Origin of the sequence: Bacillus sp. FSL K6-0042 (assembly GCF_038006685.1) — a bacterium.
Classification (GTDB): Bacteria; Bacillota; Bacilli; order Bacillales; family Bacillaceae_G; genus Bacillus_A; species Bacillus_A pseudomycoides.
In genome coordinates, this window is the sequence record NZ_JBBOVS010000001.1 from 1 (window position 1) to 57,671 (window position 57,671).

The window sequence follows — 57,671 nt, forward strand, 5'->3', positions numbered from 1 at the left end:
CGAAATTATTCTCTTATGATAATGAAGAAATCAATTTACAAATGAAACAAGCTGAGCTTGATCAAAAAATGGCAAGTATGCGCTATGATCAAGGGAAAAAGAAAATAGATTCATTAAAGAATCAGATTAAGAAAGCGAAAGATAGCGGCGCTGGGAAAGAAGTAACAGATCCGTTAGAAGAGCAAGTAAGTGAACTAGAAATAAAGCAAAAAACAACTGAACTTGAGAAAGAAAAAGGTCAATTACAATCACAACAATTAAAGAAAAAACAAGATGAACTCACAATTTATAGTAATTTTGCTGGTGTTGTACAAAAATTAGATAAAGATGCAGCACAAAGTTCGACGCAAGCGATGGGTGGACAAGGAAAGTCATTTTTACAAATCGCTTCTAAAGATCCATTCCAAATTCAAGGGACGTTAACAGAACTTCAAAAATCACAAATCCAAAAGGATCAAACATTTACAGCAACTGCAAAAGCCAATAACAAGAAGAAATGGACAGGTAAAATTACAGAGATAAGTGAATTCCCGACAAGTGCAGAGATGGCACAAGCAGCTAGTGTTGGTGAGGGAACACAAAATATGTCTCAGTATACATATAAAGCTAGTTTAGATGGTCAAGAAGGTTTATCTTCAGGCTATCACGTATCACTGCAAGTAAACTTAGAGAATAAGAAGATGATTGCTGTTCCTAGTAAAAGTATTATTGAAAAATCTGGTAATCTATTTGTTTATGTAGAAGACAAAGGAAAACTTCGTAAACAAAATGTGAAAAAAGGTTCTACTGATGGAGATTGGACAGAAATCCTTGAAGGTGTAACAGTGGGACAAAAGGTGGTTAAAAATCCTTCCGACAACGTGTATGACGGAATGGAAGTGAAAGAAAAATGATTACGTTAAACAATATTCATAAAACATATTACCAAGGGAAGCTAGCGGTACCGATTTTACATGGTATTAGTTTAACAATTCAAAACGGTGAGTTTGTTTCCATTATGGGACCATCTGGCTCAGGGAAATCAACCCTTATGAATATTATCGGTTGTTTAGATCGTCCAACAGAAGGCGAATATGTGTTAAACGGCGTGAATATCTTAACGGCAGATGAAGCAAAGCTTGCCCTTATTCGTAATGAGTATATAGGCTTTGTATTCCAGCATTTTAACTTATTGCCACGTCTTTCAGCAGTAGAAAATGTAGAACTACCGCTTATATATGGCGGTGTGAAGAAAGCAGAGCGTCGTCAGAGAGCTCTTGAAGCACTGGGGAAAGTCGGATTGACCGACCGTGTGCACCACCTGCCGAGCGAACTTTCAGGTGGACAAAAACAGCGTGTGGCTATCGCGCGTTCCATTGCGAATAATCCAACGTTTATTATGGCGGATGAGCCAACTGGTGCTCTTGATACAAAGTCTGGGGAGCAAGTTATGGACATCTTCACAAAGTTAAATGCAGAAGGTACGACGATTATCATGGTTACGCATGAAGAAGAAGTTGCTGCATATTCTTCACGCCGAATCGTGCTAAGGGACGGGAAAATTACAGAAGATAGAAGGTGTGTGGTATGAGTTTACTAGATAGTATAAAGATTGCTCTCTCTTCTATTCTAGCTCATAAACTGCGCTCAGCGCTTACGATGCTTGGGATTATTATCGGTGTAGGTTCTATTATTACTGTTGTTGCGATTGGGCAAGGCGGGGAGGTGATGTTAAAGTCGCAAATTGCTGGCTCTGGTAATAATGTGATGCCAATTCACTTCACTGCGGATATGAATGATCCGTATGGGATGGGAGCAACGGAAAGACCGAAATTAACAGAGGAAGATATCTTTGAAGTAAAGAAAATTCCGGAGATTGCGCATGTTATTACAACAAATAATACAATGGAACCACTCGATATTAATGATAAAAAAGAGGTGGTTAATGTTATAGGGCTAGATAGTGAATATTTTGCAGTGAATAAAACGAAAGTAGTAAAAGGTCGCTCACTAAATGAAACGGATATGTCCCAAGGGAATAACGTGGTCATGATTAGTACGAGTATGGAAGATAAGGTGTTTAAGAAAGAAAATCCCGTTGGCAAAATTATTGAAATGAAAGGCCAACCGATGCAAATTATCGGCGTGTACAAGTCAGATAATGAGTTTATGGGAATGGGCCCTTCAGAAGCATTAATTCCAATTACATTATGGCCAACATTATATGGAAAAGATGAAATTCAAAATATTTCTGTACAGTCAAAAAATATAGATAATCTAGAAACTGCAGGTAAAAAGGCTGTTGAGGTTTTAAATAGCCGTAAACCAAGCGATGCTTCTGGTAAGTATGAAATGGTGAATTTAAAAGAATTCCAAGAAGGTGTTTCTAAAGTAACAAATATCATGACGATGATTATCGGCGGTATCGCGGGTATTTCGTTAGTCGTTGGTGGTATTGGCGTTATGAACATTATGCTCGTATCCGTAACAGAGCGTACCCGTGAAATTGGGGTACGTAAAGCACTTGGAGCAACGCGCAGTAAAATTTTACTGCAATTCTTAATTGAGGCTGTTATGTTAACGCTTCTTGGTGGATTAATCGGGATTGGTCTTGGTTACGGGGGCGCATATATTGTTTCCACATTTGCGAAATGGCCACCACTCGTTTCATGGCAAGTAGTTGTTGGCGGCGTATTATTCTCGATGACGCTTGGTATTATCTTCGGGTTAATTCCAGCAAATAAGGCGGCGAAATTAGATCCGATTGAAGCACTTCGTTACGAATAGGTTAAATCGGGGCAACAACTTAAGATTATAGAAGCGGGTACAATTGTAGATCTAAAACCCTATGTAGAATCTGTTTCAAAGTACAATCTTTTTACATTTGTTCGCCCAATTATTTTAAAGCGCTAATGATAAAATAATCATGGTACATTAAACTAATAATAAAAGTAAAAAAGACAGTATAATAACTGTCTTTTTTATTTTTATTATTCAATAAAAGAAACAAAAGGTTCATCTTCATTTTTTTCTCTTACAACAACTGCTTCAACTTTTTGCTCTGACTTTATATTCATTTGAACCTTAACATCTTTAGAGAAAGCATCAAGTATCTCTTGGACTATCATTTGTGTAAAAGCAATCAGTTCTGATTTACCATTAAATTTAACTAACACATTCATATTTACAGTATCCATATGATCATCTTTATAAAAAACTGTAGCATTAACCGGTATATAATCAGCTTTATTGAAGTCTTTCACTTTATTAGAAAACTTATCTAACTTTTCATTATCTTTATTATATACTTGTTTAAAATCATCAGAAGGATAAGCAAAGGATTTTTCGTTAATATTAACCCACTGTCCTATACTATTCTCACCTTTTTGTACTGTTACACTAGAAATAAAAGTACCGGCTTTTAAAGAATCAGAAGCTTCCTGTTTAAAAATAGAAAAAGTAATAGGAACTTTTACAAAGTTCTTATTATCATAAAGAACTTTTAAAAGTTGATTAGCAATTTCACTGCCCTTAACATTTGCTTCTTCATTAGAATGATTTGAAGTCATGGCTAAACCGATAACAACACCAGCTAAACTCAATTCACCTGAATTTTTCTTAGTATAATAATCATATTCTATAATATTAGATACATAAGGTACTTCTTGTTTTGTGAGTAGTTCGTCTATTGTTTTTTGAGAAATATATTCACTTCTTTGTAATAAATGATTTTTTGTATCAAATTGCTTAGATGCCATATTCATTAAACCTAATTCTAATTTATCTATATCTAATTTAGAATTAGTTTGTATATTAACTGTATTTATTATTTTATGTTCTTTTAAAGGAATAATAGTTTTATAATAATTATCAGAAATAGAATATTTCGGAATAATGCTATTTCCCTTCGTATTTTTTTCTACAACTTTCTCTTCTTTTTTAATAATATTAGTACCATTACAAGCACTTAATAACAAACTAATAATTATCAAAAATAATGATATCTTTTTCACCTATAATAACCACCTTTAACCATTGCTCTTTTTTTATACAACATATAGTGTATCACCAAATATCTAAAAAAAAAGAGATTAATGAAAATATATATATGCATCTAACAATATTTCCTAACGTTAAAAATAAAAATATGATATTTATATAAAAAAAGCCGTAAAAAACATTTGTAACTATCTCTTCTGGATATTCTGCTACTTAATTAATTACTACTTACGTAGGACCAACATGAATCCAAGTTTAGATTTATTAACATAAAAAAGAAGAGGGTTTTTATAATCCTCTTCTTTTTTATATGTTCATTAGCTGTTTTGTTCACTTAAGAGTACTTTAGAATTTATCTATTATATTATAACGGTATGAAACACATTTTTAATATGAAATATTGCATATTAAAAATGTGTTGATTTATTTGTAAGCGTTTACTGAAATAAGGGTATAAGATTTACCACATCTTAATACTCAAACAAGAGAAGGAAATACTATGGCGATCGTAATGGCAGTTTTAAAATTTGTAGGTGGAGAAATTCCATTAGTACAAGAACTTTTAAAATCATTCATGTAAGTTTTTATTTCAAACATGTATGTAAAAATCTCACACAAATGATTTGTATATCTGGGCATAAGTGCTTTGTGAATCAATAGTATGAACAGATTTTAGAAAAGAAAAAGAATTTCATTAGGAATAGCAATCAAAAAGCACTCATTCGAGTGCTTTTTGATTGTACAGTAATACTTTAATACTCTATAATTAACTTTGGGGAAGGTAATCTAAGAGCATTAGACGTAGTCTTAGCATTATCTTTTATTTGATAAACCATAAAATTGAATAATTTTGTGGTTTATTTTTTGTAAATCCACAAGTTTTAAACTACTTTTAATAAACGTAATCATGAAATTAACATCGAATTACAGTTCCGGAATAGAGAGTCAGGAAATGGTCACCAATATCAATTATAGTTGTTGCTTGTATATAACCTTTAAAACCATTTGATGAATAATAAATTTCTTTTGGAATACTTTCTTTAACCTGATAACTAGTTTTTGAGTACTTCACATAATGGTTTGTGATTACTTTTGATTCAGGGACAATATTAGCTCTTTGTTCAAAAGTATTTGTGATAGTAGAAGGTGAATTAAATTCAACATTTTCATGAGAAATACGATCCAAACTTTCAGCTTTTACACCTTCTGTTTGAGAAAAGGCACCTAAGCTACCTATTCCTATTAATGTAGCAAGTGTAAACTTTGAAAATCCTGTGAATTTCCCCATTTTATAAGCCTCCTTTAAGTTTTTTGTAAGATAAGGTCCTTACACTTCACAGTCTATATCTAGCAGATAGGAAGTGTACATACATATCATTAGACAAAATTCTACATTATTCTCTATTTTTTTTTAGGTTATGTATAATAATCCGTTGTTCAACAAGTTGTCACAAATAAAAAATGATAATGATAACAAAAAAATGAATAGTATATTCGTTGCTTGTATTATTATTAATTATTTTAATATTCTAAAATAATTGGATAAAATCTATATTGAAAGGTTGATTCGAAAAGATAAAATCGTGTTAGTTCTTCATCTAGATCCAACAGGAAACCAAAGTAAAAGTGTATTACAATTAGCGTATCTAAATAGCTTTTATCAGACAGGATTAAAAAATCTTATCGATAAAGCCGTTATTGAGCATACAGAAGAGAAACATCAATTGGATACAACAGAATTTCATAAAGTAGATGAGATTCCTTTTGATTTTGCTCGGCGTCGTATGTCTGTCGTTGTCAAAGATACGAGTAATATGAACCTAATGGTTTGTAAAGGTGCAGTAGAGGGAATTTTATCTATTTGTACACACGCGGATATTAATGGAAAAGCATTGTGGTTATAGAGAAATAAAGTTGAAAAAGAAAAAGATGACAGGATTTATTTAACACCCCCATTTTTAAATTGTTTAGGTGAAACACCAGTATGTTTTTTAAAGACTTTCGTAAAATGACTTTGGTCATGAAAGTTTAATAGTGTGGAAATTTCGGATAAAGAATGTCTCGTATAGGTCATTAAGCTTTTTGCCTCATCTATCTTAGCACGCTGAATATATTCGCCTAGTGAAATTCCCACTTCTTTTTTGAAAAGGAAAGACAAATAACTAGAATTTAGTGCGGCTATTTTTGCTAGATGGGAAAGTGTAATATCTTCGTAAAGATGAGTGAATATATAATTTTGACATGCGTTTATGGGTTTTGAATACTTTTGCATCTTCCCATTTTTTACTCGTTCCGAGAACTCAAGTAAAGCATTCTCCAAAAATGGAATAATAGCTTTACTTTCTTTTATTTCTTCAAGGTTTTGGATGAGTAAGTCACTAAGGGTATATGCGATTTCAGGGAATAGTCCACCATCTACGGCAGCTCTAGTCGCAAGTGTGATGGCTGCGATGGCGGAATTTTTTTGGCTTCGCAGGTGACTCGTTTTCGACAACACCCCCGGATTCCCTGATTCAGGTAATCCCTTTAGGTTTTGAATTAAATCATCCTTTTTCCCTTCCTTAATACACGCAAAGATTTTCTTCTCAGCCAGTGGATCGATATGAGTCAGTAAATTTTGACGGCGTTCCGATATACGTATATCGGGCTGTTCCACTTCAAATTTTTCCTTTTCTAACAGCATATTTTTTTGTAGGATATCAACCATGTCTAATTTTTGTTGATACAGCATGTAATAAAGGACCATGCTCAAATTTAAAAAATTCAAATTGCTTAAAACAGGGAGAGAATGATAATATCCAACCATTTCATCCTTGTTTATTTTTAGATGAAGGTCATTGATGATTCCTTTAATTGATACTTCTGATAGCCTCGAATAAAGGACAGGACCGACAATGATGTTCCCGCTAAGTTGGTCATTTGAACGCAGGTTAATTGAGAAAAAGTTTTCAAGGCAGGAGGTCTCCCTCAGTACTGGAAAACGATAGAAGTTTTCCTCCCTAAATAGTTGACGAAATATCTCCTCTTTTGAAGTATACAAGGGGCTATGCTGAAAATTGCGGGAGTGTTCAAATACTAAATCTCCCTTGTTATCAATAAAAAAGATAGGTATTTTATGCATGTCAAAGACCAGCTTACAAATATAATCTAAATCCTCTAGTTTGGAGAAATTCATTATTTTAACCTCCATTCGTTAAAACTCAGCCAATATATAACATCAGCTAAAATTTTTACAATTATTCTAAAAAAAATACCATAATATCAAAAAAATAAAAACTATAATAGGTTTAAGAAAGTGCTCACTTAATAATCTTTTGATTAGGAGGATTATCATGGAAAGGGATATTAAGCAAATTATTTCACAAATGACACTAGAAGAAAAGGCAAGTCTATGTTCTGGATTAGACTTTTGGAATACAAAAGGGATTGAGCGATTAGGAATTCCTTCCATTATGGTAACTGATGGACCGCATGGACTTAGGAAACAGGCAGAGGGAGCAGATCACTTAGGGATTTATAATAGTGTCCCAGCTACTTGTTTCCCATCAGCAGTAGGGTTAGCGAGTACGTGGAATAAAGAATTAATAAAACAAGTAGGAGTTGCATTAGGAGAGGAATGTCAGGCTGAAAATGTCGGTGTTCTTCTTGGGCCAGGTGCAAACATTAAGCGTTCGCCGCTGTGCGGAAGAAACTTTGAATATTTTTCAGAGGACCCTTATTTATCATCTCAAATGGCTGCGAATCATATTAACGGCGTACAAAGTCAAGGAGTTGGAACATCATTAAAACATTTCGCTGCCAATAATCAGGAACATCGCAGAATGTCGACCGATGCAATTATTGATGAGAGAACATTGCGCGAAATCTATCTTGCCAGCTTTGAGGACGCTGTTAAGGAGGCACAGCCATGGACAGTAATGAGTGCTTACAACAAGGTGAATGGTGAATACGCTTCGGAAAATGACTATTTGTTAAAGGATATTTTAAGGGATGAATGGGGATTTGAAGGTTTTGTCGTTTCTGATTGGGGTGCAATAAATGAGCGTGTTACAGGTTTAGCGAACGGTTTGGAACTAGAAATGCCTTCAAGCTTTGGGATTGGTGAAAAGAAGATTGTTGATGCAGTTAACTGCGGTCAGCTATCTGTAGAAAAGCTTGATCAAGCAGTAGAACGTCTTCTTAACGCTATTTTTAAAACCGCTGATAACCAACGAGAAAACGCTGTGTATAGTAAGGATGCGCATCATCAGCTTGCAAGAGAAGTCGCACGCGAAAGCATGGTGTTGTTAAAAAATGAAGATAACATTCTTCCATTGAAAAAAGAAGGAACGGTAGCTGTGATTGGGGGATTCGCAAAGGAACCTCGCTATCAAGGCGGCGGAAGCTCTCATATTAATCCAACAAAACTTGAAAGCATTCTCGAAGAAATTGAAACTGTATCAGGTAAAAATACGAATATATTATTTGCCCAAGGCTATGATCTTGCCAGTGATGTTTTAGATGAAAACATGATTAATGAAGCAAAAGAAGTAGCAGCTGGAGCAGATACAGTGGTTCTTTTCGTTGGACTTCCAGATCGTTATGAATCAGAAGGATATGATCGGAAGCATTTACAGATGCCAGAAAATCACGTGCAATTAATTGAAGCCGTTGCAGAAGTTCAAAGTAATATCGTTGTAGTTTTAAGTAACGGTGCTCCAATTGAAATGCCATGGATAGGTAAAGTAAAAGGAATACTTGAAGGCTATTTGGGTGGACAAGCATTAGGCGGAGCGATTGCTGATTTATTATTTGGTGATGTGAATCCAAGCGGGAAATTAGCGGAAACATTCCCGAAAGTTTTAAGCGATAATCCTTCTTACTTAAACTTCCCTGGTGAAGGTGACAAAGTGGAATACAAAGAGGGTGTGTTCGTCGGATACCGTTATTACGATACGAAAAATATTGAGCCATTGTTCCCATTTGGTTTTGGGTTAAGCTATACAAACTTTGAGTATAGCAATCTTTCAATTAATAAGAAAGAAATAAAAGATACGGAGACTGTTTCTGTCAGTGTAAACGTGAAAAATACTGGTAGTACAGCAGGTAAAGAAATTGTTCAGCTTTATATAAAAGATGTTGAAAGCAGTGTGATCCGTCCTGAGAAAGAGCTAAAAGGATTTGAAAAAGTGGAATTACAGCCGGGCGAAGAAAAAACAGTTACCTTTACGTTAGCTAAAAGATCATTTGCTTATTATAACGTTGAATTGAAGGACTGGCATGTTGAAACAGGTGAGTTTGAAATTTTGGTAGGAAAGTCTTCAAAAGAGATTGTTTTACATGACAGCATTTATGTTCAATCAACGGCTTTAATTCGAAAACCAGTACACCGTAATACGTTACTTGGGGACTTATTTGCGAATCCAATTTTAGCACCAATTGCAAAAGAGCTTATGGTAAAGGCATTAGAAGATAATCCGCTTGCTAGTATGACTGAAGGGGATAGTGATGCCTCCGAATTGATGGATGCCATGCTGAACTATATGCCATTACGTGCACTAGTGAACTTTAGCGCAGGTGCTTTTACGGAGGAAATGTTGTGTGAAATGATTGAGCTATTAAACAATGAGCAAATGAATCGTTAAGCGGCGAATTAGTTTTCTGTCTATTTGAACATTCTTTGTTAAGGTTAACTTGAATAATCGAGGCTTATTGTTTCGAATTTTAATCATGGTTATGAATGTGGTACGACCTTGTTAGAAAATAGTGAATTATGTATTGAAATGATAGATAGTTATTATACTGCAGATCATATGAATAACGAATCTTTAATGCCTAGTCTGAAAGCGGGTGCTCGGCCGTGTATGATTAGATTGAGGATTCTCGTACAGCAAAATACTGAAGAACTCGGTAACAAAGTTTTCCAAAATTAAAATTATCAGAAAAGGAGACGGTAATAATGAGTAATACAACTACTTACGTTAATCTAGTTTCTAAACTGAGTGAGGAGATACAAGCTGTCAAAAAAAGAGGAATCGATTTTATTGCTAAACCGATTCCTGATTCTGATGCGATTGGTGAATTAGACCCTCGAGTTCTCCAAGTGACTTTACAAACGGCAGAAAAAATGGCTGCGATGGAAAACCAGCCATTTAATCCTTCAAATACTATGGGTTTTGTTACGGGAATGCGGGCTATGATGGGTTGGAACAATGACGACGTTACGAAAAGTCAGGTTGAAACCACTTATAAAACAATTAATGGAACAAATGGACCGATTCCTCTGCGGATCTATACACCTTCTAACGAAGGAGTTCTGCCTGCTGTTGTCTTCATTCACGGCGGAGGATTCATAGCCGGAAGTGTTGATGTCGTGGAAAATCCGTGTAAAGCATTGGCAGAAAAGGCAGGTGCCGTTGTTATTTCTGTTGATTACCGTTTAGCCCCTGAGTATCCATATCCAGCAGGGTTGACAGATTGTTTCGAATCCGTAACATGGGTGTATGAGCACGCTGAAGAAATTCGTGTGAATCCACAGCAAATTGCCATTTCTGGAGACAGTGCGGGTGGTAATTTATCTACAGTGTGTGCGTTAATGGATCGTGAGAAGGGGACGGAGATGATTAAATTTCAGGCGCTTATTTATCCATCAGTGAATATGGCCGGCGTCCAAACCGAGGATTTCAACTGGAGCCTTGATCAGTATGAGATTCGTAACCATGCAGAGATAATCACTCCACTGGTTACAGCGTTGGGTGAAAGCAGTAGGGTACTTTTCCAAATTTATTTGCAAAATAATGGGAAAATCACAGATCCCCATGTTTCTCCACTGCTGTCGGATCAGTTAAGCGGTATGCCGGAGACGCTGATTGCAACTGCCGAATTTGATTATTTAAAAGTAGAGTGTGAAGCTTACGCGGCAAAACTAGCACGCAGCGGGGTTCCTACGAAGCTGATTCAGTACAATGGTACAGACCATGCTTTTATGGATAAAATTGGTTTGTATCCGCAAGCAGAAGATTTAATGAATGAAATTGCAAAAGAGATCAAGCGAGTGTTTGCTTAATTTTATTCCGCGATTTACGGGCAGTTATTCTTCACCTCAAGATGCAGAGAAAAGCGAAGAAGAGAGGTGGGGGATAACTGCTGGCATGTGCTTGATTGGTGAGAGCTTTCCACCAGTGAGGGACGAGGGAAATCTCTCACTGATGGAAGTTTTACTTTATCGAAAAAGCAGATTGTCATGATGAAGAAACAAGTAGGCTGGGGAGAACGATCAGCTATGGCCTTTCAGACACGGCTTCCGATTTAATTTTTCAAATGATTACATAATTATGGGAATTCTATCGTTTCGTTGAAATAGATTGAACGTGAGATGGAGCATGGACGGAATCAAAATTTAGCAATGGATATATATTTGTATAAAATAGGAGAAATAATAGATTCATATGTTGCCATACAAAAATAGGTAGGATGAACTATACAGTTGTTTTCAAGGATAAATGGTTATTAACCGTTTATCCTTTTTTATTTGTTTAGAAAAACTAAAAAAATGTTAATTAATGTTCGAAATTTCTTAGATTTAATTGCCAAAATATACATCCTTGTATTGATGATACACATTTGTAATTAATCTTGATTTTTATCCGGGTATAAATAGAAAGGAGGTCTTGTATGACTTATGCAAAATAAGCGTAAACAGAACTATATGAAAGAAAGAATTATTATTCTGGTAAGTGAATATTGATGAATATGTCAGAATCGTTTAGTTGGCTGGAAACTACGTTCAGAAATTTCAAGCCATTTCCCGAAATACCATGTTGAAAATGTATATCAATTATTTTTTTCTCAAAGTTGTCTCCATAATCTTTAATATACTGCTTATCTTCGAGATATATTAAGTAGTTATTAATTTTTTCTTGTAGTACGTCTAGATGCATGTCTTCATATTCCCAGTCTAGATAGTCTATTATTATCAACTTTAGCTTTTTATCTTCTACTCCGATTGCATCTATCTGTTCCAAATCTGTAATTGCCATCTTTTCTCCTATCCTATATATGTTTATTGCAATAATCTACAATGTACTCATATATATTTTTCCCTTCATTACTAAATCTGCCATATTCGTGTTTTTTTATTAGATTTGTTGCAATACTTTTAGCTTCTTTATATTTTCTTGCGTTTATTAATAATAACATATCAAAAAGATTATAATCATAAAGTTGATTTTTACCCGAAGATTTTGAAAAATGAAGAAATTCGTCAAATTTTTTGAAATGATTCACAGTTTCCTCCAAATCTTCATAGCATTTACCTATTAATTCTTTAGAAACATCTCTTAGACTTTCTACGTCACCATATTTTACATCATTGTAGAAATCTTCAAATCCGTCAACTTTATATGCACCGTTTGCTCGTAATCCGATAGGGTCATTACTATTAGATTTCATATCAAAAACTCCCCAAAAAATGTCATCTATTATATAGGGCTTCATATACCCTCTAATTCTAACAATATCATTTTCCATACCAGTCACACCAATATGCATATATATAAAATATTGTCTTATTTTCTTATAATAAATTCCACCTCTTGATTTTAATTTATACTTTTTCAAATCTTCTTTTATCGAAGTACTAATCATCTTATCTAAAAATTGGAGTTAGTATAGTCACATGGACACAACTTAGTTAAGTCCTTACAATGGATTTCAAGGAGGAAGTGTCCGTATGGCAAATAAGAAATTTAATGAAGAATTTAAAAAGATGGTTGTTGAATTATATCATTCAGAACGATCTGTGAAAGAACTAAGCAGCGAGTATGGTGTATCAGAAGTAACGGTTTATAAATGGATTAAGAAATACTCTCCTATCACAACGATTGATGAGGAAGAAATGACGCTAGAAGATATGAAACAAATGCAGAAAGAAATGCTTCGTCTGAAAGAGGAAAATGAGATTTTAAAAAGGCTATGGCCATATTCGCGAAAAAATAAAAGATACAGAATTACATCAATTTATCGATTGTCAAAAAGAAACACACTCTGTTCATAGGATGTGCCAAGCTCTTGGCAAGGATTTCAAACCTTACTCGCGAATTACAACATAAAGCCCTCTTTCAGTAAGAAAGGCCGTCCGTATGACAACGCTTGTATCGAGTCGTTTCATGCCATTTTAAAGAAAGAAGAAGTATATCGTACACAATACGTCACATTTGAACAGGTAAATCTAGCACTATTTCAATATATTGAAGGGTTTTATAACCGCAAGCGAATTCATAGTAGCATTGGTTATAAAACTCCTCAAGCAATAGAAGATCTAGCTAAAAAGGTAGCTTAGATTTAACTTTCTTGTGTCCAAAATATTGACTCAAATCCAAAAATAATAAGTTGATACGTTTTCATTTGATATGCAGAATCTCCAATGATCTACACTGGTTTTTTAGAAAAAGAAAAAGTTTCTTCTGAAACTGAGCTTTCCTAATATTAGCTTGATAGCGATGTGGGGTCTCGCCACACATCCATCAACTTAAGGTATATTTTTATACAAAATGGGGTCTTTTCACGTAATATTTTATTATCGTTTATAGATGTTATAAAAGTAGGCATATCAAATAAACCCTGACGGGTTTGAATTTTTTTACTATGCTACCTGATGAGTAGAAGTGGTATACTCATACACAACACCCAAAATGTCAAAGACTGTCTTTTTCTCGTATCGATGAGATTTTCGTCCGTTGCGCTGTAGGAGGTTAAACAGACGAAGGAGAACCTTTGATAGCTCTTGGGTGTTTTTGTGTAATGCTTGGTGAAAAAGTGAAAAATAATCTTTAATTATGTACATCGCTTTATATTCACTTAGCTCTTTCTGTTTCTTACGTAATAGGAGTTCTCTCATCTTAAACATTGTAGAAGAACATAATAGGATACTAATGAGTTGTCCATAAAGATGACATTCTAATCGCTCTTGTTTAATAGATTTACAACGATGAATTTGAAACCAGGATTTCCATATTTTAAATAACAGTTCAATTTGCCAACGTAGTGAATATAAATCATAGATTTTCTCTTTTGGTACCCATTCCGTAGGAATGTTTGTCATATATACCGTAATTCCTTGTAAAAGTTTCGTACGCTCTGTATATGTAATTCCTTTTTTCTTTTCACGAATAGCTCGATCACGTAGGCGTTTTTGTTTTTGCTCCTCCGTACATTTATAAACCACAATGCGAGTAGGTAGTTTGTCTTTGCTCCCTACATATACATCATGTAATTCATACACTTGGCCAGGTTGTAATTGGTTCATAATGTCTTCCAAATGAATTTGTATATATACCGGCCTCAGTTGAGCGGGTTTTGTTTTAAATATGACTGTTTCGAATTCCTTTCTATATATCTTAGTTGGTAACTTAAGACGTGATAAATAATATCCTTGCTTATCTTGAATAGACTTAAAGTCTTGTAAACGAAAATATCCTAAGTCACGAATATATAGTTCATTCTTTTGTGCCATACCTGTTCGAGTCGCACCATACGCTTGATCACTTCGTTTTCCTGGTTCAATTTTCACATCAGAAAATTCTCCACTCAACAAGTCATACTCCAGTTGAATTTTTACACCAGCTTTATGACTACATCCTCCGGCACCAGGATAAGTAGATGCAAATCGATCCGGCACTTGAAATGTTGTAGAATCAAGGATAAGAATACGCTCAAAGTAAGTAGAAAGAGCATGAGAAATCTTAGATAATCCCCCAATTTTAGCTTGTAGAAGTGTAGTAAATACAGTTCGAAAGAAGGCTACAGAAGCCGAGTTAAATCGCCGATTAAGTCCCTCAGGACTTAATAAAATTCCTGTTGAAGTTTCTAATTGACTACAAAGTTGAGTAAGAGAGGTAGTAGCGATTTGTTGATTTAACCATACACACAAAGATAAAAAATGGTGCCCATGGCACTTACGTTTTCGTTTCATTCCGCCTGCTTCTATAGCTAATTGATTAAGTGTAGCAGGAGACATATAGCGATATAACTCTTCGGCAAATAAAGACAACTCTTGTTTTTGATGCATATTCATAAAAAGCACGTCACCCTTTCTCATTAACATAAGAGAATAGTAACGTGCTTTTAACTTCAAGAATAGTCTAAATCCTTAAGTTGATGGATGTGTGACGCTACCCCATCGCTATCAAGCTAAGCTCATACAACGTTAATTATTATAGAGGTTGTTTCTTTTTTATAAAGATTATGTGTAGAGAATTTAAAGATTTGCATACGAAATAAACCCTATCGGGTTTCATTTTTTTGAATTAAGCCGCTTGATTATCAGACGTGGTACAATTGTAAACGACACCTAATATATCAAAGACTGTTTTCTTCTCATATCGATGAGATTTTCGCCCATTTTGCTGTAGGAGGTTGAACAGGCGAATTAGAATCTTTGATAGCTCTTGGGTGTCTTTCTGTATAGCTTGGAATAGAAGAAAAAAATAGTCTTTAATCATATAAATAGCTTTATATTCACTCAATTCTTGTTTCTTCTTCATAAGAAGTAACTTCCGCATTTGAAACATAATAGAAGAACAGAGTAGAATGGCAATCAGTTGCCCATACAAATGGCATTCTAATCGTTCTTGTTTTATCTTTTTACAATGATGAATGCAAAAGAATGATTTCCACGTTTTAAATAAAATTTCGATTTGCCAACGTAAAGAATACCAATCATGTACTTGTTCCATTGGTACAACATCTGTAGAAGTGTTTGTCATATATACATTGATACCACTGAGTCGTTTACTACGAGGAGAATACTTCATTCCTTTCTTTTTTTCTCTTACGGTTTGATCTTGTAGTCGTTTTTCTTGTTGTTCTTTTGTTAGTCGATGAACAATCACACGAGTTTGTACCTTATCCTTCATTCCTACATAAGCGTTGGATATTTCACATGTTTGTCCTGGCAGAAGAGAGTTCATTAAATCCTCCATATCTATTTGTATATACTCTGTACCTTTCTTGATTCTTCCATCTTTAAAATAATCAGGATTGGGATTTTTTTGATAAATACGTGTATTCGACTTGATACGAGAGATATAGTAAGCCTTTTTATCCTGTATATGTTGAAGATCTTTCAGATGAAAATATCCTAAATCTCGGATACATAAATCATTCGCTGTCACAGTTGGGACACACAGAGAACCGTAGGTTCGATCATGTTGTTTACCTGGACCGGTATGAATATGCAGGAACCGTCCACTTAATAAATCATATTCAAGCTGAATTTTCACCCCCGCTGTATGGCTGCAGCCTCCTGCACCTGGATAAACGAATGAAAAGGAATCTGGGAGCTGAAATGCAGTTGAATCTAAAATACGAATACGCTTAAAAACAGAAGTATATGGAGAAGAAATCGGTATAGATGAGGCCAATTTTTGGTTTAGTAGTTCAGCTAATATGTGTTGCAAAAATTGGACGGCCGTTTTATTAAACCGTTGATTCAATCCCTCAGGACTGATGAGCACTTCTGTTGATGCTTCTAAACAGCTAGATAACTGAGTTAAAGAAGTCGTAGCGACATTTTGGCTCATCCATACACATAAAGCAACTAAATCTTTTGCTTGGTACTTACTGGTTCGTTGCACAAAACCAACGTCTTTAGCAAGGTCCCGTAAAGTATTTGGAGATAACAAGCTTTGAATCTCTTGAGCGAATAGCTGTAATTCATCGGATACAGAAATAGACATAAAAAACGCCATCCTTTCTTATGATTCTACAGAAAGAATAGCGTATTTTTTTATTTTAGGGGGGATTTTGTTTTATTAGCTTGATAGCGATGTGACGCTACCCCTCTATAAACAAAGACGAAGTCTTTAAGCAGACTCCGTCGTTTCGGCGTACAATGAATTAGATTTGTTATTAGCAACTGACTAAAATTTAACTTTAATTTATAAACCTACGTATGCTTTTTTTAACTTTGCAACAGAACCTTCCATTTTCTATAAAAATATATTAATTGAAAGAGCAATATAACAACAGAAACAAAAGTAATAAGCAAAAAAGTAGTTAATTCTAGTTGTACAGAAGATAATATAAATAAAGCTAAAGCAACTAAAGGGATTGAAAAAACGGAATTATAAAAACGTTTTTTATATATTGAATAATACTTTCTAGTTTCACACGTATTATTAACCACTAATGAATCACCTCAATATTTTTAATTATGTGTAAGTTTATTGTAAATATGGGAAAGTAATGCACATGAATATATTATCATATAACCCCTTTATTAGTCTAAAGATTCCGACTATTTCAACGTTTCAAAGATTCTCAAATTTTGTTAAACTTTAGAAAAAAAGTCATGAGGAGAATACTACGTAGGATATTTTAAAGGAAAACAATTCAAACAGGATATTATTTTGGTTATTATTGGTTTGATAACCGAAAATTAAAACTCTACAAACAAGAAAGGTTGGCAAATTGCCAACCTTTCTTGTTTACTATCAATCAATTAAAAAAAAGAAAAATTTTGGTTTAGGGGTAATCTAAAATATTAGCTTGATGGCGATGTGACGCTACCCCTAGTTTAAAACATTTTTTTAATAAGACAATTTTAAATATAATTGGAAATAAAAGTAAGTCCATGGCCTGTTTTTACACGTATCTCGGCTGTACCCCTAATAAGCTATTAGGGTACTTCCCACGTTCTAAACATTACTCTCACCTTTATTTATTGGTTATTGTTTTTTTGATAGTTTCCATACAATTGCCCACACAACGATTATGCGCTGGGTTCATCAATATGGATCTCAATTAGAAGAGAAAGTACGACATCATCTTAAATCAACAAATGATTCGTGGAGAGTCGATGAAACCTATATTAAAGTAAAAGGTCAATGGATGTACTTATATCGTGCAGTTGATTCAGAGGGAAATACAATTGATTTTTATTTAAGTAAATCAAGGGATAAACAAGCAGCCAAGCGCTTTTTCAAGAAATCCTTGGCTTTTTCGTATGTTTCTAAACCTCGCGTGATAGCAGTGGATAAGAACCCTGCCTATCCCGTAGCGATTCAAGAGTTGAAAGAAGAGAAACATATGCCTGAAGGTATACAACTAAGACAAGTGAAATATCTCAATAATATAGTAGAACAAGACCACCTATTTATTAAAAGACGAGTTTGTTCTATGTTAGGGTTCAAGTCATTTAAAACAGCTATCTCTATATTGAGTGGTGTTGAAGCCATGCATATAATGAAAAAAGGGCAACTTGGTTTACCGGACAAGTCTGTCCAAAGCCAGAAACAATTTATTCATAAATTGTTTGGCTTAGCTTCATAAGATAGAAATGAAGAGGAAATTGCCACTCTATGTTTCTAACTAACATTTTTGCACCAGAACCTCTAATATAATCTATAAAAGAAAAATTCATTATAAACAGTAATTTTTTCTAGAATAACTGAATTTAAATAGCTGATTATCGACATTAAATTATGCAGTTTTGCATAATGTTACATGATTTTTTTCATTTTCTCTTTTTTTCGACAGGAACAGACAGTATACTACTTTTTAAAAGCTTAATATTTTTGGGAATTATACGAGGTAAATATCATGAAAAATAAAAAAAGAAGAGCTACAGTTGCATTAACAACAGGATTAGCTTTAACAGCTGTAACACCATATGGAGTAGGTCATGCAGAGGAAACGGATCAACTACAAGTTCAAATTCAGGAGGATTCGTTCCGTACAGGTGAACTTACACAACCATCACAAAAGGCACCAGAGAATGTAGTAAAAGATGCTCTTAAGGAAAAGACCGAGCAAGCTTTGTCCCCAAAACAAGTTAATGGAGAAACGGGAGTAGATTATAAGGTTCTTCAAAAGCGTGGTTCTTATGATGGGACTACACTTGTGCGCATGCAACAAACATACGAAGAAAAAGAAGTATATGGATATCAATTGACTGCACACGTAGATAAAAAGGGTGTTATTAAAAGTGTTTCAGGGGATAGTGCGCAAAATTTAAAACAAGAAGATTTAACGAAGCCTATTAATCTATCACAAGAAGAAGCGAAACAATATATTTATACGAAGTACGGGAATGATATCAATTTTGTTTCTGAGCCAGAAGTAAAGGAAGTTATTTTTGTTGATGAAAATAATGGACAAGCCAGCAATGCATACCAGGTTACATTTGCTGCTGCAACACCAAAATATGTATCTGGGACTTATCTAGTGAATGCTAATAATGGCGAAATGTTAAAAAATATGGTACAAGAATCAGATTTAAAAGCAAGTAAAAAGCTTGTTGGAGCCTTAAAGGAAAGTAGAAAAAGCAATCTTACATCATTAACTGGAACAGGAAAAGATGATTTAGGTATATCTCGTACATTTGGTATTTCTAAACAAAGTAATGGGAAATATGCACTTGCTGATTACACTAGAGGGCAAGGAATTGAAACGTATGATGTGAAATACAGAGATATTAATAAAGAGGAAAGATATTACCCTGGTATACTAGCAACTAGCACTTCAACAACATTTAATGATCCAAAAGCGGTAAGTGCTCATTTCTTAGCAACAAAGGTATATGATTTTTATAAAAATAAATACGAACGTAATAGTTTTGATAATAAGGGACAAAAAGTAGCTTCAGTTGTACATGGGTGGGATTCTGAAGATACAAATGATCCGAAAAATTGGGAGAATGCATTCAGTGCTAATATTAATAATAGTAGCATGCTTGTATATGGAGATCCTATTGTAAAGGCATTTGACGTAGCAGGACATGAATTTACACATGCGGTTACATCTAGCGAATCCAACCTTGAATATTCCGGAGAATCTGGTGCGATTAACGAGGCGTTATCTGATATTATGGGAACAGCTATTGAGAAATATATAAACAATGGGAAATTCAACTGGACAATGGGAGAACAAACTGGATCAGTTTTCCGTGATATGGCAAATCCATCTTCAGTTCCTTCTTCAACTGGAGTACCGTATCCAGATGATTATAGTGAATTTAACGATTTTAATGGATGGGATAATGGAGGTGTTCATTTCAACTCAAGTATTATTAATAAAGTTGCGTATTTAATTGCAAAAGGTGGCACTCATAACGGTGTAACTGTAAAAGGTATTGGCGAGGATAAAATGTTTGATATTTTCTATTATGCAAACACTGATGAATTAAACATGACTTCTGGTTTCTCCGAATTGAGATCGGCATGCCTTCGAGTTGCAGCAAATAAATATGGTGCGAAATCAACTGAAGCTCAAGCAGTCCAAAAAGCTTTTGATGCAGCAAAAATTAAGGTAACAGTGAAAAAAACTGCGGAAAACCAAGCGCTGGAGTTAACTGTACCGTTTACAACTACACTACATGTAGGTGATACGTTCGACCCGATGAGAGGTGTAAAAGCTGTTGATAAAGAAGATGGTGATTTAACAAATAGAGTAAAACATAAAGGCAATGTAGATACTTCTAAACCAGGTAAATACATTGTGGAGTATTCGGTTGTCGATTCCCAAGGGGTTAATGCAACGGCTACACAGACTGTAATTGTAGAGGGAAATGGAGAAACTCCAGGTATGGAACCTAAATTAACAGTGCCTGTTGGAGCAACAATTAATGTAGGAGATTCATTCGACCCAATGGCAGGAGTATCAGCTACTGATAAAGAAGACGGTGACCTTACTTCTAAAGTAACAGTTGATGGTAAAGTAGATACATCTAAAGCCGGTACTTATGAAGTAATATATAGTGTCAAAGATTCCGCAGGTAATGAGGTAACTACAATACAAAAAGTGGTTGTGAAAGATAAAGACACTAACAACGGTAATGGCCCTGATAATGACAATAACAACACTAACAACAGCACTGCTTCTGATACTGGTAACAGTACTATCTTAAATAATAGTACTTCTGATAAAAAAGAAGTTACATATAAAAAGCTTCCAAAAACGGGTGCAAGTACAAATAACAGTGCAGCAATGGGTGTATTGATGGTTCTTGCAGGTATTGTTCTTTCTTTTGGTCGTAAATTTAGAAAGGTATTAAAATAATAGTAACTTATTGCATTTTATTGTATTATTGCAGTGAATTAAAAAGCACCTTCAAATATTGAAGGTGTCTTTTTATCAACTTTTATAAACTAATTTTCTAATATAAACATTTCGAAGTTAATATAAAAACACTATTGTTTAGGGGATAAATGAGGAGAGGTTCAAATCCATAAGAGGCTAATATTCGGTATACAGAAAAGATGGCGTTTTTTATGAACTTTTATTAATATTCAGCTAGAGTCTGATTTACATAGTAGGCCTCACCATATCCAAAAAAGAAACTTGTACGTTTAAACACAAATTGGACACATTTTAACTGATACACTGTACGTTAAGCGCAAAGTTTGTTACCAAAAAACTAGCCTTTTGAAAAAAAGATCCCCTAATATGAGGGCACTGAAAAAGTCCTCATAGTTTAAAAAGTGAAAGCTTCCTCGATTTCATCGAGGAAGCTTTCACTTTTTTCATGTATAATGGTTGTACTAATTCTAGGTGGTGTTCCGGATGATTTCAAAACAACAATCTCTTAACCTTAGTCCATTCATGGCGATTTACGATATCGTCGTGCCAAAAGATAATATGCTTCGTCAATTTAATGAAATGGTTGATTTTTCTTTTGTTTTAGAAGAATTGAAGGATAAATATTGTCTCGATAACGGTCGCAATGCAGTGCCGCCCGTTCGTATGTTCAAATATTTATTGTTAAAATCCATTTTTGATTTATCCGATGTAGATGTTGTCGAACGCTCAAAATATGACATGTCTTTTAAATATTTCTTAGATATGGCACCAGAAGATATGGTGATCGACCCTAGTTCGTTAACGAAGTTTCGTAAGCTTCGTTTAAAAGATGTAGGGTTACTTGACATGCTCATCCAAAAAACAGTGGAAATTGCACAGGAAAAGGACTTGATTACAAGTAAATCAATTATTGTTGACGCTACGCATACAAAAGCACGCTTCAATCAAAAATCGCCGAAAGAATTTTTAATGGAGAAATCAAAACTACTCCGCAAAGCGGTTTATCAAATCGATGAAGGAATGAAAGAAAAATTCCCACCTAAAACAACGACGAATGACTTAGGTGACGAACTCGAATATTGTCAAAAAGTCATTGAAGCGGTAGAAAAAGAAGAAATGATTCGTAAATATCCAAATGTGAAAGAAAAACTCAACTATTTGAAAGAAATTGTAGAAGACCACCAAGAACACCTTCAATTTTCACAAGATCCTGATGCACGAATTGGACATAAAACAGCCGACTTCTCTTTCTTTGGATATAAAACACATATTGCGATGAACGAAGAACGTATCATTACAGCGGCGGTGATTACAACAGGTGAAAAAAGCGATGGAAAATACCTTCAAACATTGGTTGAAAAAAGTCGTGAAACAGGAATGGAAATTGATACGGTCATTGGAGATACTGCTTATTCAGAGAAAAATAATATTCAATATGCCAATCAACATGAATTACAATTAGTCGCTAAATTAAACACAATTGTGACACAAGGACCACGTAAAAAAGAAGATGAATTTGAGTTTAATAAAGATGCGGGTATGTACGTTTGTAAAGCTGGACATATGGCTATCCGTAAAGCACGTACTGGTAAAAAGGGAACAAACAAGAATCAAAGCCACACTTACTATTTTGATATCAACAAATGTAAAGTATGTCCATTTAAAGATGGGTGTTATAAAGAGGGCGCGAAAAGTAAGACGTATTCTGTCACCATAAAATCGACAGAACATAAGGAACAACAGGCATTTCAGGAAAGTACATACTTCAAAGAAAAGGGGAAAGAGCGTTATAAAATTGAAGCGGAAAATAGTGAACTGAAGCACAGACCCGGGTATGATGTGGCATCTTCCTCGGGTCTGATTGGCATGCAAATGCAAGGAGCAATGGCCATATTCGCTGTTAACTTAAAACGAATTATGACCCTATTAAAAGAAAAAAAGTAACAAAAATATAGAAAGAAAAGTCGCCTTTCTTGTTTTACATGTGTTTTATGAGATGAAAAACGGAAGTTTTTCAGTGCCCTCAATATTAACTCCATCTTTTTTATTGTTTAATATATCACTTTATGATATATTATTTTTAGATATATCATAAAGTGATATAGGAGAGTAGGAATAAAATGAAATCATTAGAGCAGTTAACTGATTCTGTATTTTATATTATGGCAGGATTCACCAAACCAAGGCATGGCTATGCGGTGATGAGCTTGATTGAAGAATTAACAAAGGGGAAAGTAGTAATTGGGCCTGCATCACTATACACAATTATTAAAAAGTTAATAACCGAATCTTACATTGAATTATTTGATGATTCAGACTCACGTAGAAAAGTATATGTTTTGACAGATAAAGGTAGAGAAGTGTTGGAACAAGATATTTTGAGACGTAAAACGATGCTTGATTTTGCTGAAAATGGATTAAAAGGGGAGAACTAAAATGGGGAAAACAAAATACATCATGTCAAATGGGATTGCTTTTTCAGAAGAAATAGATTTAAAAAAGCTAAGAAAGTATGCTGCAAAAGGATGGATTGTGAAACGTTTTAAACGAATGGGATATGAATTAGAAAAGGGCGTTGCTGAAGATACTATTTTTAGTCTTGATATAAGACCATTAGCAGAAAATGAATTGGAAGAATATATTGAAATGTTTGAATTGGCAGGTTGGGAATATGTTTGTTCAAGTTATTATGGTGTGCACCTATTTAAGGCCAAACCTGGTACAAGACCAATTTATACAGATAAAGAAACAAAACAGGAGAAAATAAAAACACTTAGACAACCAGTTATGTCAACAGTTTTAATTAGTATGACCATGCTGATTGTAAGTTATTTAGTTCATTCGGTAAGTTCAGGGGTATTAAGTACAATATTTTCGATAGTTTTCTTATTTTCCCTTGTCATTACCATTCCAATGTTAATGACATTAATGGCGACCTACTACCATTCGATTCGAACAAAATAGTATAGAAAGGGGTCCCGCCACATTGCTATCAAGCTAAAAATTTATAGTACCCCCAGAACGAAATTTTGTGCTAACTTATAACAAAAAAGCTCATTTTTTCGTTTTGGGATAGTTCTGAATTCTTAAGTTGATGGGCATGTATGGTGACCCCTTGTAGAAGAAACATTTTCCATCTGAGAGCTTATGCTCTCTTTTTTTATTTATGTTCGACATAATCTGACAAAAAAGTTGTAACCATATTTGTTATGATAGTTCAGGAATCATACATTTTACATAATTGGAGGAAACGAAATGTATAAGAAGATGGGTACACTCGTTATAACTGGAGCGCTTGCTATAAGTCTAGCGGGATGTAGTGATACAGAAGAAACTGCCAAGAAAGTATCAAATGATACAAAAACAGAACAAACAACTGAAAAGAAAGAAGAGAAAAAAAAATTTAAAGTTGGCGAAACAATTAAACTTGGAAATCACAAATTAACTGTTACAAATGTTGAAAAGTCTCCAGGTGGAGAATTCGATAAACCTAAAGAGGGTCATGAATTTTTAATCGCTAATGTAACTATAGAAAACGGCGGCAAAGAAGAAATACATTATAATGCTCACGATTTCAGTTTACAAAACAGTGAAGGAAATATTGTAGATCCAACGTTAACTATGATTAACCAAGATACTCAATTGAATTTTGGAAAACTTGCACAAAATGGGAAAATAACTGGAACTATTGCTTTCGAATCAAAACAAGGAGATCCTAAGCTTCAATTAATCTTCAAACCAATTTCCTTATCAGAAGAAGAAGTTCGAGTAAATCTTCAATAATAATATCTACAAAAAGAAAAGACACCCGAATTGAGTGTCTTCTTTTAAAATTTCACATACTATATCTAATTAATGGGGTATCGCCAGCATTTCGGAAAAAACCCAAACTAAGCAAAAAAATACAATAAGCTGTCCATATGGACAGCTTATTTACATAAAATTCGAAAGCGGAAGTAAATGTGATACCCTTGTTCAAGTATCGCACTCTTTCGTTCAAGATAACTCTTCAATCAAATTTTTCAAATTAGTTTTTGTTTCTAAAAACTTAGCTTTTTCTCTGATATTATTTTTTTGTTCCTCACAGTAAAAAGGTTCTCCTTCAAACCTCGGAATGACGTGCATATGATAATGCGTCAAATCATTGAATTTCCCACCATTTTGACAAATCGTGATCCCATCAGGATTAAATAATTTTTTTAGTGCTTTTGAAATGGTCATAGACGCTATCATAATAGCATTTGCAGTTTCAATATCTAATTCTTCAACATCTAAATAATGTTTTTTAGGAAGAATTAAGGTATGTCCCTCGTTAAAAGGTTCAATGTCCAGGAAACAACAAACATACTCATTTTCAAATACAATATTTACTGGTTCAATTTGGTTAGATAATCTACAACCTAAACATTCTGAGTTTATAGTCATATGTGCTCCCCCTTTGGATAATTAAATCCCTTTGGTACTTATTTTTTCTCCCAATAATTTTATACCTTGTTCAACAAAACCGCACCGTTAGTTGAACAAAGAATCCTGCATACCCTATTCATGTCAGGTAGACATAACGTCTCATTATTGGAAGTTATGTTGCATTATCATTTTTAAACAAATTTAATATTTGATTTGCGTCCTCACCTTTTATTATGTAATGTTCAAGATGTTTTTGTTCTTCATTGTCTTGTCGAGCAATTATAACGGTTGGATTTTTCTCTAACCATATTAAATATATTTCTTTAGAATTGTCTTGGTAATTTATAATCATCTTGTAATCTATCGCGTTCTTCGCCTCGTCATCCAGAAAAAGAGAAATAACTCTTTCTCGATCCTTATATATTCCTGTATGTTCCATGGCTTTAATAATTTGATCAAACTCTAGGTTTATAACTGCCTTTTTGTTTTTTACTTTAGTCGATATAAGCTCAATCTTCTTTATCTCCTTTCCTTGAAAGAAAATAGGCTTACGATTTTTCTCTTGTTGTATTGAGGCGGTTTTTCCTTTTGGTTGATCAGTAGTAGATGTATTATCAGTGTTTGTCTCAGTCGAACAAGCGGATTGATATAGGGATAATGATAAGGCCAGCAATAATATATTTTTTTTCATGAATTTACCCCTTTCCTTTTGTGGATAATATTCCCTTTTATCCTGTAATAAACCTTCTCAAAGGGGAGAATTCATATATTCTTCGTATGAATAAAGTATTCATACGAAGTTTACGTAACGACCTATTAGGCCTCACCATCAAGCTAAGATTTTGAAGTACCCCCAAAACGAAAATTTTGTGCCTTTTATAGCAACAAAGTTCATTTTTTTCGTTTTGGGGTTAACCTGCTCTGTTAGGTTGTTTTACATGTGGTGCTTACCCCATGCAAAACAAACCCCGCCCCTTTAGAAAGGGGCTTACATCACTGCTTATGTACAACACAGCGTAGCATCGCTAAAGGCATCTTCGGGAATATATACTTTACCATCTTTTATTTCATACGGAATGTTATTTCTTTTTAGTTTAGCTGTATCGACAGTGTCAACAGTGCTACCCCATTGTTCTAACTTACCGTTGTACTTTTGACAAGCAGATAACACTAAAAGAGCTGTAAAGCAGAAAAATAGATTTCTAAAACGATGTTTCTTCATAATACCCCTCCTCTTCCTTGATTGTACCATTCGGAAGAAACGATTTGCTATAAAAATTGGATGTATATTCCATACATGTAAGGTTTACACAAAACCACTTTTCGGTAGCAAACATATTAATGCCGTAATTACATAAAAAAAAGAATCCCTTATGATTTCTGGGATTCTTTTTCTTGTTTAAAGTTTGCTCACACAAATGATCTGCACATCAATTCACTTTTGATATACAGATCATTTGCATGATAATTTTTATAAATAAGTGCAGAGAATTCTATTACATGAATGCTTTTAGAAGTGTTGCTACTAATGGAATTACTCCACCTAAGAATGATAAAACTGCCATTGCGATTGCCATATTATTTCCTCCTCTATTAATTTCTGAATATTAAGAATTCTATAAATTCATTATATTACAGATTTAAGAATATAACAATATCTTTTTTATTCTCTCTAAGATTTCGAAATATGCCCATAACAACATTTTTCACGCCACATTTATTCATGATAATTAAGTTCACTTTTTTCGTTTTGGGGTGGATTTGTTTTCTTAAGTTGATGGGCATGTATGGTGGTGTAGCTTTGAAAAAAAGTTTAATTATAAATGTTGATGGAAGCACAATTTAGCAATACATAAAAAGAAACCTTTTTTGAACAAAGATTGGTCAAAATGGTTTCTTTAGCTATAAGAACTGATTTAGTTTTTATAAAAAAGATGGATCAAAACTCAGGGACATATCTATTACAAAAGTTTACTTCCTTGTAATAGAATTAAACTAGTCTTCAAACCAAAATAACACTTCAATGGGTACTTTTAAAACTTTTGCAATATCGTAAGCCAGTTTTAATGAAGGGTTATATTTTCCGTTTTCGAGATTACCAATTGTTTCTCTTCTAACTCCAACCTTATTAGCTAAATCTTCTTGGGACATATTTAACTTTACCCTATATTCTTTCATCCGAGTAATCAGCGTCATCCTGCATCCCTTTCTTTTCTCTACGTTCAAATATTTCTAAATTAATTAAAAAAGTTCCTAACGGTATTAAAGTTGAAAGTGCAACAAATAAACGAATTACATGTACATTTTCAAAAATAGAAACACTTAAGAGTAGTATACTACCGGATACTAGTGTTACAAAAAATGCCCTTGTAGCGGCCATGCGAACATGCAGTATAAAAAGCTCATCTGGTATAACTTTTGCGTATAAAAAGAAGAAAAAGAAAAGGAAATAGTAGTAAGGCGAAAACGAATTTTCACTAAAAAATGAGAAAGGTGCCAAAAACCCTAAAAAACCAATAAACCCTAAGTAAGCTAATTTGTTCTTCATATAAGATCTCCCTTGTGATATATTTCGCTCTTTATGTGATAAATATATCACATAAAGAGCGAAATATAAAGGAATTGAAACGGTATAACTTTTTTATAAACAGTTAATCTTTTTTCAAAGCGGTTAAACTTTTTTAGAAATGGTTGATCTTTATTTCAAATCTACAGGTGGAGCCTTATAGCACATTTCACGATCATGTTATCTAGCTAAATACCAAAGTAGGGGTCACCATACATGCCCGTCAAGCTAAGAAATCAAGTTGCCCCTAAAACAAAAAATCTCACTTCTTATCTTTTTTCAGATAAGAAGTGAGATTTTTTGGATACTATCAATAATAAGTGGTTATGTCAACCTCACATGTATATATTATTCATCATTCTTTCTTCAAGTAACAAGATAAGATAGTTCAAAAAGTTATATTAAATCTGTTACAGTAATTTATAGGATACATAATTTGAGAAATGAGGAAAAACAATGAACAGAATTGAATTTATAAGAAAAGAGGAGAAAAAATATCACGACTATTGTTACGATAATTATAAACTGTTTGAAGAAGGTTCGTGGCTACATAAACCTGTAAAAACGGTAATAGATCTAATTCCATTGTTTGAAGGAAAAGACGATCTTAGTGTGCTTGATTTAGGTTCTGGAGTGGGCAGAAATAGTATCCCATTGGCTCAAGCTATAAAAGAAAATGGCGGTACAGTTGTGTGTGTTGATTTATTAGACTCTGCTTTGCAAAAATTAAATCAATACAGTGAGGAATATGAAGTTAAAGAAGTAATTCAAACTGAAAAAGCTGATATAGGAAACTATGAAATTAAGCCTAATAACTTCGACTTCATTGTTGCAGTTTCAAGTTTAGAACATGTCCAATCAGAAGAGGTATTTGGAAAAGTTGTTCAACGAATGGCAGACGGAACGAAGTGCAACGGAATAAATTGTATCATTGTAAATTCTGAAGTTGAAGAAATTGATATGGATACCAATAAGAAATTGAATGCACTAATGGAGATAAACATTCCAACAGAAGAAATGATGAATAAATTAAGACAAATATATGATGGTTGGGAAGTATTGAGTATCCTAGTAAAACCGCTCGAATATAAAATTATTCGAAATGAAAAGTCTGTTTTATTAAAAACAAATGTAATCACATATGCTGTAAGAAAAAATAATCTATAAGGAGTCACCATACATTACTATCAATCTAAGATGGATTTATACCAATAATTCATAGAAAACGTTATTCTTTTTGTAGAAATATACAGAAAGGATGGCGTTTTTGTATGAATCTATCGATTCAAGATGAGTTTTATTTGTTCGCTGAAGAACTACAGCGATATCTATCTCCACATATTCTTCAACAACTTGGCCAAGAGACAGGTTTTGTAAAACGTAAAAGTAAGTATGGCGCACGAGATTTGGCTGCTTTATGTATTTGGATCAGTCAACATGTAGCAAGTAGTCCCCTTACTCGATTATGTAGTCAGCTTTATGCAAATACAACTACACTTATGAGTCCAGAAGGACTTAATCAACGTTTTAACCGATGTGCTGTTTTATTTCTACAGCGTGTATTTTCTCTTTTAATCAAAAGTAAACTAAAAGATTCTTCTCAAATCTCAAACCAATACATTTCTTATTTTCAACGTATACGTATTTTAGATGCTACTATTTTTCAAGTACCCAACCATTTAGCTTCTATTTATCCTGGTTCAGGGGGATGTGCACAGACAGCTGGTATTAAGATTCAACTAGAGTATGATTTACATAGTGGGAAATTCCTCAATTTTCAAATGGAACCAGGTAAAAATAATGATAAAACCTTTGGTACAGAATGTTTGGATACCTTACGATCAGGAGATTTATGTATTCGAGATTTAGGATACTTTTCTCTAAAAGATTTAGACCAGATGGATCAACGAGGGGTATTCTATGTTTCTCGGTTGAAATTAAATAATAGAGTATATGTGAAAAATGAATCGCCAGAATTCTTTCGGGATGGGACAGTAAAAAAGCAATCTTTATATGCTTTACTTGATCTTGAACATGTCATGCATCAGATAAAACCAGGAGATACTTATGAAATTCTGAATGCCTATGTTGGACAACAAAAATTACCCTCACGAGTTGTAATATACAGACTCACATCAACTCAAGTTCATAAACGTAGGAAACAGCAAACTTATGTTGAAAAGAAAAAAGGGGTTACATACTCTGAAAAAAGTAAACGTTTAACAGAAATCAATGTTTATATTACCAACATCCCATGGGAAATTGTTCCGATGGAACATGTTCACGAGATCTACTCTCTACGTTGGCAAATAGAGATTGTATTTAAAACATGGAAATCTCTTTTTGGTATCAATCATTGTCACAATATTAAGCGAGAGCGTCTAGAATGTCATCTGTATGGACAGTTAATCGCTATTTTTCTTTGTTCTTCCACTATGTTCAAAATGCGACAGCTGTTACTACAGAAAAAACAAAAAGAATTAAGTGAATATAAAGCAATTTATATGATTCAAGATCATCTGTACTTAGTATATGAAGCTATACAACAAGACACCCAAGAAGTATCAAAAATTTTTCTTCGTCTGTTTGACCTCTTACAGAAAAACGGACGGAAATCCCATCGATATGAGAAAAAGACAGTCTTTGATATTTTAGGCGTTGTTTATCAGTGCACTGTATCCAATCTAAATAAGAAAACTGCATAATCTTTAAAAATACACCTTATTAAGGTTTATTTGGAATGCGTATTTTTAAAAACAAATAAACAAAATATCAAGCATGTAGGCAACAAGAACGGAAGTTCATGGAATACCCAACCTTAGCTTGATGGGCATGTATGGTGACCCCTAATAAGATAATATCAGGCTGATAGTGCTTCCATTTGAACAAATTTTCCTTTTTCATACTGATCACACACCTTTTTTAGAGTAATAGTATCAGTATGTCCAAGATTTAGAGATTACTTGCATGTATCTTGAAGTTTTTGCACCGGAACCAATAGAACGGGTTACCTCAAAACAATAAAAACAAGCATAATGCACAAAATTTTCGTTCTTGGGGTATTTCAAAATCTTAAGTTGATGGATATGTATGGTGACCCCTATAACGCATTACATGAATTATTAATAGTTTCATAAAACTGGCCCACAATATCCCCCATCTCTTTATGTCTTCGGAAACTTTGCAACAGAACCTTAAACTACATTATAAGGCGTTTTTCATTATATTCAAATATCTATTACGTTATTTGAATATCTGCTAGGGCACAATTTAAATTTAATGAAGTTTGTAATACTGAAGAATAAATAATTAATTCAGAAAAATTTTTAGCAACTTCATTATATCGCAATTACTTTTTAAAATTAATCAAAAAATTTTCCCTTTACTTTAAATTCCAGAATTCATATAATTTTCTATGGAATTACATTTTTTTCTAAATAGCTCCTGATTCATACACATTCTAAAGGATAAACACAAATCATTTCACTCGTATATTTAACTAGGTAAAATAAAAATCCATATTTTCACAAGGAGAAGTGACCACATGCAAGATATTTTGAATCTATTTCCGAGCGCTGATGGAAATGAAAAAAAACAAAAACTTTTTTTAGAATCTATGCAGAAAATAGTTGAAAATCTTAGCCGATTAAAAAATGAAGACCGAGCATCTTTAGGTAACTGTGAGGAAAAATCAGATGGATATTACAATAACTTAATTCACCAAAGTCATATACCACTGGCTGGAATTGCTATGTCTGAGGTTATGGAAGAACTAAACCAATTTATGAATGGTCATCCTTATCCAAATAAATATTATTTGTCTAACGCTGTACCACTACCAAGTATTCCATCACTATTAGGTACAATAACCATGGCGCTTTTAAATGGTAATGGCGTTTGGGATGTATATGGCCCTGGGGCAGCTGAAGCAGAAGTAAAAGTTGTATCCATGCTTTCAAAACTGATCGGTTATAATCCGCATAATAGCGGTGGTTATACAACATGGGGTGGACAAGGATGTGTATTTTCAAGCTTACGTTTAGCAATTGCTAAACAATTTCCATTAGCAAAGGAACACGGTGTTCCACAAAATGTATATTGCTTTGCTTCTGAAAATGCACACTATAGTTTATTAAAGTCAGCTGAAGCAACTGGCATTGGGACAAATCACCTAATTAAAGTGAAAACTGACCCTTATACAAATTCTATGGATATAGAAGATTTAGAGGATAAAATGATAAATGTTATTGAAAACGGAGGTATCCCCCTTTATATTCTAGCTACTATGGGGTCAACAGATACATTTACAATTGATGATATAGAAAAAATTAAAGATAGTGCTGAATCAATACAGAAAAAATATAAATTAAAACCTATTTATATTCATGCAGATTCTGCAATGGGCGGATTCTATGGTTTCTTTAATAATTATAACTTTGAAGAAAATCCACTTTCATTTGAACCTAATGTGAAAGATGCCTTACAACTCGTTCAAGGGAAAATGCAATATATGTCTCTTGCAGATAGTGTATGTTTTGATTTTCATAAATTAGGACAAACACCTTATACTTCAAGTATTTTAATCGTGAAAAATCATACTGACTTACAACTTATGGACATCGAACAAAATGACACACCTTATCTTGGTAATAGATCATATGGCAGTTATCATACAGGCTATACCTTAGAATGTTCACGAGCTGGTAGTTCTATTCCGATGTATATAAATTTATTAGCCTTTGGAATTGAAGGATATCAAAAATTATTAGCAAATTATGTTCGTGTAAATCTATTATTTAGGGAGAAATTGCGCAAGGCTCTTCCTCAAATAGCAATAACAAATGATTTTACTTATGGGCCAATTACAACATTTCGTTTCTATATGAATGGAGATGGCCAGGTAAATTGGGAAAAGGAGCGTACAGGTCTCGCAACACAAGAAGAGATTGAGGATACAAATCGGTTAAATATAGAACTATTTAATTACCTAGGAAAAAATCGTGATCAAATATTCTTTGGCGATACAACTCGTTCTTGTGTAGTAGATGTAATAAACAGTTGTGATAGAAAACCAATTTCTACATTAAAATTCTTTTCTATCTCGCCATATACAAATGTTGAATGTTTAGATGAGATTGTAGCATTTCTTCATAAACATGTATCGATTGCTACTAAACAGATTTATTCATATGTTTAATAACCTTATTTGTTAGCGCTTTAATATTTAAACTTAACTACATTAAATAAAATTTTCAATCCCTTTTAATCACTATCTATATTAAGAAATGAGGAAAAATATATGAATATAGAGCTACTAGATACACACCACGTGAAAGATGCAGCACATTTAATTGCACATTCTTTTGTGAATAACGAACCTCTTGTAAGCAGTTTACAAATTCCTTTTGCTCCTTTTCACAAAATGTGCGAGGAAATGGTAAAACAAGCTGTATCTCAATCTATGTCATTTGTAGCAATAGAAAACTTTCAAATTGTTGGTGTTCTTTTAACAAGAAAAGTAACCCAACCATTAATAGATAAAGATAAAGCGAGTGAACTGTGTCCACAAATGGATCCCATTTTTCTACTCTTAGATACTTTAGAGACGGAATCAATTGAGTTTTCAAATTTAGATAAAGAAAGATTAGTCTATCTAGATATGGGCGCTTGTCATCCAGATTGGATGGGCAGTGGGGTAGTCACTACTCTTATTTCACATGCTATTCAAGAAATAAGTACAAGAGATTTTGATTTTATTGCTGCTTGTACAAATAAAATTTCTCAAAAAATCCTTAAAAAATTGTATAAGACTTTTGAGATTAATGAAATAGTGTATAATAAATTTCCTTATAAGGAATCTTTGCCTTTTGCTAACACAACAACTTCCTTAACAGCTCAATTATTATATATACCTCAATCTCAATTTGTCATTAAAGCTATATAATTTTTAGAACGACTATAAATTCGAAAAAAATTATCCTATATGTGCATGAATCCTAAATTATTACTTTTCAAATAGTATACCCATACTTTTATAGCAGCTAAAAAAGGCTTCGAATTGAGGAGTCTTTTTCTTTGTAATGGGGGTACGGAAACGATTCAGGGTATGATGGGACACTCTGGAATTTAATTACAAATCTAAAAAAGAACTTTATTCAAGATTTTTTAATCTACGATATAGAGCGGCCTGACTCACTCCTGTAATCTGACATATTTCCTTTGGTTCTGTTGCAAAGTTTTCTAAACTAAGCTACACTTTCGGAAAAGAAAACGAGGAGAATCACAGATGAGATATTTTAAAGGAAAACAATTCAAAAAAGATATTATTTTAGTAGCTGTCGGCTACTACTGCCGTTTTTCTTTAAGCTATCGTGATGTATCTGAAATCTTAAAAGAACGTGGTGTTTCAGTTCATCCTACAACCATCATGCGCTGGGTTCATGAATATGGTAACTTGATCTATCAAATATGGAAGAAGAAAAAGAAGCACGTACACTTATCTTGGAAACTAGATGAAACCTATATAAAAGTCAAAGGAAAATGGTGTTATTTATATCGAGCAATTGATAAAGAGGGACAAACACTTGATATTCAACTTCGTCAAAAACGAGACACACAAGCAGCATATGCTTTTATGAAAAAACTAGCTCGAACTTTTGGAGAACCAACGGTTCTGACGACAGATAAGGCTCCTTCTTTAGCTTCCGCATTCAAAAAATTAAAGGAGATAGGTCTTTACAAAAATACCTTTCATCGTACAATAAAGTACCTCAATAATATCATCGAGCAAGATCATCGACATGTGAAACGTCGATTTTCCCGTTCCTTAGGCTTTCAAAGTCTTCGCCATGCCTCAAAGGTATAGAAACTGTTCATGCCATATACAAGCAAAAGCGAAGTCTTCAACCAAACTTCGTTTTTTCGACGTATAACGCATTACATGAATTATTAATAGTTTCATAAAACTGGTCCGCAATATTCCCCATCTCTTTATGTCTTCGGAAACTTTGCAACAGAACCCTTATAAATATCTGCGTAAGCAATCTTTAATTGCTCACGTAATTGCCTGTTCCCACCTTCCAACTTCTTGAGACGGCGTTGTAGCTACATAATATACGAACTAGACTAAATATGTAAGCTACTGTTTATATTTCTAACATCTATAAAAAGAGAGGATATTCGTCCCTATATTGAACGAACAGTCCTCTCTTCATAATACTCTAATCAATGTACGTTTAGACACAATTTGGACGAAAATTAGCCGATTCCTTAACGTACAGGGAATCGGCTAATTTTTTACATAATCTTTGCTGATGACTGAATCCTGAATCATATACCATTATCGTATGTTTACTCTTCAATATCCTACTTTATTTATTTTAGATTTTTATAATGTGCAATTCTTTTTACAATTACATATACTTAAAAGTCTTTCGATTTGTTTTTGGATGGTAAGACATTTTGCTCCATTTTTTCATAAAGTTTAAGTAATTCTTTGATAAATGTAATTTTCGGTGTTAACCAATACGAAAATAATGCTGAAATACTTCCTAATAAAGCCCCCGTTACGACATCGAAAGGATAATGAACGCCTACCCAGATACGAGAGATAGCTACACAGAATGCAAGCACAAGCCATAACCATCCAGCCTTTTTACGAACAAGCCAAAATGAAAAGCAAATTGAAAAAAATAGAATCGTATGGTCACTAGGAAATGAATTATCTACTGCATGATCGACAAGTTTATTAACATCAGGTAATACTGCAAATGGTTGATAATTCAAATGAAATTTTCCTGCGAGTTTTCCAATTATCTCAGCAGTCACAAAAGCAATCATCGCTTGAACAATCATCATTCTATTTTGATTAGATCGAGTAAACCAATACACTACAATAATTAAAGCTAAGAAATACACCATATATTCTGCCAAAAATATCATGGTTGAGTTTAGAAACGAATATTGTTTACCTAAATCATTGATAGCTCGAAAAGCATCAATATTTAATTGAGAAAAAGACATTTTCAAATCTCTCCTTAATTGCGTATATTTCTATAGTTTTTCGTTGTTTTTCAAACCTTAGGTAGTTTCAAATATTACATTCCTCAGTGAATATCTACCCTTTTAAAATATGTAATTACTGCTATTAATCCAATGAAAGATGTTGCAAAAATAACAATATAGGAATATTCGGGAGGGTAAGTGGGAAGAAGCGTATTTCTTGAAATATCTCCTGCTGCTTGCCATGGAAACAATCCTCTATGTTTTGAATTTGTCGTCATTAAGTTTAATAAGACTATTACAATCGTAAATACCATAGTTGGTACATAACTCTTTAATACAATTGTTATAAATATGGCTGGTGTTGATAGAATGAAAAGAAATGCCCCACCTATAAGAAGTCGTTTTAAGGAATTTATTAATAATAATGAATTAAGACCTTTAAACTGTCCTAATAGACCGAAAATGACAGTTAGTCCCCAAGCAACCAAAATTAAGAGCATAATCCATAAGAATAAGACTATTAATTTGCTTATAAGGAATTTAATGCGTGATACAGGAATAGTTAATAAATTTTTTAATGTGTCTTCTGCATATTCACGATTAAAAAGATAAGCGGTGATGACTCCAAATAGGGGGACTCCAATCACTACAACAGTATACAAAGTGACTTCATTAAACAGTTGTTCAAACACAATAGTTGGAGTAGGATGTTTTGTTTTTATGCTTATATATGAAGCTACTACTACCATAAAAGGTGCTACCGTTGCCCCCATAATACTAATCAAAAGCATATAAGACCGTTTTAATTTTAATAGTTCTGTGTATAATAAATTAACCAATTGTTCCATCCCCAACCAATTTGGTGAAGTAATCTTCCAATTTATCCTCGCTCATCATAATTTTTAATACTTCAATATCGTTTTGGACAAACGCTTTATTAATCTTTCCTTGTTGCCCAAAATGAGAATAGATACGAATGTTTCCTTCATTATGAACCTCATAATCTGAGATATGAAATTGACTTTCTAACAGCATCGCAGCTTTATTGTCATTATTTACTTGGAATTCTAAGTATTGACGATTTGTTTTTCGAAGTGTATCAAGAGCAACTTCCTCTAATAGTTTTCCTTCGTGAATAATCCCCATATAATCGACTAATTGTTCGATTTCAGCTAAAATGTGGCTAGAAATTAATATCGTTATATTTCTTTCCATCGCTAAAGATTTAATTAGCTTTCGCATTTCTTTAATACCAATTGGGTCTAAGCCGTTAGTCGGTTCATCTAATATTAATAATTCAGGATAATTGAGAAGAGATCTTGCAATTCCCAACCGTTGCTTCATTCCTAAAGAGTATTTTCCTACCCGTTTTTTCGTTTCATGTTGTAGTCCCACAATTTCTAATACCTCTTCAATCGCATTTTTCTTATGCAATCCGATAATTTTAGCATTAATTAATAAATTCTCCTTTGCGGTTAGATTTTCATAAAAACCAGGAACTTCAACAATTGAACCTATTCTTCTTAAAATTTCCTTCTGATTTTTCGCTAAATATTCACCGAATATTTCGATTTTTCCACTTGTAGGTTTTATTAATCCTAATAACATTCGGATAGTAGTTGTTTTACCCGCACCATTTCGGCCAATAAATCCATAAATCTGTCCCTGATGTACATTTAAATTCAAGTTATCAACTGATTTCTGGTTACCATATAACTTCGTTAAATTTACGGTTTTTATTATTGTACTCATGTGAAAATACCAACTTTCTTGTGTGTCTATAATTTTATTATGGGAAAAAATTTTTAAATGGGGTTTAACTATTTCTTAACTATTTCTTAATTAAGAAGTAGAAGAATACCTATTAAAAAAAAGGATCTGTTTATCTAAAGATGGGTATCACCACATCTCCATCAACTTAAGATCACATAATACCCCCAAAACGAAAATTTTGTGCCTTTTATAGCAACAAAGTTCATTTTTTTCGTTTTTGGGGCCCTTCAAAATGTTAGCTTGATGGGCATGGGGTGCCATTAACAAAACTCGGATTGTATACGATATCCGTGTTTTATCGGCAGGACACCATAAAGAAAAGACACCCTAAGGTGCCTTCCTCCGAGTTGAACCACTCTACTTTTACTAATATATGAGTATTGGACTTCCAGTCAAATGTTATTATTGGTTTATCGGTTTTCTGAACCCAATAAATGCGCTACTAATTAAAGCTAATGCTATAAATGAAAAACCGATTGGTATTAGATAAAATGTTTCGATAAGAGTACCATTTGGTGCAACTGTAGATCCGATGATATTTTGGCTAACTAAACACCCGATTCCTATAAGTAAAGATAGTAAAGTTAAAATATATTTTTTCATTTTAAAACCTCCATATTTAAATGATTTCTTTATGTACACTATTAATATTGCTCATTAAATATAATATTGTTATACATTCGTTACTATCTAAATACATGACAAAAAGCTTACAAATATGTAAGGAAACGAAGCGTTCACTGGAGAACAGCTATTTATTCCACGTTTTTGTTTTTTTTAGAAGGGGGCCTGGGGAAGAGTTCCCCAGTGGGTTTGGGCAAAGCCCAAGGTCTGTATTCGGCCTGCCGAATCGGGGTACAGCCGGATAAGACTAATGAAATCATTTTTTTGAAAGTAAACTAATTTTTAAAAGTGCTTTAACTTGATGTTGATGTGACGGAACCTCAAGTATGTAGAAATTTAAAAAAGTCCCTTCATAATGCTAAAGGGACTTTGCTCACACAAATGATCTGCACATCAATTCATCTTTGATATACAGATCATTTGTATGATAATTTTTATAAATAATTGCGGAATAATGAACTTACATTACTGCTTTTAAAAGCTCTCCTACTAATGGGATGATTCCACCTAAGAATGATAAAACTGCCGTTGCGATTGTCATATTATTTCCTCCTCTTTTTTCGTATTAAGATATGATAATTTTGGTTCTGTTGCAAAGTTTTTTAAACTAAGCTATATTCTAGAAAAATGAGACGAGGAGAATGACAGATGGGATATTTTAAAGGAAAACAATTCAAACAAGACATTATTTTAGTAGCCGTCGGCTACTATTGTCGTTTTTCTTTAAGCTATCGCGTTGTATCTGAAATCCTGAAGGAACGTGGTGTTTCGGTTCATCCGACAACCATCATGCGCTGGGTTCATGAATATGGCAACTTGATCTACCAAATTTGGAAGAAGAAAAATAAAAACGTACAATTGTCTTGGAAATTGGATGAGACTTTTGTAAAAGTCAAAGGGGAATGGCGTTACCTATATCGTGCGATTGATAAAGAGGGTTACACATTAGATATTCAACTGCGTAAAAAGCGAGATCATCAGGCCGCATATGGCTTTATGAAAAGATTAGTGAAAAAGTTTGGAGAACCAACGGTTCTAACAACAGACAAAGCTCCAGCATTACTTTGTACGTTTAACAAATTAAGGGAACAAGGCTTTTATAAACATACAACTCATTGCACAATCAAGCATTTGAATAATCTCATAGAACAAGACCATAGACATGTAAAGCGACGTTTTGCCAAATCCGCAGGATTTCAAAGTCTTCGCCATGCTTCACGTACCTTGAAAGGAATCGAAACGATTCATGCCATACATAAACGAAAACGCAGTTTGCAACCAAACTGCGTTTTTTCAACATACAATGAATTACAGCAATTACTTAGAATTGTATAAAATCCATCTGTAATCAGCCCAATTTTTTATCTATTAAGAAACTTTGCAACAGAACCTAGTTATTTATAAGAGCGCGTCATATTTAAACCTATATCTTGATGCAATTTCGCATATCCAAATAAAGGGAATCGATATGCAGAGTGTGATTAAATTATATTAATAATATTTAATTTATATTAACTATTTTTTGTGGATTAAAATAGTTATTTTTTAACCTTATATATCAAGTTGCAACTGTTATAGTTACTTGTATAAAATCAAACAATAATTTTTGTAGTATAATATTTTCATTTTCGTTAATGCTCAATATTGAATTTTTTTGATATAATCGAAAAAATTCTGCTATTTACGCATTGGAAGTTTAATGATTTAATAAAAACATAACTGGTATGACCACTAAGGAAGGAAAAGATTACGCTAATATAAGTTCGGTAAAGTTATGAGTAACATTATTTTTATTGTATTACCTTAATAATGTGATAATAAGTCTCGAAAACAGTCTATAATCACAAAATTATTGCATTTATAAATAAAATTAATGAAAGACTTTTGTAACATTTATGAAAGTGTATTGAAAGATACTTAAACTAAGATAAATATAGCAAAAGTGATTTTATAGAAATGATGAAAGAAAGGAAGAGATAACATGAATCATACGAAAAAAAAGGAAGGGATTGGTTTTTTGAAAATCCAGAAAAATAATAAAGGAATAAAATTACTAGCATGTTTATCAATTGGCTTATGCACTTTTAATTATTCTTCTATTTCTTTCGCTGAAACACCTAAAAGTAATTCAGCTGATGCAACAAAAAAAGCTATTAACATTGATACTGGTATAGCAAATCTTAAGTATAATAATCAAGAGGTTTTAGCAGTAAATGGTGATAAAGTAGAGAGTTTTGTTCCGAAAGAAAGTACAAATTCAAATGGTAAATTTGTAGTAGTTGAACGTGAGAAAAAATCACTTACAACTTCACCAGTGGATATTTCGATTATTGATTCTGTGGCTAATCGTACTTATCCAGGAGCAGTACAACTTGCAAATAAATCTTTTGCGGATAATCAACCTAGTTTATTAGTGGCTAAGAGAAAACCTTTGAATATTAGTATAGACTTACCTGGCATGAGAAAAGACAATACAATTACTGTCCAAAATCCTACATATGGTAATGTGTCTGGAGCAGTAGATGAATTAGTATCTACTTGGAATGAAAAGTATTCAAAAACACATACGTTACCTGCAAGAATGCAGTATACAGAATCTATGGTGTATAGTAAATCTCAAATAGCAAGTGCTCTTAATGTTAACGCTAAATACCTTGACAATTCACTGAATATTGACTTTAATGCTGTTGCAAATGGAGAGAAAAAAGTAATGGTTGCGGCATATAAGCAAATCTTTTATACCGTAAGTGCAGAACTACCTAACAATCCATCAGATCTTTTTGATAATAGTGTTACTTTTGATGAGTTAACTCGTAAAGGGGTAAGTAATGCGGCTCCGCCTGTTATGGTGTCAAATGTAGCTTATGGTAGAACAGTTTATGTGAAATTAGAAACATCATCTAAGAGCAAAGATGTACAAACTGCTTTTAAAGCCTTAATTAAGGGTCAAGGCGTTGAAGCGAGTGGACAGTACAAAGATATTTTTGAAGACAGTACCTTTACCGCTGTAGTATTAGGCGGAGATGCAAAAGAGCATAACAAGGTTGTTACAAAAGATTTTAATGAAATCCGAAATATCATTAAAGATAATGCAGAATTAAGTTCTAAAAATCCAGCATACCCAATTTCATATACAAGCACTTTCTTAAAAGATAACGCAACTGCTGCTGTTCATAACAATACAGATTATATTGAGACTACAACTACAGAATATTCTAGTGCTAAAATGACGCTTGATCATACTGGTGGATATGTTGCTCAATTTGATGTATCTTGGGATGAATTCTCTTATGATCAAAATGGAAAAGAAGTACTAACCCATAAAACTTGGGAAGGAAACGGCAGAGACAGAACTGCTCATTTCAATACAGTCATACCACTTCCACCGAATTCAAAAAATGTAAAAGTCGTAGCAAGAGAATGTACAGGTCTTGCATGGGAATGGTGGAGAACAATTATTAATGAACAAAATGTTCCATTAACAAATGAAATGAAAGTTTCAATTGGAGGAACAACATTATATCCAAGTGCTAATATTAGTCATTAATTAAAGCCTAATATATGTCCGAAGCGCCCTGTTTACAGGGCGCTTTTTTACTTGGTCGCAAGTATATCGGCGTTTTTTAAAATATATCATACTCATCTAATTGAAGAGTCAACATGCTATTTTAAGTAAAGAAAAAACGCCCAAAAAGGCGGTTTACTTTTATATTGGGGTAGCACGCACATTTTAACCTTTTTATACGCTAAGGGATTCTCAAAACTCAATATTGCCTATTTCAATTGAGACTTTGATTTAGAGATGGGTTTTGAGACATATTTAAAGTTATTTTTAGCATATTCTAGGTTCAATTTCATTTGTCTCAAATACCGAGGTTTCTGAGACTTTTTTATTTATTATCTGCTGTTCCATAAACAATGTTTTAGATTATAAAATAGGGTACTAAGCTTTCGGTATGAAAGCATACATCCCTGAATCATAATTTTTATGGAAGTGAAAACGGAAGCCCTAAAGTAGTAACTTTATAATAAATAAAATTTACTCTTTATGTTTTGTTAGACCTTCTGATAAACATTCGATCATCTTTTTCATCATCTTCGAAAAAGTCGGTTCTCCAATCTCTTGTCGATGTAATGGAATAAGTATGGTTGTTCGAAAAAGGCCAATAAGTACTTCGGGATCATCTTCCGTAACACCTTTTTTCTGTAAAAATTTCACAAATTCCAAAGAACTATTTAAATCTTCCTTTGCATGTTTATCTAGAAGTTCCTTAGGAAGTCTTTTCACAATTCGATCATATTCACCTCTTTGATAAAGACTTTGTAAAAATGGGTTTTGTTCTATAGTTTTAAAAGATAATTCAAAGAAACGAATTAAAAGTTCTTTTGGAGGTAGAGACTCACACATAATTTCTGAAATAATTGTATTTTTTACTTCTTCCTCTTTTCGCAATACTGCGTAAAACAACTCTTCTTTTGATGAATAATATGAATAAAAAGAACCCTTTGCGATTCCACATGCATTTACTATGTCATCAATACTAGTTTTAGAGAATCCATATTGAATAAACAGTTCTTTACTCTTAAAGAGAAGATTCTCATGTATCTGTTTTCTCTGCTCAGATGAAATTCTTGCCATAATGTATCCCCGCCTGTTTTTATTTGACTATTTATAGACATTTAGTCAAATATCTGATAGGTTTATTTTATTGAATTATTTGCATTTTGTAAATACATAAATGTTAGCTGTGATAAAAGGTCAGATTATACTAAATAAAGGGGAAAAGACATGGCAACAAAAAATAATATATTAATTCATGGATTTGTTGCACCGGGATTTGAACTGGTAAAGGATGAGTTCATTAGAAACTTTAGTGAGAGAGGGGAAGTTGGAGCGGCCTTTTCTGTATACATTAATAATGAAGCAGTCGTTGATTTATGGGGTGGATATCGAGATCGACAAACTCGTGCGGAATGGGAAAAAGATACACTTGTTCAAGTGTTTTCAGCTACAAAAGGTTTTGCTGCATTGGCTTTAAGTTTAGCGCATTCTAGAGGCTACATTAACTATGATGAAAAAGTGTGTTCATATTGGCCTGAGTTTGCTCAGAATGGAAAAGACAAAATAACCGTTAGACAGCTTCTAGCACATCAAGCTGGATTGTCACCTCTCAATGAACTTAAAATTGATATGTTAGAAGATTTAGATACCCCTCGTCTATCAAATTCCCTTGCTGCAAGCAAACCTGCTTGGGAGGTTGGGAAAATTCAAGGCTATCATGCCTGGACAATTGGAACCTTAATTGGAGAACTGATTAAAAGAACAGATCCTAAACATCGGACCCTAAAAGATTTCTTTCAAGAAGAAATAGCAGAACCACTAAAAGCAGAGTTTTATATTGGTCTTCCTAAAGATATTTCTGAAGAGAAAATAACAACTATTGAAGGAATAAATCACCCCATTCAGTTACTTAAGGGGATGACAAAGCTACCTATAAAAATGTTACTTGGTTTTCTTAATACAAAGTCATTAGTAGCTAGAAGTTTAGTAGATCCAAAAAAATTCGTAGCAAATGATAATTTTAATCATCGTCCTATTTTATCTATAGAATTCCCTTCAGGAAATGGTGTGGGGCAAGTAAGAGCAATGGCAAAAATTTATGGTGCTTTTGCTAGTGGTGCAAAAACTCTCGGATTAAGGGAAGAAACAATAAATGAATTAAGGAAAAGAGCTATCCCTCCGACATCAGGGTATTATGATTATGTGAATTGTATAAACATAGCCTATTCTTTGGGATTTTGGAAACACTTTTCAGATATGAAATTCGGGCGAAGTGAAAGCTCTTTTGGTCACCCAGGCGCAGGAGGATCATTCTGTTTTGCCGATCCAGATGAAAAGTTAGGTTATGCTTATGCGATGAACAAACATGGATTTGGCATGGCCAATGAACCAAGAGAACTTGCACTAAGAAAATCCTTATACAGTTGCCTCTGAAAAAATAAAAATACGTGAAAATAGTTAGGGATATTTTCATTTTGTACGGTTGTTGGCTATGAATAGTGGAATAAATATTAAGTATTCAACAGTTTAAATAGAGCGAGGCATCTTTTTATTTTAAGAAAAAAGATGCCTCGCTTTATGCCGAAATTCGCTTAGCGTATATTTTCGTTAAAATGTGGGCGGTACGCCTATATACATTGATACCGCTAAGTCGTTTACTACGAGCAGAATACTTCATTCCTTTCTTTTTTTCTCTTACAGTTTGATCTTGTAATCGTTTTTGTTGTTGTTCTTTTGTTAGTCGATGAACAAACACACGAGTTGGGACTTTATCAGTCATTCCTACATAAGCGTTGGATATTTCACATGTTTGTCCTGGTTGAAGAGAGTTCATTAAAACCTCCATATCTATCTGGATATACTCTGTACCTTTCTTGATTCTGCCATATTGAAAATAATCAGGGTTAGGATTTTTTTGATAAATACGTGTATTTGATTTGATACGTGAGATATAATAGGGGTCACCATACATGCCCATAAAGTTAAAATCTCATACCACCCCCAGAACGAAAATTTTGTGCATTTTGCTCGTATTTATTGTTTTGGGATAACTCGTTCTTTTAGCTTGATAGCGATGTGGCGGTCCTCCTATGTGAAAGCATCTTTTATTTATTCTTATAAATATCTATGTATTTCATTATGAAGTGTTTTCACACGCTCTTTATAGAATATGCCTTTATCCTCTATTTTCAGTTGCGCTATAAACAGATTTGCAAGCATTACCGCTGTATCAAGCTGATAAAATAAGCTGACAATACGAGGAATAGATTCAAAGGTATCTTTATTCTTATATCCATCTTTAAATTCATACCAATCAATTTCATTAGTTTCAGCTATCCTCATAAGTTCTAACAGCGGGTGACCAATTAGAGCATTATCCCAATCAACCAACGCCTTAACTTCTCCATTATATCCAATTAGATTTGCTGTTCGAATGTCCATATGTAATAATTTCCTTGCATGATCTGCTTGTTTAAGAATCTGTTCGATTATCAATATATCAGGAAATTTAATATCGCAATGTGTAATTTTATTAAATCCTTCTACTCTTTTTACGAGACGTTCAGCTATATACTTGCTAGATGGTTTTCTAGTCCTATGTTGGTAATTTAAATCTTCAATTGGCATACTGTGGAGCTTGTTAACTACTTCTCCTATTTTGTACGCAGAAATTGGAATATGATCAGTAGCCAGGTAATCTGAAATTAAAAAATCGAGTTCCGTAGAAAGATGCAATCCGTGAATCTCTGGTACTGGAATGTCTTTAGAATTAAAAAACTTAGAAAGCTCCGCTTCCTTTTGTAACGAAATTCGACTATTAAACAACTCTTCATTTATATTTTTCACTTCACGTTCCCAAGGTACTCGAAATGCTAAAGGTCCTTTTTCCGAATTCCCTCGGAACACAATGTTTTGTACTCCATTTCCTACTACTTTTAACTCCTGAACAGCCAATTCTTTATATTCTCGATTCAATATAGTTTTTAATTTCGCTCTTAATTCTTCTGTTTTCGAACGTATATTAACCATTTTATCCCCCGATTCGCAAGTTATTTACAACCTGTAATAGCATCTCTGACTAGTCTTCCAGATGTATTTTCCTTCATTTTAATACATTTGTTTTTTCATATTTCCAATCGTAATAAAGCTAGCAAATATTAAGATAGAAAATAAAAGTAGAATATTATTCACTCCCATATGAGTTATTAAAATACCAGTCAATAGAGCAGATGATATCTTAACAAATGATGCTAGAATTGTTCTTAAGCCTATTACCCTGCCAATATATTCTATTGTAGTATTCAACTGTATTAACGTTTGCACAATAATTAAGTGCGACATGGTAAATAGCCCCATTATAAATATACAAATAACGGCCGTTGTTTTATAATCATTCAAATATAATAAAAAAGAAGAGGTTGCCATACCCATCATCGTAATAAAAATAACTTTATGTTTAAACTTTTTTAAAAAATAGATAGCAATCAATCCTGCTATAATTCCTCCTACTGAAAATGCTATCTCAAATATTGAGTAGAGTCCGCTACCTCCTTCAAACTGTTCTGCAAGAGGTAATAATAAGGTTGTTGTCATTTGTATACTGATGCTATTTAAAATGGATAAAAACAGTAAGTATTTCATACCTTCTGTTTGATTAATAAAATGCCATCCCGATATTAATTCTGCAAGATAGGATATTCTTGTAGTTTTAAATTTTTTAGGGCTCATTCTTTTTATGGAAGAAAAGAAAATAGCCGCAACTAAAAATGTTACAGAATTAATAAAGAAACTGGTAGCTAAAGAAAATTTAACTAGAAATAACCCAGATATACCAGTTCCCACTATTAATGCTGCTTCACTTAATGAAGATGCTTTTGATATGACAAATGGTATATCATGGTTACAGAATGCTTCCTTGATAAATGCAGAAGATGCAGGTTTATAAACGGTGTAGCAAACTGCTAATAAGAATTGCATAATGTAAAAAACAAATACTGATTCAAATTTTATGAAAATAAGAATTGCCATGATTAAAACAAGTACAAATCGAATACTATCTGTTAGAACAACAATATTTTTAGAATCATGATGATCTACATAAACAGACACAAAAGGTGTTAAAATGACACTTGGTATATAATAAATAGCGATCATTAATCCGATAGAAGTTGATTGTCCTGTTAAATGAAAAATATACCATAGCAAAGCAATTTGCTGAATTCCATCCCCAAATCCGGTAATGCTAACCCCTAATAAATATTTCAATTTATTACTCATAAAATTACCCCTTATATAATAGTTACTTTCATTTTAGGTGCATCACTTCAACAGAGTAAATTACAACTTAATTATCTTTATTTATAATTTATTCTTATAGGGGTCACCATACATCACTATCAAGATAATATAAATTTGTATCCATAAAACGAAAAAAACGCTATTCTTTTTGTAGAAATATACAGAAAGGATGGCGTATTTGTTATGAATTTATCGATTTTTGATGAGTTAGAATTGTTTTCTAAAGAGCTGCAACGATATATGTCACCTGATGCTTTAGAGCAATTAGCTAGAAATGCAGGATTTGTGAAACGAAAAAGTAAATACCGCGCACAAGATTTAGTGGCCCTATGTATTTGGTTAAGTCAAAACATAGCTCATACTTCATTGACACAATTATGTAGTCGATTAGAAGCTAACACAAGCATTTCTATGAGTCCAGAAGGACTCAATCAACGCTTTAATTCTCAGGCTGTTCAGTTTTTACAACAACTTTTAGCACATTTACTTCACCAACAATTTTGTTCTTCTAGCAAGATCCCAACTTTGTATAGAAATTATTTTCGGCGTATTCGTGTATTGGATTCTACACATTTTCAGATTCCGGATAAATTCACTTCCAAATATCAAGGCTCAGGTGGAAGTGGTCAAAATGCTGGCGTGAAAATTCAATTAGAGTATGATTTACTAAGTGGTCAGTTTCTACATGTTGATGTAGGATCAGGAAAGCACAATGATAAAACGTATGGTTCTACTTGTTTAACGTCCCTTCAACCGAACGATGTATGTATACGTGATTTAGGATACTTCGACTTAAAAGACTTACATACTATAGAAGAGTGTAATGCTTATTTTATTTCAAGATTAAAGCTCAATACACGTATATATCAGAAGAATAAAGAGCCTGAATACTTTCAAAATGGAACAATAAAAACATACTAAGATTAGTAGTGCAGACCAAGGCATTGGTTCGCACTACTATTTTTTATATAGTACAAGTGAAGAAAGGGTCGTGGGTGCTTTGGGATTCTGAATCCGTAAAAAAAACTGACCTTCTTCACTTACCTTATTTGAATCAGTTTTTAGTATGTTGGTCCTCGAGATCGTGTATAAGAAATGGGAATCGATAAGTGTAAGATGAAGACTTCAACTTTACGTCAGGAGGAACTTTATGAGACACGTAATTGCATTTGATATTAGTATGGGTAAAAGTTATATGGTAATTTATAATGCACAAAAACAATGTATCTTTGAAAAAGAAATCAAACATTCAAAGTCTGAATTTGAAGAGCTACAAAAAAAGATACATGAGCTTACCAATGAAACTGGAAAATCACCTGAAATTGTGTTCGAAGCAACGGGTATTTATTCTAGACAGCTAGAAAGATTTATGCAAGATAACCAATATACATATTGTCTATTAAACCCCTTAGAAGCAAAATTACAATGTGATTCCTTACGGATTCATAAAACGGACCGAAGTGATGCACATCGACTAGCCATTACTCATTTTACAGTTACCCGAAGGGTATCTCATGGAACGAACCACTTATTCCATCAGTTAAAATCTCTTTCGAGATTTTATAGCGAACTGGATGGAGAATTATCGATGATTCGTAGTCGTATACACAAAGTAATTCAATTAACATTTCCTGAATTAGAAAAAATGTTCACTAGTAAATCGGATTTATTTTTAAATTTTGTTCAACTATTTCCCCATCCAGATTGTGTTTTAAGTCTTTCTAAAACAATCATAAAAAATCGTATTCGTGCCAATACCAATAAAAAAATATCAACTATTATGGCAGAGAAAAAGGCAATTCAAATACTTGAAATAGCGAAAAATTCCTATCCAGCCGTTTCTCAAAATGATGTCCTGTGTGACCAACTCAAAGTATACGCAAGACGTTATCAAGAACTTCTTCATCAAAAGGAACGTTGCATTAACAATATGGTACATCTAGCCGAACAACGTGCAGAATATAGTATCATTTTGAGCCTTCCTGGAATTGGGCCAAATACGGCTGTACGCTTAATGGCTGAAATAGGAGATATTATTCGTTTTGCGAATAACAAGCAATTGAATGCGTATGCCGGTATTGATATACGTCGCTTTCAATCAGGTAAAACTTTTTATAAAGATAAAATTAATAAACGTGGAAATAAACATTTACGAAAACTACTTTTCCTGATTATCCAAAACATGATTAAACAACGACGTTACGGGCGAAATCACATTATAGAGTACTACGATAAATTAAAAACGCAACCATATAACAAATGTCATAAAGTTGCGTCCATTGCGTGTGTAAATAAGTTACTGAAGCTTCTCTTTCATCTTATTACACACGATATACACTATGATTATCGGTTAACCGCCTAACATCATAGTTTCATTCATCATATCATATCTCCCCCTAGTAAAAAAACGAATCCATATTAGGGGTATTTAGTATGCGTTATACGTGGATACATGTGTGATATGGATTTTTGATACTCAATCCATCAAAAATCTATAAATACAGGTTGACTAATCGTAAGAAAAGCACTCTGAGTATATCCAACTAGATATGGAGCAATTCATTGACCAATTACAGTCAGGGGAAACATATGAAATTCCTGAGATTTATATTGCAATGTATCAAAAACTTCCTGCAAGACTTATCCTGTATAAATTAACTGAAACACAAATGAAACGTAGGCAAAAGGATTTAGCATCTAAAGAACATAAGAAGCAAATTACCTATACAGAACGCAGTAAGCGGCTTAGCGCAATTAACTTTTATATTACGAATATCCCTTCGGAATACCTACCAAAGGAACAAGTATACGATTTTTACTCCTTACGATGGCAAATTGGCGTGTCCAGATAAGGACACATTATCTAGTTGGTGAAAGTCCAATCGGGAGAATAGACTCCACTCCCGTAGCCTGAGAGGCACCATGAAGTGAAAGCGACATGGCGAAGTCCTCTGACATCACATGCAAAAGGCATGTGGGCAAATCTCCAGGTTGTAACGTACAGTGAACGTAGACGTAGCCTCGTTACACGCAATTCCGGTGGCTGAGACGGTCGATAACGTGCGAAAGCAGCAAGAACTGATCGAAACGAGTCTGGAACGGCAGTTCTCACCGGCGGGATATCAGCGGCGACATGGAGAGAAAGATAATGTGGAAACTGGAGAAGCCCTCGACACCCGATGAAGAAACCTCATCGAGGAGACCGTCTCTATAACCGCGATCGGGAAGTGAGAACGGTAGGTGTCAGGGTGGCGGAGAGATCTGCGTGCAGCAAAACGCGCGGGGAGGGAAGGGTCCGAACCTGTAAATATTTCGTACGACCAAAGGAGGCAAGGGTGCCATGACAAAAACACCTATTACTTTGCAGGAACTAAGGCGACGAAAGCGTAGTATCGGATGGCAGAGATGGAGTAATGAATATCTCTATGTTGTACTGGGGCTCTACTGGGACTGGAAAGTCCATTCCCTTAAAAGCGCAGAGGGATACCGATGAAAGTGTCTGCGATTTGATAGGTCTCATAACCCTTTTGATGAAGTTTACGGGGTGAGCTGCTTGAGGGGAAAACCTCACGAGCAGTTCTTATGGGGAGGAGCTGGAAACGGGTCATAACCGATACCGCGCCAATTCTTTACCCGACAACTTATCTTTAAAACATGGAAATCATTTTTTCGTATTCATCACTGTAATTCTGTAAAATTAGAACGACTAGAGTGTCATTTATATGGACAATTAATAAGTATTCTTCTTTGCTCCTCCACCATGTTTCAAATGCGCCAATTACTCTTCATCAAGAAGAAACGAGAATTAAGCGAATATAAAACGATTTATATTATAAAAGATTATTTTCTACTTATTTATCAATCTTTACAAAAAGACACCCAGGAATTAACAAAAATATTGTTTCGTCTGTTCAATCTCTTACAGAAAAACGGACGAAAATCCCATAGGTATGAGAAGAAAACAGTATTTGATATCTTAGGTGTCGTCTACAGCTTTTCTATGTCTCATAATCATGTAGCGTAATCGAAAAAATTGAGACCCGATAAGGTTTATTTGGTATGCAAATTTTTAAAGAACTTACACTAGATCTTTAGAAAAAAGAAAGAATCTCACGTTACATTAAACTTGTATAGGCTTAGCTTGATGGGCATGGGGTAATAGGCCCAGATCGTAAAAGGCTATTCCATCACCTCTTCAAAGCGTAACTACAATAAGGACAAGCCAGTTTTGGCTTGTCCTTGTTCCATGCCGCCCGGCGAATTCAAACGGCAATCACACAAAGCCGCTATTCGCCCTAGATCTATCACCCCTGCCACAACGCAGGCTTTGTCACCATGAACCATAACATCGCCATTAAAAGAACAATGTAAATCCAAACAGAACGCTGCAACAATTGAATCAAGGCGTCCTTGTCTTGGCCCGTTTCGCTGAATTTCCGAATGGTCGGCGAAAAGGCGCGGGCCAGGAAAAATAATGAACTCGCCATGAGAATAAGGGTCATCACTATCCAAGGGGTCTTCCAAGTCCAAGGGCCCGCCAGTACAAGCAGAACCCCGGATGCAACCAGCACATGCCCGGCATGCTTGGCCAGCCTGACCGAAAATCGGAATACATCCAGATAAGCCTGCTGTGTTCGGGCCTCTGAAGCCCGCAGTTTTTTGATGAGCGGAAGCAATACAAAAAACGGGCCGATGGATAAGATTACACTGAAAATATGTACATACAGAAGCAGTCGATACAACATGTCCATCCTTATATCACATTAACCTTCGATGGGACGGAACTCATGAACCCAAACTCTCATATTTGGCAGCCACGGCATGCCAGGGTGAAGAGACAGGATAGATTGCTTATATTCCTCCACATTCGCATAGCCTTCTTGACGGGCATGCTCATCAGTCAATTCGCCAAGTGACTGCGAATAGACCTTCTCCACAACATACCGGTGACCTTGAAGCTCCATCACTTCCCCGACATCCGCATATCTCCCGTTGCGGCGAGTAGCCGTTTTCTGTCCTGCAAGCACTTTTTCAATGTCCTCCTGAATCGTGATGAGACGTTCAATCGTACATGTTTTTGGCGGTAAAGCGTTCGTTTCATTTTGGTTTGTCATCTGGGTCACTCTCCTTTTTTCATTTAAGCATAAGCCCACTTTATCATATAAAAAAATTATTCTATATAGCAAGTTTCTACTTAATAGGGATAACAAACTTTGGTTTTGGTGCAAAGAATCTCCTAAACTTGGACATACTGATAGTATTACTCTAGAAAAAGGTGTGTGATCGATATGGAAAAGGAAAATTTGTTCAAATGGAAGCATTATCAGCCGGAGCTAATCTTATTAACAGTAAGGTGGTACCTACGGTACAATTTGAGCTTCCGTAACCTGGTGGAAATGATGGAGGAACGAGGCTTATCCATAGCTCACACAACGATTATGCGATGAGTTCATCAATATGGACCTCAATTAGAAGAGAAAATACGACATCATCTTAAAACAACAAATGATTCATGGAGAGTCGATGAAGCTTATATTAAAGTGAAAGGGCAATGGATGTATTTATATCGTGCCGTTGATTCAGAAGGGAATACTGTGGATTTGAAATAAAGTTTAATCGTTTATAACAAAGTTTAACCGTTTTGAAAAAAGATTAACTGTTTTGAAAAAGGATGCACCTTTACTTACAGGTGGAGAAATGGAATTCTATACGTCATGTTACGCAAACCAGGATGAACTGATTAACATATTCGTTTCACCTTTAATAAATGGAAAATTTGATAACCTACCGCCTGCCTATATCATGGGAGCTGAAGTTGACTCATTATTAATAGACAGCGTCGAATACCATAACAGACTACAAGAAAATAACATACAATCCGAGCTTGTTATTGAAAAAGGACTAACGCACGCAGCGCTAAGGGCTAGAGGAGTATCGCCTAACGTCCATGACTCATGGGTAAGGTTTTGTAAAAAAGCCTATGATTTAACATGTTAACCGTAAATAAAGATGTAATTATAGTTGTCGATCCCTATTCATCAGGAGCCTTGTACGCAGAAGCGCTAAAATCTTTTGACCTGTGTCCTATTGCATTGATGTCTACAACAGAACCATTAGAGAACTATAAATCATCTTTAAAACTACATGAATTTTTTGATGTTATTGTAAATGATGGTGACATAAGCAAGCTAGTAGATACTATTAAAAAATTAAATCCAAAGTGTATAATTGCAGGCTCTGATCCTGGTGTTGAACTGGCAGAAACCTTAGCAGGTATAATAACTCCATCATTTTCCAATGATAAGTACTTAACAGATGTAAGAAGGCATAAAGGTAACATGCACAAGGCTTTAGTGTCTAACAATTTACCGACCATAAATCAGATATGTACAAATGACATCGTTGAGGTTGAGAATTGGCTAGAAACAGTCAAAAATAAAGATATCGTAATAAAGCCTCCTAAAAGCGCTGGTACAGATGGAGTAACGAGGGTTAAAAACGGAGATGATTGGAAAAAAGTCTTTAATGAGCTTCTTGGAAAAATGAATAAATTAAATATAGTAAATGAAGAATTAGTAGTACAAGAATACGTAGTAGGCGTCGAATACGTGGTTGATTTTTTTAGTTATGAAGGCAATCATGTAGTTTGCGATATATGCAGATATAAAAAGAGCGATAATGGCAGTTTAATGGCTATATATGACTATATGGAGTGGGTTTCTGCAGAAGATATAGACTATGAAAATATAGTAGAATACGCTAAACAAGTTCTAGACGCAATTGGTATAAATTTTGGACCATCACACCTTGAACTTATGTTAACTGAAGACGGACCGAGATTGATTGAGGTAGGAGCAAGGCTACATGGGGGAGGTCATCCTAATTTTTGTAAAATAGCAACGGGTGATAGTCCACTAGACAAAACAGTGCGATATCCGGCAGGTTGCTATAAAGAGGTATCAAAAGACTATACGTTAAACACAAATGTAACCATTGTGTTTTTAATATGTAAGAAATCTGGATTTGTTAAAGATATCTCGGTGTTAGACGATATTAAAAAACTACCTAGTTATCACTTTTCTTCTATAAATATACAAGAAGGGCAATATATAGAGCAAACAAAAGACTTATTTGATAGCTTCTCTATAGGGTTTGTTGCGCTGTGTCACAAAAACAAGGATCAAATTGAATCAGACTATATAAGTATAGTGAACGCTGTAGACAAAGCCTTAAATTAATCAAAACCACCCGTCATGAGCGGGTGGTTTTAATGATACAACAAATGATCCACTCCAAGTGTATATTTGTGACGAGTTGAATTCAAACCTGATACCTGGCTTCACAGATTTTTCATCTTCTCCAATCATATGAATCAGACTACGTATGATTACATAACAACTCGTCATTGTAATTTCGTTATCTTGCTGTTACATTTCAAAATGCTTACAATAACTTGCTTTCAGGGTTTCCAGGTTTATACTGAAGCTAGAGGTGATTCAAAATGACATACGATTGGAAAACGAATCCGAACCGAACTAATCAGCAACCAGACTCTGACAAGCCAATTCTATCCGTCCCTGTTTCTGATGAACAATGGCAGGCTGTTGTCAATAATAATGCTTCTTATGACGGACAATTTTTTTATGCAGTGAAAACAACAGGGATTTTTTGCCGCCCTTCTTGCAAATCAAGAGTACCCAAAAGAGAAAACATTGGCTTTTTTGAAAATGCTGATCAAGCACTAGCCGCACATTTTCGTCCTTGCAAACGGTGCAAGCCAACCGGGCAAAGATTGCCCGATGAGGAGTGGATTGCTTTCATAACTGAATATGTGGATAGCCACTGCGATGAAAAGTTGACGCTTGAAGTCCTTGCGCTTCTGAGTCATGGAACCCCTTATCACTTGCATAGAACCTTTAAAAAAATCAAAGGCATGACCCCGGTGGACTACATCCAGCATGTTCGAATAGAAAAGGCGAAAATGTTATTGACTACTTTTGATGACCCAGTTTCTGAAGTTGGTGAGTCTGTCGGACTTTCCAATACACCATATTTTATCACGCTGTTTAAGAGGAAAACGGGACAAACGCCGGAAGCTTACCGTAGACAGCAAAAACAACACTTGAAGGAGGCGTTTTCAAATGGCACCTAAAAAAAGCAGTTCTCTCTATTGGTCCTTGTTTTCTTATGAAAACTGGAAGATGTACATTGCCGCAACAAAAAATGGCTTATGTTTTGTCGGATCGCAAAATCAGCCATTCAAAGAATTGGTGAAATGGGCAAATCATTACTTGCCTGGAAACGACCTGATTCGAGATGACGAAAAATTGCAACCCTTTGCAGATGAGCTTGTTCGTTATTTTCAAGGTAAGCTCAATCGGTTCACCATTCCAATCTTTTATCACGGCACACCTTTTCAGGAAGCCGTATGGAAGGCACTATGTGATATTCCGTACGGTCAAACTCAATCCTATTCGGATATTGCTCAACAAATTCTAAAACCGACAGCGGTTCGGGCAATTGGGAGGGCCATTGGAGCAAATCCGATCCTTATTACTGTTCCATGCCATCGTGTTATCGGCAAAAATGGATCGCTGACGGGCTATCGCGGCGGAATGGAAATGAAAACGCAACTGCTGGAACTTGAACGAGGCTTCACAAACAATGGGAAGGAGTTACAACATGTCTGATCAGCATATAGCATCTTTAGCCGAACTCAACTGGGCCGAGCTACATCAAATGCTTGATAAACAGGGCTACGCCAAACTGCCGCCTCTTCTAAATGCGGACTCATGTGCGTGTCTAATCAAAGGCTATGAAGACGATTCCCTATATCGCAAGACCATCGACATGACACGATATCGTTTTGGAATCGGGGAGTACAAATATTATCATACGCCTCTTCCTGATCGGTTACAACAAATCCGTGATAACTTGTATCCAGAGCTAGCCAAAGCGGCCAATCGCTGGCTGGAACAGTTGAATAGATCACCCGAGTACCCAGAAACCCTGGAGATGTTTCTTGATCAATGTCACCAGGCGGGGCAGAATCGCCCTACTCCGCTGATTTTGAAATACGAAGCAGGGGGCTACAATTGTCTCCATCAGGATTTGTACGGGGATATCTTCTTCCCTTTTCAAGTCGTGTTTACTCTGAACCAACGGAACAAAGACTATACAGGCGGTGAATTTTTACTCATCGAACAGCGACCACGGGCACAGAGCAGAGGTCATGTCATTACGCTTAATCGAGGTGGAGGTCTCATTTTTCCAACTCAATATCGACCGGTATTGGGTACGCGTGGCTCTGCGACATGGCGTTGGTACCGTCAACTCGGGAATGCGGTATAGTCTGGGGGTTATATTTCATGATGCGAAGTGAACCCAAACTCAAATTACATCCTTATAAGTATGTAACAATTCAGAATTGCTGCTTCTTCTCCAATCCGTACGCCAGATATGATTTAGTAGGTGATTGGGTATGACAATCGAGTATTTATATAAAACGCCCAAAACACTGCTGAATAAGGGAACTGTTTTTTTGTCGGGCTATAGCCATTCGTTGAATCCCTATACGGGATGTGCGTTCGCCTGCTCGTATTGCTATGTGCGGCAAATGCCTGTCTCCGCCTTTCGTAACTCGGAATGGGGGACTTGGGTAGATATTAAAAAAGATGCTGCACTCACATTCCAAAAAGAATTGCTTAGAGCTAAGGCCAAAGGCCCGGTCACCATCTTCATGTCATCCAGTACGGACCCGTATCAACCAATCGAACATAAGGAGAAAATTACGCAGTCTTTACTGGAAATTATGGTGGACAATCCCCCGGACTTCTTGCTTGTTCAAACACGAAGTCCGCTTGTCCGCAGGGACATGAAGATGCTGCAACAGTTGGGAACCAAGGTTCGGGTAAGTATGACAGTAGAGACCGATAGGGAAGATATTCGCAAGCATTTTACCCCCTATGCTCCCCCTATTCCAGCAAGACTTAAAACACTCCAACTGCTTGCTGAATTCGGTATTCCTGCACAGGTTGCCATCGCACCCGTATTACCAAGTAGCGAGGGATTTGCTGAAATATTGCGTCCCTTGGTTAACCGAGTATGTATTGACGATTATTTTATGGGGGACGGCAGCGGTGGTAAACGAACACACAGGATGGACTTACAAGCGTTATATAGAAATCTAGAAATGGAAGAATGATATCATCCATCCGTCTATCAATTGGTTTATAAACGAATACGGCAGTATTTTTCGGAAGATGAACTTTTCATTAGCCAGAAGGGTTTCGAGCCCTAACGTTATAATAGTAAACATCAAGTTTTCATTTTGGAACTAAAATCGCTTTTATAACAGGTTTCGAATTTTTATGTGGTACAGACATTAGATGAAAGATAAGT

Annotated in this window: 44 protein-coding genes and 14 pseudogenes; 35 read left to right on the forward strand and 23 right to left on the reverse strand. The window is 34.4% G+C overall.

Annotated features, from left to right (window positions below):
* The 3 genes from MHH45_RS00005 to MHH45_RS00015 all read left to right on the forward strand — a co-directional run.
* The coding region (locus tag MHH45_RS00005; RefSeq protein WP_340861615.1) for an efflux RND transporter periplasmic adaptor subunit at positions 1 to 893 on the forward strand (893 nt) is incomplete at its 5' end.
* Positions 890 to 1,570, forward strand: a complete 681-nt coding sequence (locus MHH45_RS00010; RefSeq protein ID WP_016131767.1) for an ABC transporter ATP-binding protein — start codon at positions 890 to 892, stop codon at positions 1,568 to 1,570. The genes MHH45_RS00005 and MHH45_RS00010, both read left to right, overlap by 4 nt.
* Positions 1,567 to 2,766, forward strand: a complete 1,200-nt coding sequence (locus MHH45_RS00015; protein ID WP_016115645.1) for an ABC transporter permease — start codon at positions 1,567 to 1,569, stop codon at positions 2,764 to 2,766. Before MHH45_RS00010 ends, MHH45_RS00015 begins: the two co-directional genes overlap by 4 nt.
* A 203-nt stretch (positions 2,767 to 2,969) precedes the next feature.
* Here MHH45_RS00015 and MHH45_RS00020 read toward each other — a convergent pair whose 3' ends face one another.
* Complete coding sequence (locus tag MHH45_RS00020; protein ID WP_016133191.1) at positions 2,970 to 3,992, reverse strand: CamS family sex pheromone protein; 1,023 nt, start codon at positions 3,990 to 3,992, stop codon at positions 2,970 to 2,972.
* A 378-nt stretch (positions 3,993 to 4,370) separates the two neighbouring features.
* Between MHH45_RS00020 and MHH45_RS27895 the strand changes: the two are divergent.
* A pseudogene (locus tag MHH45_RS27895) lies at positions 4,371 to 4,558 on the forward strand (hypothetical protein).
* A 333-nt stretch (positions 4,559 to 4,891) separates the two neighbouring features.
* Here MHH45_RS27895 and MHH45_RS00025 read toward each other — a convergent pair.
* Positions 4,892 to 5,266: a hypothetical protein gene (locus MHH45_RS00025; RefSeq protein ID WP_016115643.1), complete on the reverse strand. Its 375-nt coding sequence runs from the start codon at positions 5,264 to 5,266 to the stop codon at positions 4,892 to 4,894.
* Between the two features lie 277 nt (positions 5,267 to 5,543).
* Between MHH45_RS00025 and MHH45_RS00030 the strand changes: the two are divergent.
* Positions 5,544 to 5,867 (forward strand): annotated as a pseudogene (locus tag MHH45_RS00030) (hypothetical protein); the annotation flags it as partial.
* A gap of 50 nt (positions 5,868 to 5,917) precedes the next feature.
* Here the strand turns inward: MHH45_RS00030 and MHH45_RS00035 are convergent.
* On the reverse strand, positions 5,918 to 7,153 hold the full coding sequence (locus MHH45_RS00035) for a helix-turn-helix domain-containing protein (RefSeq protein WP_016115641.1): 1,236 nt from the start codon (positions 7,151 to 7,153) through the stop codon (positions 5,918 to 5,920).
* 157 nt (positions 7,154 to 7,310) lie between these two features.
* On the opposite strand from MHH45_RS00035, the gene MHH45_RS00040 reads away from it, so the two are divergent.
* Entirely contained in the window at positions 7,311 to 9,602 is a 2,292-nt protein-coding gene (locus MHH45_RS00040; RefSeq protein WP_016133190.1) for a glycoside hydrolase family 3 C-terminal domain-containing protein, read from the forward strand.
* Between the two features lie 314 nt (positions 9,603 to 9,916).
* Positions 9,917 to 11,023, forward strand: coding sequence for an alpha/beta hydrolase (locus MHH45_RS00045; RefSeq protein ID WP_016133189.1), 1,107 nt, complete (start codon positions 9,917 to 9,919; stop codon positions 11,021 to 11,023).
* 658 nt (positions 11,024 to 11,681) lie between these two features.
* On the opposite strand, the gene MHH45_RS00050 is transcribed toward MHH45_RS00045, so the two are convergent.
* Together MHH45_RS00050 and MHH45_RS00055 are read right to left on the reverse strand one after the other, a co-directional pair.
* Positions 11,682 to 11,996 (reverse strand): DUF6572 domain-containing protein, encoded by a 315-nt coding sequence (locus tag MHH45_RS00050; RefSeq protein ID WP_016133188.1) that lies wholly within the window; start codon positions 11,994 to 11,996, stop codon positions 11,682 to 11,684.
* A gap of 13 nt (positions 11,997 to 12,009) precedes the next feature.
* Positions 12,010 to 12,486: a hypothetical protein gene (locus MHH45_RS00055; protein WP_275857597.1), complete on the reverse strand. Its 477-nt coding sequence runs from the start codon at positions 12,484 to 12,486 to the stop codon at positions 12,010 to 12,012.
* A gap of 202 nt (positions 12,487 to 12,688) precedes the next feature.
* Between MHH45_RS00055 and MHH45_RS00060 the strand changes: the two are divergent.
* Positions 12,689 to 13,297: pseudogene (locus MHH45_RS00060) on the forward strand (integrase core domain-containing protein).
* A gap of 303 nt (positions 13,298 to 13,600) precedes the next feature.
* Here MHH45_RS00060 and MHH45_RS00065 read toward each other — a convergent pair.
* Positions 13,601 to 15,031, reverse strand: coding sequence for an IS4 family transposase (locus MHH45_RS00065; protein ID WP_051124587.1), 1,431 nt, complete (start codon positions 15,029 to 15,031; stop codon positions 13,601 to 13,603).
* Between the two features lie 232 nt (positions 15,032 to 15,263).
* Positions 15,264 to 16,694: an IS4 family transposase gene (locus MHH45_RS00070; RefSeq protein ID WP_016113305.1), complete on the reverse strand. Its 1,431-nt coding sequence runs from the start codon at positions 16,692 to 16,694 to the stop codon at positions 15,264 to 15,266.
* A gap of 1,015 nt (positions 16,695 to 17,709) precedes the next feature.
* On the opposite strand from MHH45_RS00070, the pseudogene MHH45_RS00075 reads away from it, so the two are divergent.
* From MHH45_RS00075 to MHH45_RS00100, 7 genes and pseudogenes are all read left to right on the forward strand, one after another.
* A pseudogene (locus MHH45_RS00075) lies at positions 17,710 to 18,288 on the forward strand (IS6 family transposase); the annotation flags it as partial.
* A gap of 270 nt (positions 18,289 to 18,558) precedes the next feature.
* Positions 18,559 to 20,799 (forward strand): annotated as a pseudogene (locus MHH45_RS00080) (M4 family metallopeptidase); the annotation flags it as partial.
* 57 nt (positions 20,800 to 20,856) lie between these two features.
* On the forward strand, positions 20,857 to 21,015 hold the full coding sequence (locus tag MHH45_RS27900) for an LPXTG cell wall anchor domain-containing protein (RefSeq protein WP_445290629.1): 159 nt from the start codon (positions 20,857 to 20,859) through the stop codon (positions 21,013 to 21,015).
* Positions 21,016 to 21,519: 504 nt separating this feature from the next.
* Positions 21,520 to 22,980, forward strand: coding sequence for an IS1182 family transposase (locus MHH45_RS00085; protein WP_016133108.1), 1,461 nt, complete (start codon positions 21,520 to 21,522; stop codon positions 22,978 to 22,980).
* A 176-nt stretch (positions 22,981 to 23,156) separates the two neighbouring features.
* Positions 23,157 to 23,471, forward strand: a complete 315-nt coding sequence (locus MHH45_RS00090) for a PadR family transcriptional regulator (RefSeq protein WP_016115627.1) — start codon at positions 23,157 to 23,159, stop codon at positions 23,469 to 23,471.
* A 1-nt stretch (position 23,472) separates the two neighbouring features.
* Positions 23,473 to 24,000, forward strand: a complete 528-nt coding sequence (locus tag MHH45_RS00095) for a DUF2812 domain-containing protein (RefSeq protein ID WP_016115626.1) — start codon at positions 23,473 to 23,475, stop codon at positions 23,998 to 24,000.
* Positions 24,001 to 24,291: 291 nt separating this feature from the next.
* Positions 24,292 to 24,819 carry a DUF4352 domain-containing protein gene (locus MHH45_RS00100; protein WP_006097608.1) on the forward strand — a complete coding sequence of 176 codons (528 nt, stop codon included), beginning with the start codon at positions 24,292 to 24,294 and terminating at the stop codon, positions 24,817 to 24,819.
* Between the two features lie 213 nt (positions 24,820 to 25,032).
* Here the strand turns inward: MHH45_RS00100 and MHH45_RS00105 are convergent, their stop codons facing one another.
* The 5 genes from MHH45_RS00105 to MHH45_RS00125 form a co-directional block, all read right to left on the reverse strand.
* Complete coding sequence (locus MHH45_RS00105) at positions 25,033 to 25,461, reverse strand: HIT family protein (protein WP_016115625.1); 429 nt, start codon at positions 25,459 to 25,461, stop codon at positions 25,033 to 25,035.
* A 154-nt stretch (positions 25,462 to 25,615) separates the two neighbouring features.
* Positions 25,616 to 26,134, reverse strand: a complete 519-nt coding sequence (locus tag MHH45_RS00110; RefSeq protein ID WP_088094646.1) for a DUF1374 domain-containing protein — start codon at positions 26,132 to 26,134, stop codon at positions 25,616 to 25,618.
* A 309-nt stretch (positions 26,135 to 26,443) separates the two neighbouring features.
* A complete protein-coding gene (locus tag MHH45_RS00115) occupies positions 26,444 to 26,665 on the reverse strand; it encodes a hypothetical protein (protein ID WP_016115623.1) in 222 nt (73 codons plus the stop codon).
* Between the two features lie 773 nt (positions 26,666 to 27,438).
* Positions 27,439 to 27,639 (reverse strand): helix-turn-helix transcriptional regulator, encoded by a 201-nt coding sequence (locus tag MHH45_RS00120; RefSeq protein WP_016115622.1) that lies wholly within the window; start codon positions 27,637 to 27,639, stop codon positions 27,439 to 27,441.
* On the reverse strand, positions 27,608 to 27,991 hold the full coding sequence (locus MHH45_RS00125) for a DUF3796 domain-containing protein (RefSeq protein ID WP_016115621.1): 384 nt from the start codon (positions 27,989 to 27,991) through the stop codon (positions 27,608 to 27,610). The genes MHH45_RS00120 and MHH45_RS00125 overlap by 32 nt, the downstream gene beginning before the upstream one ends.
* A 474-nt stretch (positions 27,992 to 28,465) precedes the next feature.
* Between MHH45_RS00125 and MHH45_RS00130 the strand changes: the two genes are divergently transcribed.
* Both MHH45_RS00130 and MHH45_RS00135 read left to right on the forward strand, forming a co-directional pair.
* On the forward strand, positions 28,466 to 29,176 hold the full coding sequence (locus MHH45_RS00130) for a class I SAM-dependent methyltransferase (RefSeq protein ID WP_016115620.1): 711 nt from the start codon (positions 28,466 to 28,468) through the stop codon (positions 29,174 to 29,176).
* Positions 29,177 to 29,280: 104 nt separating this feature from the next.
* Positions 29,281 to 30,714 carry an IS4 family transposase gene (locus MHH45_RS00135; protein ID WP_340861625.1) on the forward strand — a complete coding sequence of 478 codons (1,434 nt, stop codon included), beginning with the start codon at positions 29,281 to 29,283 and terminating at the stop codon, positions 30,712 to 30,714.
* A gap of 135 nt (positions 30,715 to 30,849) precedes the next feature.
* Here the strand turns inward: MHH45_RS00135 and MHH45_RS27905 are convergent.
* Positions 30,850 to 30,922 (reverse strand): annotated as a pseudogene (locus MHH45_RS27905) (IS6 family transposase); the annotation flags it as partial.
* 631 nt (positions 30,923 to 31,553) lie between these two features.
* On the opposite strand from MHH45_RS27905, the gene MHH45_RS00140 reads away from it, so the two are divergent.
* The 3 genes from MHH45_RS00140 (at position 31,554) to MHH45_RS00150 (ending at position 34,972) form a co-directional block, all read left to right on the forward strand.
* Positions 31,554 to 33,206: a pyridoxal phosphate-dependent decarboxylase family protein gene (locus tag MHH45_RS00140; protein WP_088094645.1), complete on the forward strand. Its 1,653-nt coding sequence runs from the start codon at positions 31,554 to 31,556 to the stop codon at positions 33,204 to 33,206.
* Positions 33,207 to 33,308: 102 nt separating this feature from the next.
* Positions 33,309 to 33,953, forward strand: a complete 645-nt coding sequence (locus MHH45_RS00145) for a hypothetical protein (protein WP_003204295.1) — start codon at positions 33,309 to 33,311, stop codon at positions 33,951 to 33,953.
* A 342-nt stretch (positions 33,954 to 34,295) separates the two neighbouring features.
* A protein-coding gene (locus MHH45_RS00150) for an IS6 family transposase (protein WP_375337748.1) occupies positions 34,296 to 34,972 on the forward strand; the annotation gives its coding sequence in 2 pieces (ribosomal slippage) (positions 34,296 to 34,830 and positions 34,830 to 34,972; 678 coding nt in all).
* Positions 34,973 to 35,431: 459 nt separating this feature from the next.
* Here the strand turns inward: MHH45_RS00150 and MHH45_RS00155 are convergent.
* The 4 genes from MHH45_RS00155 to MHH45_RS00170 all read right to left on the reverse strand — a co-directional run bounded on the left by MHH45_RS00155 (position 35,432) and on the right by MHH45_RS00170 (position 38,389).
* A complete protein-coding gene (locus tag MHH45_RS00155; RefSeq protein WP_016115616.1) occupies positions 35,432 to 36,031 on the reverse strand; it encodes an undecaprenyl-diphosphatase in 600 nt (199 codons plus the stop codon).
* An 83-nt stretch (positions 36,032 to 36,114) separates the two neighbouring features.
* On the reverse strand, positions 36,115 to 36,852 hold the full coding sequence (locus MHH45_RS00160) for an ABC transporter permease (protein WP_016115615.1): 738 nt from the start codon (positions 36,850 to 36,852) through the stop codon (positions 36,115 to 36,117).
* Positions 36,845 to 37,765 carry an ABC transporter ATP-binding protein gene (locus tag MHH45_RS00165; RefSeq protein ID WP_088094726.1) on the reverse strand — a complete coding sequence of 307 codons (921 nt, stop codon included), beginning with the start codon at positions 37,763 to 37,765 and terminating at the stop codon, positions 36,845 to 36,847. Before MHH45_RS00165 ends, MHH45_RS00160 begins: the two co-directional genes overlap by 8 nt.
* 423 nt (positions 37,766 to 38,188) lie before the next feature.
* The gene (locus MHH45_RS00170; protein ID WP_016115613.1) at positions 38,189 to 38,389 is read right to left on the reverse strand and encodes a DUF3955 domain-containing protein; all 201 of its coding nucleotides are present in this window, start codon (positions 38,387 to 38,389) and stop codon (positions 38,189 to 38,191) included.
* A 669-nt stretch (positions 38,390 to 39,058) separates the two neighbouring features.
* Here MHH45_RS00170 and MHH45_RS00175 point away from each other — a divergent pair.
* Positions 39,059 to 39,745 (forward strand): IS6 family transposase, encoded by a 687-nt coding sequence (locus MHH45_RS00175; protein WP_016131757.1) that lies wholly within the window; start codon positions 39,059 to 39,061, stop codon positions 39,743 to 39,745.
* 673 nt (positions 39,746 to 40,418) lie between these two features.
* Positions 40,419 to 41,957 carry a thiol-activated cytolysin family protein gene (locus tag MHH45_RS00180; protein WP_340863369.1) on the forward strand — a complete coding sequence of 513 codons (1,539 nt, stop codon included), beginning with the start codon at positions 40,419 to 40,421 and terminating at the stop codon, positions 41,955 to 41,957.
* A 492-nt stretch (positions 41,958 to 42,449) separates the two neighbouring features.
* On the opposite strand, the gene MHH45_RS00185 is transcribed toward MHH45_RS00180, so the two are convergent.
* Complete coding sequence (locus MHH45_RS00185; RefSeq protein WP_016115611.1) at positions 42,450 to 43,049, reverse strand: TetR/AcrR family transcriptional regulator; 600 nt, start codon at positions 43,047 to 43,049, stop codon at positions 42,450 to 42,452.
* A 150-nt stretch (positions 43,050 to 43,199) separates the two neighbouring features.
* On the opposite strand from MHH45_RS00185, the gene MHH45_RS00190 reads away from it, so the two are divergent.
* The gene (locus MHH45_RS00190) at positions 43,200 to 44,405 is read left to right on the forward strand and encodes a serine hydrolase domain-containing protein (RefSeq protein ID WP_016115610.1); all 1,206 of its coding nucleotides are present in this window, start codon (positions 43,200 to 43,202) and stop codon (positions 44,403 to 44,405) included.
* 196 nt (positions 44,406 to 44,601) lie between these two features.
* Here MHH45_RS00190 and MHH45_RS00195 read toward each other — a convergent pair.
* The 3 genes and pseudogenes from MHH45_RS00195 to MHH45_RS00205 all read right to left on the reverse strand — a co-directional run.
* Positions 44,602 to 44,928, reverse strand: a pseudogene (locus MHH45_RS00195) (IS4 family transposase); the annotation flags it as partial.
* A gap of 158 nt (positions 44,929 to 45,086) precedes the next feature.
* Complete coding sequence (locus tag MHH45_RS00200) at positions 45,087 to 46,001, reverse strand: phosphotransferase family protein (protein WP_088094706.1); 915 nt, start codon at positions 45,999 to 46,001, stop codon at positions 45,087 to 45,089.
* Positions 46,002 to 46,079: 78 nt separating this feature from the next.
* Entirely contained in the window at positions 46,080 to 47,249 is a 1,170-nt protein-coding gene (locus MHH45_RS00205; protein ID WP_016115607.1) for an MFS transporter, read from the reverse strand.
* 204 nt (positions 47,250 to 47,453) lie between these two features.
* On the opposite strand from MHH45_RS00205, the pseudogene MHH45_RS00210 reads away from it, so the two are divergent.
* The 5 genes and pseudogenes from MHH45_RS00210 to MHH45_RS00225 all read left to right on the forward strand — a co-directional run.
* Positions 47,454 to 48,182: pseudogene (locus tag MHH45_RS00210) on the forward strand (IS4 family transposase); the annotation flags it as partial.
* A gap of 238 nt (positions 48,183 to 48,420) precedes the next feature.
* Entirely contained in the window at positions 48,421 to 49,632 is a 1,212-nt protein-coding gene (locus MHH45_RS00215) for an IS110 family transposase (protein WP_016115604.1), read from the forward strand.
* A 157-nt stretch (positions 49,633 to 49,789) separates the two neighbouring features.
* Positions 49,790 to 50,107 (forward strand): annotated as a pseudogene (locus MHH45_RS00220) (transposase); the annotation flags it as partial.
* A 536-nt stretch (positions 50,108 to 50,643) separates the two neighbouring features.
* Positions 50,644 to 50,763: pseudogene (locus MHH45_RS27910) on the forward strand (group II intron maturase-specific domain-containing protein); the annotation flags it as partial.
* Between the two features lie 144 nt (positions 50,764 to 50,907).
* A pseudogene (locus MHH45_RS00225) lies at positions 50,908 to 51,294 on the forward strand (IS4 family transposase); the annotation flags it as partial.
* A 280-nt stretch (positions 51,295 to 51,574) separates the two neighbouring features.
* On the opposite strand, the gene MHH45_RS00230 reads toward MHH45_RS00225, so the two are convergent.
* Positions 51,575 to 52,015, reverse strand: a complete 441-nt coding sequence (locus MHH45_RS00230) for a DUF2269 family protein (RefSeq protein ID WP_016115602.1) — start codon at positions 52,013 to 52,015, stop codon at positions 51,575 to 51,577.
* A gap of 18 nt (positions 52,016 to 52,033) precedes the next feature.
* Complete coding sequence (locus MHH45_RS00235) at positions 52,034 to 52,384, reverse strand: ASCH domain-containing protein (RefSeq protein ID WP_016115601.1); 351 nt, start codon at positions 52,382 to 52,384, stop codon at positions 52,034 to 52,036.
* Between the two features lie 174 nt (positions 52,385 to 52,558).
* On the opposite strand from MHH45_RS00235, the pseudogene MHH45_RS00240 reads away from it, so the two are divergent.
* From MHH45_RS00240 to MHH45_RS00270, 7 genes and pseudogenes are all read left to right on the forward strand, one after another.
* Positions 52,559 to 52,870, forward strand: a pseudogene (locus MHH45_RS00240) (IS6 family transposase); the annotation flags it as partial.
* Between the two features lie 61 nt (positions 52,871 to 52,931).
* Positions 52,932 to 53,267, forward strand: coding sequence for an alpha/beta hydrolase fold domain-containing protein (locus MHH45_RS00245; RefSeq protein ID WP_229161775.1), 336 nt, complete (start codon positions 52,932 to 52,934; stop codon positions 53,265 to 53,267).
* Positions 53,261 to 54,508 (forward strand): ATP-grasp domain-containing protein, encoded by a 1,248-nt coding sequence (locus MHH45_RS00250; protein WP_016115600.1) that lies wholly within the window; start codon positions 53,261 to 53,263, stop codon positions 54,506 to 54,508. The genes MHH45_RS00245 and MHH45_RS00250 overlap by 7 nt, the downstream gene beginning before the upstream one ends.
* A gap of 263 nt (positions 54,509 to 54,771) precedes the next feature.
* Positions 54,772 to 55,422 (forward strand): bifunctional transcriptional activator/DNA repair enzyme AdaA, encoded by a 651-nt coding sequence (locus MHH45_RS00255; RefSeq protein ID WP_016115599.1) that lies wholly within the window; start codon positions 54,772 to 54,774, stop codon positions 55,420 to 55,422.
* Positions 55,412 to 55,960, forward strand: coding sequence for a methylated-DNA--[protein]-cysteine S-methyltransferase (locus MHH45_RS00260; protein ID WP_088094671.1), 549 nt, complete (start codon positions 55,412 to 55,414; stop codon positions 55,958 to 55,960). Before MHH45_RS00255 ends, MHH45_RS00260 begins: the two co-directional genes overlap by 11 nt.
* Positions 55,953 to 56,652 (forward strand): annotated as a pseudogene (locus MHH45_RS00265) (2OG-Fe(II) oxygenase). The gene MHH45_RS00260 and the pseudogene MHH45_RS00265 overlap by 8 nt, the downstream one beginning before the upstream one ends.
* A 99-nt stretch (positions 56,653 to 56,751) precedes the next feature.
* Positions 56,752 to 57,570: pseudogene (locus MHH45_RS00270) on the forward strand (radical SAM protein).
* The last annotated feature ends 101 nt before the right edge of the window (positions 57,571 to 57,671 follow it).

What these genes read in the sequence shown, in the direction of transcription:
- MHH45_RS00255 (WP_016115599.1), top strand. Translation starts at nt 54,772, where the DNA reads ATGACATACGATTGGAAAACGAATCCGAACCGAACTAATCAGCAACCA.
- MHH45_RS00205 (WP_016115607.1), bottom strand. Translation starts at nt 47,249, where the DNA reads ATGAGTAATAAATTGAAATATTTATTAGGGGTTAGCATTACCGGATTT.
- MHH45_RS00095 (WP_016115626.1), top strand. Translation starts at nt 23,473, where the DNA reads ATGGGGAAAACAAAATACATCATGTCAAATGGGATTGCTTTTTCAGAA.
- MHH45_RS00175 (WP_016131757.1), top strand. Translation starts at nt 39,059, where the DNA reads ATGGGATATTTTAAAGGAAAACAATTCAAACAAGACATTATTTTAGTA.
- MHH45_RS00215 (WP_016115604.1), top strand. Translation starts at nt 48,421, where the DNA reads ATGAGACACGTAATTGCATTTGATATTAGTATGGGTAAAAGTTATATG.
- MHH45_RS00185 (WP_016115611.1), bottom strand. Translation starts at nt 43,049, where the DNA reads ATGGCAAGAATTTCATCTGAGCAGAGAAAACAGATACATGAGAATCTT.
- MHH45_RS00125 (WP_016115621.1), bottom strand. Translation starts at nt 27,991, where the DNA reads ATGAAGAACAAATTAGCTTACTTAGGGTTTATTGGTTTTTTAGGGTTT.
- MHH45_RS00110 (WP_088094646.1), bottom strand. Translation starts at nt 26,134, where the DNA reads ATGAAAAAAAATATATTATTGCTGGCCTTATCATTATCCCTATATCAA.
- MHH45_RS00050 (WP_016133188.1), bottom strand. Translation starts at nt 11,996, where the DNA reads ATGGCAATTACAGATTTGGAACAGATAGATGCAATCGGAGTAGAAGAT.
- MHH45_RS00120 (WP_016115622.1), bottom strand. Translation starts at nt 27,639, where the DNA reads ATGACGCTGATTACTCGGATGAAAGAATATAGGGTAAAGTTAAATATG.
- MHH45_RS00015 (WP_016115645.1), top strand. Translation starts at nt 1,567, where the DNA reads ATGAGTTTACTAGATAGTATAAAGATTGCTCTCTCTTCTATTCTAGCT.
- MHH45_RS00090 (WP_016115627.1), top strand. Translation starts at nt 23,157, where the DNA reads ATGAAATCATTAGAGCAGTTAACTGATTCTGTATTTTATATTATGGCA.
- MHH45_RS00140 (WP_088094645.1), top strand. Translation starts at nt 31,554, where the DNA reads ATGCAAGATATTTTGAATCTATTTCCGAGCGCTGATGGAAATGAAAAA.
- MHH45_RS00155 (WP_016115616.1), bottom strand. Translation starts at nt 36,031, where the DNA reads ATGTCTTTTTCTCAATTAAATATTGATGCTTTTCGAGCTATCAATGAT.
- MHH45_RS00200 (WP_088094706.1), bottom strand. Translation starts at nt 46,001, where the DNA reads ATGGTTAATATACGTTCGAAAACAGAAGAATTAAGAGCGAAATTAAAA.
- MHH45_RS00045 (WP_016133189.1), top strand. Translation starts at nt 9,917, where the DNA reads ATGAGTAATACAACTACTTACGTTAATCTAGTTTCTAAACTGAGTGAG.
- MHH45_RS00035 (WP_016115641.1), bottom strand. Translation starts at nt 7,153, where the DNA reads ATGAATTTCTCCAAACTAGAGGATTTAGATTATATTTGTAAGCTGGTC.
- MHH45_RS00100 (WP_006097608.1), top strand. Translation starts at nt 24,292, where the DNA reads ATGTATAAGAAGATGGGTACACTCGTTATAACTGGAGCGCTTGCTATA.
- MHH45_RS00115 (WP_016115623.1), bottom strand. Translation starts at nt 26,665, where the DNA reads ATGAAGAAACATCGTTTTAGAAATCTATTTTTCTGCTTTACAGCTCTT.
- MHH45_RS00230 (WP_016115602.1), bottom strand. Translation starts at nt 52,015, where the DNA reads ATGTTGTATCGACTGCTTCTGTATGTACATATTTTCAGTGTAATCTTA.
- MHH45_RS00070 (WP_016113305.1), bottom strand. Translation starts at nt 16,694, where the DNA reads ATGTCTATTTCTGTATCCGATGAATTACAGCTATTCGCTCAAGAGATT.
- MHH45_RS00025 (WP_016115643.1), bottom strand. Translation starts at nt 5,266, where the DNA reads ATGGGGAAATTCACAGGATTTTCAAAGTTTACACTTGCTACATTAATA.
- MHH45_RS00010 (WP_016131767.1), top strand. Translation starts at nt 890, where the DNA reads ATGATTACGTTAAACAATATTCATAAAACATATTACCAAGGGAAGCTA.
- MHH45_RS00260 (WP_088094671.1), top strand. Translation starts at nt 55,412, where the DNA reads ATGGCACCTAAAAAAAGCAGTTCTCTCTATTGGTCCTTGTTTTCTTAT.
- MHH45_RS00235 (WP_016115601.1), bottom strand. Translation starts at nt 52,384, where the DNA reads ATGACAAACCAAAATGAAACGAACGCTTTACCGCCAAAAACATGTACG.
- MHH45_RS00105 (WP_016115625.1), bottom strand. Translation starts at nt 25,461, where the DNA reads ATGACTATAAACTCAGAATGTTTAGGTTGTAGATTATCTAACCAAATT.
- MHH45_RS00065 (WP_051124587.1), bottom strand. Translation starts at nt 15,031, where the DNA reads ATGAATATGCATCAAAAACAAGAGTTGTCTTTATTTGCCGAAGAGTTA.
- MHH45_RS00190 (WP_016115610.1), top strand. Translation starts at nt 43,200, where the DNA reads ATGGCAACAAAAAATAATATATTAATTCATGGATTTGTTGCACCGGGA.
- MHH45_RS00170 (WP_016115613.1), bottom strand. Translation starts at nt 38,389, where the DNA reads ATGAAAAAATATATTTTAACTTTACTATCTTTACTTATAGGAATCGGG.
- MHH45_RS00145 (WP_003204295.1), top strand. Translation starts at nt 33,309, where the DNA reads ATGAATATAGAGCTACTAGATACACACCACGTGAAAGATGCAGCACAT.
- MHH45_RS00085 (WP_016133108.1), top strand. Translation starts at nt 21,520, where the DNA reads ATGATTTCAAAACAACAATCTCTTAACCTTAGTCCATTCATGGCGATT.
- MHH45_RS00250 (WP_016115600.1), top strand. Translation starts at nt 53,261, where the DNA reads ATGTTAACCGTAAATAAAGATGTAATTATAGTTGTCGATCCCTATTCA.
- MHH45_RS00130 (WP_016115620.1), top strand. Translation starts at nt 28,466, where the DNA reads ATGAACAGAATTGAATTTATAAGAAAAGAGGAGAAAAAATATCACGAC.
- MHH45_RS00165 (WP_088094726.1), bottom strand. Translation starts at nt 37,765, where the DNA reads ATGAGTACAATAATAAAAACCGTAAATTTAACGAAGTTATATGGTAAC.
- MHH45_RS00135 (WP_340861625.1), top strand. Translation starts at nt 29,281, where the DNA reads ATGAATCTATCGATTCAAGATGAGTTTTATTTGTTCGCTGAAGAACTA.
- MHH45_RS00055 (WP_275857597.1), bottom strand. Translation starts at nt 12,486, where the DNA reads ATGGAAAATGATATTGTTAGAATTAGAGGGTATATGAAGCCCTATATA.
- MHH45_RS00040 (WP_016133190.1), top strand. Translation starts at nt 7,311, where the DNA reads ATGGAAAGGGATATTAAGCAAATTATTTCACAAATGACACTAGAAGAA.